53 protein-coding genes and 1 pseudogene (1 of these 54 running past the window's edge) are annotated in these 53,806 nt (G+C 63.9%); 35 read left to right on the forward strand and 19 right to left on the reverse strand.

What is annotated here, in order from left to right; all coding sequences use genetic code 11:
* The 4 genes in view from H7X47_RS15830 to H7X47_RS15845 are tightly spaced (at most 58 nt apart) and all read left to right on the forward strand, a layout consistent with a single transcriptional unit that may run on beyond the window.
* A protein-coding gene (locus tag H7X47_RS15830) for an aromatic ring-hydroxylating dioxygenase subunit alpha (RefSeq protein WP_193369677.1) crosses the window boundary here: on the forward strand, positions 1 to 81 show its 3' portion. 969 nt of this gene lie to the left of the window's left edge; 81 of the gene's 1,050 nt are visible here — the last part of the coding sequence; its start codon lies beyond the left edge, outside the window; the stop codon is at positions 79 to 81.
* Between the two features lie 58 nt (positions 82 to 139).
* On the forward strand, positions 140 to 1,129 hold the full coding sequence (locus H7X47_RS15835) for a PDR/VanB family oxidoreductase (RefSeq protein WP_193369678.1): 990 nt from the start codon (positions 140 to 142) through the stop codon (positions 1,127 to 1,129).
* A gap of 24 nt (positions 1,130 to 1,153) precedes the next feature.
* Positions 1,154 to 2,206, forward strand: a complete 1,053-nt coding sequence (locus H7X47_RS15840) for a cupin domain-containing protein (protein ID WP_193369679.1) — start codon at positions 1,154 to 1,156, stop codon at positions 2,204 to 2,206.
* A gap of 57 nt (positions 2,207 to 2,263) precedes the next feature.
* The gene (locus H7X47_RS15845) at positions 2,264 to 2,407 is read left to right on the forward strand and encodes a hypothetical protein (protein ID WP_193369680.1); all 144 of its coding nucleotides are present in this window, start codon (positions 2,264 to 2,266) and stop codon (positions 2,405 to 2,407) included.
* Between the two features lie 315 nt (positions 2,408 to 2,722).
* Here H7X47_RS15845 and H7X47_RS15850 read toward each other — a convergent pair whose 3' ends face one another.
* Complete coding sequence (locus H7X47_RS15850; RefSeq protein ID WP_193369681.1) at positions 2,723 to 3,622, reverse strand: LysR family transcriptional regulator; 900 nt, start codon at positions 3,620 to 3,622, stop codon at positions 2,723 to 2,725.
* Positions 3,623 to 3,752: 130 nt separating this feature from the next.
* Between H7X47_RS15850 and H7X47_RS15855 the strand changes: the two genes are divergently transcribed.
* Positions 3,753 to 5,252: a CoA-acylating methylmalonate-semialdehyde dehydrogenase gene (locus H7X47_RS15855; RefSeq protein ID WP_193369682.1), complete on the forward strand. Its 1,500-nt coding sequence runs from the start codon at positions 3,753 to 3,755 to the stop codon at positions 5,250 to 5,252.
* Positions 5,253 to 5,323: 71 nt separating this feature from the next.
* On the opposite strand, the gene H7X47_RS15860 is transcribed toward H7X47_RS15855, so the two are convergent.
* Positions 5,324 to 6,088 carry a GntR family transcriptional regulator gene (locus H7X47_RS15860; protein WP_193369683.1) on the reverse strand — a complete coding sequence of 255 codons (765 nt, stop codon included), beginning with the start codon at positions 6,086 to 6,088 and terminating at the stop codon, positions 5,324 to 5,326.
* A gap of 179 nt (positions 6,089 to 6,267) precedes the next feature.
* Here H7X47_RS15860 and H7X47_RS15865 point away from each other — a divergent pair, with 179 nt between their 5' ends.
* From H7X47_RS15865 to H7X47_RS15920, 12 genes are all read left to right on the forward strand, one after another.
* The gene (locus H7X47_RS15865) at positions 6,268 to 7,311 is read left to right on the forward strand and encodes a transporter substrate-binding domain-containing protein (RefSeq protein ID WP_193369684.1); all 1,044 of its coding nucleotides are present in this window, start codon (positions 6,268 to 6,270) and stop codon (positions 7,309 to 7,311) included.
* A 90-nt stretch (positions 7,312 to 7,401) separates the two neighbouring features.
* Positions 7,402 to 8,568 (forward strand): amino acid ABC transporter permease, encoded by a 1,167-nt coding sequence (locus tag H7X47_RS15870; protein WP_193369685.1) that lies wholly within the window; start codon positions 7,402 to 7,404, stop codon positions 8,566 to 8,568.
* Positions 8,569 to 8,572: 4 nt separating this feature from the next.
* On the forward strand, positions 8,573 to 9,661 hold the full coding sequence (locus tag H7X47_RS15875; RefSeq protein ID WP_227010531.1) for an amino acid ABC transporter permease: 1,089 nt from the start codon (positions 8,573 to 8,575) through the stop codon (positions 9,659 to 9,661).
* Positions 9,662 to 9,673: 12 nt separating this feature from the next.
* A complete protein-coding gene (locus H7X47_RS15880) occupies positions 9,674 to 10,411 on the forward strand; it encodes an amino acid ABC transporter ATP-binding protein (protein WP_193369686.1) in 738 nt (245 codons plus the stop codon).
* Between the two features lie 73 nt (positions 10,412 to 10,484).
* Positions 10,485 to 11,363, forward strand: coding sequence for a dihydrodipicolinate synthase family protein (locus H7X47_RS15885; RefSeq protein WP_193369687.1), 879 nt, complete (start codon positions 10,485 to 10,487; stop codon positions 11,361 to 11,363).
* Between the two features lie 58 nt (positions 11,364 to 11,421).
* Positions 11,422 to 12,660: an NAD(P)/FAD-dependent oxidoreductase gene (locus H7X47_RS15890; RefSeq protein ID WP_193369688.1), complete on the forward strand. Its 1,239-nt coding sequence runs from the start codon at positions 11,422 to 11,424 to the stop codon at positions 12,658 to 12,660.
* An 11-nt stretch (positions 12,661 to 12,671) separates the two neighbouring features.
* Entirely contained in the window at positions 12,672 to 13,373 is a 702-nt protein-coding gene (locus H7X47_RS15895; protein WP_193369689.1) for an SDR family oxidoreductase, read from the forward strand.
* Positions 13,374 to 13,381: 8 nt separating this feature from the next.
* Positions 13,382 to 14,860, forward strand: coding sequence for an aldehyde dehydrogenase family protein (locus tag H7X47_RS15900; protein WP_193369690.1), 1,479 nt, complete (start codon positions 13,382 to 13,384; stop codon positions 14,858 to 14,860).
* An 18-nt stretch (positions 14,861 to 14,878) separates the two neighbouring features.
* Positions 14,879 to 15,886 (forward strand): proline racemase family protein, encoded by a 1,008-nt coding sequence (locus tag H7X47_RS15905; protein ID WP_322096498.1) that lies wholly within the window; start codon positions 14,879 to 14,881, stop codon positions 15,884 to 15,886.
* 23 nt (positions 15,887 to 15,909) lie between these two features.
* Entirely contained in the window at positions 15,910 to 17,229 is a 1,320-nt protein-coding gene (aptA, locus tag H7X47_RS15910; RefSeq protein ID WP_193369692.1) for an omega-aminotransferase AptA, read from the forward strand.
* Positions 17,226 to 17,972, forward strand: a complete 747-nt coding sequence (locus tag H7X47_RS15915; RefSeq protein ID WP_193369693.1) for an SDR family NAD(P)-dependent oxidoreductase — start codon at positions 17,226 to 17,228, stop codon at positions 17,970 to 17,972. The genes aptA and H7X47_RS15915 overlap by 4 nt, the downstream gene beginning before the upstream one ends.
* A 12-nt stretch (positions 17,973 to 17,984) precedes the next feature.
* The gene (locus tag H7X47_RS15920; RefSeq protein WP_193369694.1) at positions 17,985 to 18,737 is read left to right on the forward strand and encodes an SDR family NAD(P)-dependent oxidoreductase; all 753 of its coding nucleotides are present in this window, start codon (positions 17,985 to 17,987) and stop codon (positions 18,735 to 18,737) included.
* A 95-nt stretch (positions 18,738 to 18,832) separates the two neighbouring features.
* Here the strand turns inward: H7X47_RS15920 and H7X47_RS15925 are convergent, their stop codons facing one another.
* On the reverse strand, positions 18,833 to 18,985 hold the full coding sequence (locus tag H7X47_RS15925; protein WP_322096501.1) for a winged helix-turn-helix transcriptional regulator: 153 nt from the start codon (positions 18,983 to 18,985) through the stop codon (positions 18,833 to 18,835).
* Here H7X47_RS15925 and H7X47_RS26460 point away from each other — a divergent pair.
* On the forward strand, positions 18,953 to 19,150 hold the full coding sequence (locus tag H7X47_RS26460; protein ID WP_322096502.1) for a hypothetical protein: 198 nt from the start codon (positions 18,953 to 18,955) through the stop codon (positions 19,148 to 19,150). The two genes, H7X47_RS15925 and H7X47_RS26460, sit on opposite strands and share 33 nt — an antisense overlap.
* A 132-nt stretch (positions 19,151 to 19,282) precedes the next feature.
* Here H7X47_RS26460 and H7X47_RS15930 read toward each other — a convergent pair whose 3' ends face one another.
* The 3 genes from H7X47_RS15930 to H7X47_RS15940 form a co-directional block, all read right to left on the reverse strand.
* Entirely contained in the window at positions 19,283 to 20,644 is a 1,362-nt protein-coding gene (locus H7X47_RS15930) for a transposase (RefSeq protein WP_193369695.1), read from the reverse strand.
* A gap of 424 nt (positions 20,645 to 21,068) precedes the next feature.
* Positions 21,069 to 21,392 carry a helix-turn-helix domain-containing protein gene (locus H7X47_RS15935; protein WP_193369696.1) on the reverse strand — a complete coding sequence of 108 codons (324 nt, stop codon included), beginning with the start codon at positions 21,390 to 21,392 and terminating at the stop codon, positions 21,069 to 21,071.
* Positions 21,393 to 21,571: 179 nt separating this feature from the next.
* Positions 21,572 to 23,131: a Fic family protein gene (locus tag H7X47_RS15940; protein WP_227010532.1), complete on the reverse strand. Its 1,560-nt coding sequence runs from the start codon at positions 23,129 to 23,131 to the stop codon at positions 21,572 to 21,574.
* Positions 23,132 to 23,356: 225 nt separating this feature from the next.
* Here H7X47_RS15940 and H7X47_RS15945 point away from each other — a divergent pair, with 225 nt between their 5' ends.
* Positions 23,357 to 23,776, forward strand: coding sequence for a hypothetical protein (locus H7X47_RS15945; protein ID WP_193369697.1), 420 nt, complete (start codon positions 23,357 to 23,359; stop codon positions 23,774 to 23,776).
* A 740-nt stretch (positions 23,777 to 24,516) separates the two neighbouring features.
* On the opposite strand, the gene H7X47_RS15950 is transcribed toward H7X47_RS15945, so the two are convergent.
* Entirely contained in the window at positions 24,517 to 25,329 is an 813-nt protein-coding gene (locus H7X47_RS15950; protein ID WP_193369698.1) for a helix-turn-helix domain-containing protein, read from the reverse strand.
* 132 nt (positions 25,330 to 25,461) lie between these two features.
* On the opposite strand from H7X47_RS15950, the gene H7X47_RS15955 reads away from it, so the two are divergent.
* The 6 genes from H7X47_RS15955 to H7X47_RS15980 all read left to right on the forward strand — a co-directional run bounded on the left by H7X47_RS15955 (position 25,462) and on the right by H7X47_RS15980 (position 33,450).
* Entirely contained in the window at positions 25,462 to 27,483 is a 2,022-nt protein-coding gene (locus H7X47_RS15955; RefSeq protein ID WP_193369699.1) for a CocE/NonD family hydrolase, read from the forward strand.
* A 105-nt stretch (positions 27,484 to 27,588) separates the two neighbouring features.
* Positions 27,589 to 29,139 (forward strand): ABC transporter substrate-binding protein, encoded by a 1,551-nt coding sequence (locus tag H7X47_RS15960; RefSeq protein WP_193369700.1) that lies wholly within the window; start codon positions 27,589 to 27,591, stop codon positions 29,137 to 29,139.
* Between the two features lie 74 nt (positions 29,140 to 29,213).
* Positions 29,214 to 30,158: an ABC transporter permease gene (locus tag H7X47_RS15965; protein ID WP_193369701.1), complete on the forward strand. Its 945-nt coding sequence runs from the start codon at positions 29,214 to 29,216 to the stop codon at positions 30,156 to 30,158.
* Positions 30,139 to 31,083: an ABC transporter permease gene (locus H7X47_RS15970; RefSeq protein WP_319633619.1), complete on the forward strand. Its 945-nt coding sequence runs from the start codon at positions 30,139 to 30,141 to the stop codon at positions 31,081 to 31,083. Before H7X47_RS15965 ends, H7X47_RS15970 begins: the two co-directional genes overlap by 20 nt.
* A gap of 1 nt (position 31,084) precedes the next feature.
* Positions 31,085 to 33,145 carry a dipeptide ABC transporter ATP-binding protein gene (locus tag H7X47_RS15975; protein WP_193369702.1) on the forward strand — a complete coding sequence of 687 codons (2,061 nt, stop codon included), beginning with the start codon at positions 31,085 to 31,087 and terminating at the stop codon, positions 33,143 to 33,145.
* A gap of 164 nt (positions 33,146 to 33,309) precedes the next feature.
* Entirely contained in the window at positions 33,310 to 33,450 is a 141-nt protein-coding gene (locus H7X47_RS15980) for a hypothetical protein (protein ID WP_193369743.1), read from the forward strand.
* Between the two features lie 13 nt (positions 33,451 to 33,463).
* Here H7X47_RS15980 and H7X47_RS15985 read toward each other — a convergent pair.
* A pseudogene (locus tag H7X47_RS15985) lies at positions 33,464 to 33,673 on the reverse strand (transposase); the annotation flags it as partial.
* 16 nt (positions 33,674 to 33,689) lie between these two features.
* Here H7X47_RS15985 and H7X47_RS15990 point away from each other — a divergent pair.
* Both H7X47_RS15990 and dusA read left to right on the forward strand, forming a co-directional pair.
* On the forward strand, positions 33,690 to 33,905 hold the full coding sequence (locus H7X47_RS15990; RefSeq protein ID WP_227010547.1) for an ArsR/SmtB family transcription factor: 216 nt from the start codon (positions 33,690 to 33,692) through the stop codon (positions 33,903 to 33,905).
* A gap of 39 nt (positions 33,906 to 33,944) precedes the next feature.
* Positions 33,945 to 34,940, forward strand: a complete 996-nt coding sequence (dusA, locus tag H7X47_RS15995; RefSeq protein ID WP_193369703.1) for a tRNA dihydrouridine(20/20a) synthase DusA — start codon at positions 33,945 to 33,947, stop codon at positions 34,938 to 34,940.
* Positions 34,941 to 34,949: 9 nt separating this feature from the next.
* Here the strand turns inward: dusA and H7X47_RS16000 are convergent, their stop codons facing one another.
* From H7X47_RS16000 to H7X47_RS16010, 3 genes are read right to left on the reverse strand one after another with little or no spacing between them, the layout of a single operon-like run.
* Positions 34,950 to 36,677 carry a response regulator transcription factor gene (locus H7X47_RS16000; RefSeq protein ID WP_193369704.1) on the reverse strand — a complete coding sequence of 576 codons (1,728 nt, stop codon included), beginning with the start codon at positions 36,675 to 36,677 and terminating at the stop codon, positions 34,950 to 34,952.
* A 1-nt stretch (position 36,678) separates the two neighbouring features.
* On the reverse strand, positions 36,679 to 37,116 hold the full coding sequence (locus tag H7X47_RS16005) for a response regulator (protein ID WP_193369705.1): 438 nt from the start codon (positions 37,114 to 37,116) through the stop codon (positions 36,679 to 36,681).
* Between the two features lie 39 nt (positions 37,117 to 37,155).
* On the reverse strand, positions 37,156 to 38,709 hold the full coding sequence (locus H7X47_RS16010) for a sensor histidine kinase (protein WP_193369706.1): 1,554 nt from the start codon (positions 38,707 to 38,709) through the stop codon (positions 37,156 to 37,158).
* 275 nt (positions 38,710 to 38,984) lie between these two features.
* On the opposite strand from H7X47_RS16010, the gene H7X47_RS16015 reads away from it, so the two are divergent.
* The 4 genes from H7X47_RS16015 (at position 38,985) to H7X47_RS16030 (ending at position 43,768) form a co-directional block, all read left to right on the forward strand.
* Positions 38,985 to 40,697: a dihydroxy-acid dehydratase gene (locus H7X47_RS16015; RefSeq protein ID WP_193369707.1), complete on the forward strand. Its 1,713-nt coding sequence runs from the start codon at positions 38,985 to 38,987 to the stop codon at positions 40,695 to 40,697.
* Between the two features lie 84 nt (positions 40,698 to 40,781).
* Positions 40,782 to 41,213, forward strand: a complete 432-nt coding sequence (locus tag H7X47_RS16020) for a carboxymuconolactone decarboxylase family protein (RefSeq protein WP_193369708.1) — start codon at positions 40,782 to 40,784, stop codon at positions 41,211 to 41,213.
* Between the two features lie 15 nt (positions 41,214 to 41,228).
* Positions 41,229 to 42,113: an RNA polymerase sigma factor SigJ gene (sigJ, locus tag H7X47_RS16025; protein ID WP_193369709.1), complete on the forward strand. Its 885-nt coding sequence runs from the start codon at positions 41,229 to 41,231 to the stop codon at positions 42,111 to 42,113.
* A 230-nt stretch (positions 42,114 to 42,343) separates the two neighbouring features.
* Entirely contained in the window at positions 42,344 to 43,768 is a 1,425-nt protein-coding gene (locus H7X47_RS16030) for an FAD-binding oxidoreductase (protein ID WP_193369710.1), read from the forward strand.
* A gap of 357 nt (positions 43,769 to 44,125) precedes the next feature.
* Here the strand turns inward: H7X47_RS16030 and H7X47_RS16035 are convergent, their stop codons facing one another.
* Both H7X47_RS16035 and H7X47_RS16040 read right to left on the reverse strand, forming a co-directional pair.
* The gene (locus H7X47_RS16035; RefSeq protein WP_193369711.1) at positions 44,126 to 44,371 is read right to left on the reverse strand and encodes a winged helix-turn-helix domain-containing protein; all 246 of its coding nucleotides are present in this window, start codon (positions 44,369 to 44,371) and stop codon (positions 44,126 to 44,128) included.
* Positions 44,372 to 44,582: 211 nt separating this feature from the next.
* On the reverse strand, positions 44,583 to 46,454 hold the full coding sequence (locus H7X47_RS16040; protein WP_193369712.1) for an adenylate/guanylate cyclase domain-containing protein: 1,872 nt from the start codon (positions 46,452 to 46,454) through the stop codon (positions 44,583 to 44,585).
* Positions 46,455 to 46,773: 319 nt separating this feature from the next.
* Here H7X47_RS16040 and H7X47_RS16045 point away from each other — a divergent pair, with 319 nt between their 5' ends.
* Positions 46,774 to 47,271 (forward strand): hypothetical protein, encoded by a 498-nt coding sequence (locus H7X47_RS16045; protein WP_193369713.1) that lies wholly within the window; start codon positions 46,774 to 46,776, stop codon positions 47,269 to 47,271.
* An 18-nt stretch (positions 47,272 to 47,289) separates the two neighbouring features.
* On the opposite strand, the gene H7X47_RS16050 is transcribed toward H7X47_RS16045, so the two are convergent.
* The 5 genes from H7X47_RS16050 to H7X47_RS16070 all read right to left on the reverse strand — a co-directional run bounded on the left by H7X47_RS16050 (position 47,290) and on the right by H7X47_RS16070 (position 51,500).
* Positions 47,290 to 47,976 carry a fumarylacetoacetate hydrolase family protein gene (locus H7X47_RS16050; RefSeq protein ID WP_193369714.1) on the reverse strand — a complete coding sequence of 229 codons (687 nt, stop codon included), beginning with the start codon at positions 47,974 to 47,976 and terminating at the stop codon, positions 47,290 to 47,292.
* A 31-nt stretch (positions 47,977 to 48,007) separates the two neighbouring features.
* The gene (locus tag H7X47_RS16055) at positions 48,008 to 48,763 is read right to left on the reverse strand and encodes an ABC transporter permease (protein WP_193369715.1); all 756 of its coding nucleotides are present in this window, start codon (positions 48,761 to 48,763) and stop codon (positions 48,008 to 48,010) included.
* Positions 48,763 to 49,566, reverse strand: coding sequence for an ABC transporter ATP-binding protein (locus H7X47_RS16060; protein ID WP_193369716.1), 804 nt, complete (start codon positions 49,564 to 49,566; stop codon positions 48,763 to 48,765). The genes H7X47_RS16055 and H7X47_RS16060 overlap by 1 nt, the downstream gene beginning before the upstream one ends.
* Entirely contained in the window at positions 49,563 to 50,327 is a 765-nt protein-coding gene (locus H7X47_RS16065; RefSeq protein WP_193369717.1) for an ABC transporter permease, read from the reverse strand. The genes H7X47_RS16060 and H7X47_RS16065 overlap by 4 nt, the downstream gene beginning before the upstream one ends.
* A 168-nt stretch (positions 50,328 to 50,495) precedes the next feature.
* Positions 50,496 to 51,500 (reverse strand): ABC transporter substrate-binding protein, encoded by a 1,005-nt coding sequence (locus H7X47_RS16070; RefSeq protein WP_227010533.1) that lies wholly within the window; start codon positions 51,498 to 51,500, stop codon positions 50,496 to 50,498.
* A 246-nt stretch (positions 51,501 to 51,746) separates the two neighbouring features.
* Between H7X47_RS16070 and H7X47_RS16075 the strand changes: the two genes are divergently transcribed.
* The 3 genes from H7X47_RS16075 (at position 51,747) to H7X47_RS16085 (ending at position 53,555) form a co-directional block, all read left to right on the forward strand.
* Positions 51,747 to 52,427 carry a FadR/GntR family transcriptional regulator gene (locus H7X47_RS16075; RefSeq protein WP_193369718.1) on the forward strand — a complete coding sequence of 227 codons (681 nt, stop codon included), beginning with the start codon at positions 51,747 to 51,749 and terminating at the stop codon, positions 52,425 to 52,427.
* Positions 52,428 to 52,623: 196 nt separating this feature from the next.
* Complete coding sequence (locus H7X47_RS16080; protein ID WP_193369719.1) at positions 52,624 to 53,010, forward strand: YybH family protein; 387 nt, start codon at positions 52,624 to 52,626, stop codon at positions 53,008 to 53,010.
* Between the two features lie 230 nt (positions 53,011 to 53,240).
* Positions 53,241 to 53,555 carry a hypothetical protein gene (locus H7X47_RS16085; RefSeq protein WP_193369720.1) on the forward strand — a complete coding sequence of 105 codons (315 nt, stop codon included), beginning with the start codon at positions 53,241 to 53,243 and terminating at the stop codon, positions 53,553 to 53,555.
* 12 nt (positions 53,556 to 53,567) lie between these two features.
* Here H7X47_RS16085 and H7X47_RS16090 read toward each other — a convergent pair.
* The coding region (locus tag H7X47_RS16090; RefSeq protein WP_227010534.1) for a hypothetical protein at positions 53,568 to 53,806 on the reverse strand (239 nt) is incomplete at its 5' end.

A 53,806-nucleotide genomic window follows, 5' to 3' on the forward strand; every position in this document is an offset into this window, starting at 1 on the left:
GATGCTGGAGGGGCGTGGGCCCGGCGGAAAGTGGCAGAAATGATTGAGGCGGAGCAGGCTACCATGCGGCGGGCGGTCTGACGTCAAGCGCCGGCACCGCGGAGGCAAGGTTCCGTCGTGCCGCTCAAGGGAGGATACCATGAAAGCCGACAGTTTGGACGTAACCGGGCAAGTGGCAGAGATTCGGGACGTCGCGTCCAGCATCCGTATGATCCGGTTCGACGTCCCGTCGGGCATCCTGAACCTCGAAGCGGGTGCGCACGTGACATTCGACGTGCCCAAGGGTGATCGGATCATGACACGGTCCTATTCGGTGGTCGATGACGGAAGGCATCCGGACAAACTCACAATCGCGGTGAAGTCGGAAGAGCAGAGCAAGGGCGGATCGAGATACATGTGGTCGCTGGAGCCGGGTGACAGCTTGCACATTTCGGCGAACGGCAATGCGATGCCTCCAACCTACCTGGCTTCCGACTTCGTCGTACTTGCCGGTGGGATCGGCGTCACTCCGATGACCGGTATGGCCCGGACGCTAAAGCGGACCGGCAAGCCGGTACGGATGATCTACTGCGCGCGCTCGGCCGAGGAAGCCGCCTTCGTGTCCGAGCTTCGAGAGGTGCTCGGCGACAACCTCGACATGCGCTACGATTCCGACAAACGGTTTCTCGACATCCCTGAGCTGCTCGAAACGGTATCGATGGACACCGTCGTCTTCATGTGCGGGCCGCAGGGGCTGATGGAGGCGATGAAGTCGGCGTGGGCGGAGCGTGAGCTTCCTGTTCAGAACCTGCGCTACGAGACTTTCGCGAATTCCGGCATTCATCCGACCCGTCCGTTTCAGGTCACCGTTGCCGAGACCGGCCGGACGATTGGGGTGAGCGAAGACGAGACCCTGCTCGATGCATTGCTGGCCAGTGGTCACGATGTTCTCAGCGATTGCCGCCGGGGCGAATGCGGACTGTGCAAGGTACATGTCGTCGAGGCGACCGCGGATATCGATCATCGTGACGTTTTCCTGAGCCCGATGGAGCGCGCGCGGAATGACTGCTTGTGCGCTTGCGTTTCCCGCCTGAACGGAGGGCACATGACCGTGAACATCGATGACATCTTGCATGGGCGGACGGGCTAACATCCCAAGTCACGGAGCTAATTCATGTCAAACACGACCAAAACACGCCGGGACTTTTATGCGAGGCTCGATCCAGGCTCGCTTGTCCCGCTTTGGGAGCGAATGAAGGGGCTCGTTCCACCCGAGCCCAAGAACAAGACGCAGGCCTACGTCTGGCGGTTCGATGAGGTACGCCCTCTTCTCCTTGAAGCCGGCGACCTTTTGACTGCGAAGGAGGCCGAGCGGCGGGTCCTGGTCTTCGAAAATCCGGCGCTTCAAGGTACGTCACGTATTAATTCGACGCTCTATGCGGGGATGCAGCTCATTCTGCCGGGCGAGACCGCTCCGGCGCACCGTCATGTTGCTGGTGCACTCCGGTTCATCCTCGAAAGTGATGGTGGCTACACGGCCGTGGCCGGGGAACGGGCGGACATGAAGCGGGGAGACCTCGTCATCACGCCCGGCGGAGCCTGGCACGACCACGGCCATGATGGTGAGGGCCCCTGCATTTGGATTGACGTGCTTGACGTGCCGCTTGTGAATGTCTTCGAATGTGGGTTCTCGGAGGAGTTGGGCGAGGACCAACAGGCGATCACGAAATCCGACGGTCACTCGCTGGCGGAATTCGGATCCGGCATGCTGCCGATGACGCCGTATTCGCCTTTTGCAGAAACCTCTCCAATCTTCTCCTATCCTTACGAACGCGCTCGCGACAGCCTGCTGTCGTTGAAGAAGTCAAACGAGCCCGATCCGTATCTGGGCTACGCGCTGCGCTATGCGAACCCGCTCGACGGCGGCTGGGTCATGCCCATGATCAGTGCGTGGCTCTCCCATTTGCCAAAAGGGATGGCTACCCAACCGTATCGCGCGACGGACAATCAGGGGCTGGTTGTCTCGGAAGGATCTGTGAAGGTTGACCTGGACGGACAGACCTTCGAATTGCACCGGAACGACGTCATGGCTCTGCCTGGATGGAAATGGCGAACGCTGAAGGCATCCGAGGACGCCATCCTGTTCCATTTCTCGGACCGCTCCGCCCAGGAGAAGCTGGGCATTTGGAAGGAACAACGCGGCAATTCGGGCGCTGCCATATGGTAGCGTCGGTTGCCTGTAGGGACTTCTGAACTCCAGGCTGTCATCGGGGAGTTCGACCTGATGGCTCGCCAGCAGGTCCTTCAGGTAATCGCTGGCCTTGTCGTAGCGACCGGTCTCGATGCGCTCGCGGATGGCCAGATTTTTAATGAAATCAAGGGTTTGGCTGGGAGCCTGGATTCCAAGTCGCCAGATTTATCCAGCTGAATCAGATGCTTGCAAAGCACGTGGACAGGAATGTGCCACGCTCGCCTCAGATTTGGCGAGCCTTCGCGCCTCGCCAATCCGAGCCCTGCCTTATCGGATTTCGGGTCGCCACGTTGCCGTGAGTTCCGCTCGCCCATTGGAAGCTGACGTTCTCACGGTGGCCACAAATCTCGGCTCGTGACCCCAAGGGGACAATCTCCATCGACCTTTGATTACTGACAGCGGTGCGCACTGCCGTCGCTTGAGAACCACAGCATGAAGACCTGTGAATTGGAGGTGACCACCGCCCTGGCCGCGAGGAATTTTGACGTCCCCCTACTGCGATGCCATCACGACCTCGAAGCGGTCTCGCTCCTCCTTGAAACGCCGCACCAAGTGCTGACGGCAAAGCGCGATGCGCGCCAGGTTGTGGGTCTCCGGGTGGCTCAGGAGATAGTAGGCACGGCGAAATGAAATGGCCGGCAGGATGCGCACGAGATCCGGCGCGCCGCGAACGGCGAAGTCGTGCAGGATGCCGATACCGACGCCAGCGCGCACCGCCTCGACCTGTCCGACCGCGCTCGCGCAGCGGAACTCCCGGCGCGCCCACTTCGACAGAGCGCCCGCGTAGTCCAAAGCAGAGGCATAGGCATAATCTTCGACACCAGTCACGACGACATGGTCGGCCAGGTCCTCTTCCGTTTCGGGCGTGCCATGGGCGTCGAGGTAGCGGCGTGAGGCGTAGACCCCGAGGGTGTAGTCCGTCAGGCGCGACACCAGCAGCTTTCCCTCCTTGGGCGGATCCAGGCAGATGGCCAGGTCAGCCTCCCGCTTGGACAAAGAAAAAACCCGCGGCAGGGGCACGAGTTCGATCACCAGATCCGGGTGTGCTTCCTGAAGCGCGCCGAGCTCAGCGGCGAGAAAGAAGGTGCCGAGTCCGTCGGGCGCCCCCACCCGGACCACCCCTGACAGGCTGGCGCTCTGGCCCCGGGCGTCCTCGGCGATGGCGAGGATCTCCGTCTCGATGCGCTCTGCCACCTGGAGCAGACGCTCTCCGGCCTCGGTGAGGGTGGAGCCCGAGGGCCGCCGCTCGAACAGCGGCAACCCCAGGGACTCCTCCAAGGCGTTCAGGCGGCGCGCCACGGTGGCGTGATTGAGACCGAGGCCACGGGCCGCTGCCAGGATCTGGCTCCGGCGGGCGACGGCCAGAAAGACGCGCAGGTGGTTCCAGTCCATGACTTTAATTTCCGCACAATGGTTGTTCCAAGTGTGATCTTTTTGTGCGCCCCTTCGCAAGCAATAGTGCCCCGGTTCGTCAATGCGAGGGGCCGCGCGGCGGTCCTGAGCTGCTCAGCGGAGATCGGAAATGGCCAAGGTAATCCAGCACTTCATCAATGGGCAGGTGGTGGCCGGCGCGGGGCGCCGGACGATGCAATCCTTCAATCCTGCCACCGGGGAGCAGAGCGGCGAGGTCTCGCTGGCCGACGCCGCCGACGTGCGGGCGGCCGTCGAATCGGCCAAGGCCGCCGCGGACGCCTGGGCGGAAACCACGCCCTTGCGCCGGGCCCGCATCCTCAACCGCTTCCTGCGCCTGCTGGAGGAGAGGATCGACGCGTTGGCTGCCGTCATCACCGCGGAGCACGGCAAGGTGCTGTCCGATGCCAAGGGCGAGATCCAGCGCGGCATGGAGGTGGTGGAGTTCGCCGCCGGCGCGCCGCAGTTGCTGAAGAGCGAGATGACCGAGAACGTCGGCTCGCGCGTCGACAGTCACGCCTTGCGCCAACCCCTCGGTATCGTGGCAGGCATCACGCCCTTCAACTTTCCGGCCATGGTGCCGATGTGGATGTTCCCGGTGGCGCTCGCCTGCGGCAACTGCTTCATCCTGAAGCCCTCCGAGCGCGCCCCTTCCGCCTCCCTGATGCTGGCCGAATGGCTGACGGAGGCGGGGCTGCCCGACGGCGTCTTCAACGTGGTCCAAGGCGACAAGGAGGCCGTCGACGCCATCCTGCAGGATCCCGACATCGATGCCGTGAGCTTCGTCGGCTCGACGCCGATCGCCCGCTACGTCTACCAGACCGCCACAGCGGCCGGTAAGCGCTGCCAGGCCCTGGGTGGTGCCAAGAACCACATGATCATCATGCCGGACGCCGACATGGACCAGGCCGTCGATGCCCTGATGGGCGCGGCCTACGGGTCCGCCGGCGAACGCTGCATGGCCATCTCGGTGGCCGTGCCGGTGGGCGAGGGGACGGCCGATACCCTCGTTGCCAAGCTCGAGCCGAAAGTCCGCGCCCTCAAGATCGGCCCGGGAACCGACCCTGAGTCCGAGATGGGGCCCCTGGTCACCGGGCAGCACCGCGACAAGGTGCGCGGCTACGTGGACGCCGGCGTCGCCGAGGGCGCCAGGCTCGTCGTCGACGGCCGCGACCTCAGCCTGCAGGGCTACGAGAACGGGTACTTCATCGGCGCCAGCCTGTTCGACCACGTGACCACCGACATGACGATCTACAAGGAAGAGATCTTCGGCCCGGTGCTCTCGGTGGTGCGCGCCAAGACCTATGCCGAGGCGGCGCAGTGGGTGAACGAGCACGAGTTCGGCAACGGCACCGCCATCTTCACCCGCGACGGCGACGCCGCCCGGGAGTTCGCCCATCGGATAAAAGTGGGCATGGTCGGCGTCAACGTGCCGATCCCGGTTCCCATGGCCTTCCATTCCTTCGGCGGCTGGAAAGCTTCCCTGTTCGGCGACCACCACATGCATGGGCCCGAGGGCGTGCGCTTCTACACCCGCCTGAAGACAATCACCACCCGCTGGCCGTCCGGCATCTACGCGGGGGCCGACTTCGCCATGCCGACGATGGGGTAAGAAGCCCGCCGAAGAGCCGGTGCTGCTCGCGGCTGGAGAGAGGTTCCAGCCGCGTGAGCCGCCACCACTGTCTAACTCAGCTTTGACAGCTCCCTGTCATTCTGCACGGCGTCCTTCGTGGCGGAGAACACCTCGAAGCTGAAGTCGTCGTGATACTGCGCCTGCAGAAAGTTCATGAAGCGGTCATGGAACTGGCGCGTGTGATCATGGGCGAGGCGGTCGGCTTCGGAGACGTCCTGGCGTCGGATGGCCTCGATCATGTCGAAATGCTCGGACGTCAGGATGTGGTCCGTGGTCGAAGACCGCAGGTAGTCGAAGTGCATGTGCAGGATCCGGCGCCCCTCATCGAGCAGCTGCCCATAGGCCCGCGTCAGGTAGGGGTTCTTACCCGCTTCCGCCACGGACATGTGGAAGTCCCGGTTGGTCGCTGACATTTGCAGGTAGTCGTTGGCGGCGCAGGCTTTGTCAAAGGCCTCGGCGCGGACCTGCATGCGCTCCAGGTCTTCGGCGCTGCGAAACTTGGCAGCCAGGCGCGTATTGATGCGCTGGAGAAAGTCCAGCGCTTCCACGTAGCGCGGGAAATTCGCCATGTCGACCGGGGCAACCAGCGACGAGCGGTTGGAGAGCATCTCGATCAGGCCGTCCGCGGACAGGCGCACCAGAGCCTCTCGAATGGGCGAGCGGGACATGGCGAACCTTCGCGCAAGTGTGGTCTCGTCCAGCGGGAAGCCCGGAGCCAGCTTGAGCGTCAGAATCTCGTGGCGCAACTGCTCGTAGACGAACTTCGCGCCACGGCCTTTTGCTTGTCTTTGCGCAGGTGTCTGTTTTTCAAACATTTTCATCTCTTTTCCCCGGTTGTGCGCGGTTCCGTTGATCCACGCCTGACCGGTCCCTGGTCCTACACCAGATTATCATCCCACAACAAAGGTATTGACGTGTCGGCAAAATGTCGACAACAATCTTGCATGCTATGTGTCGACAAGACACAGCAAACAAGCAAGAACGGGAGTGTTTCATGGGGAATCTGATCAAGGGCTTGGTTGCCGCTGCCGCCATAACGCTGGCAACGCAAGCCGCTCACGCGCAGGTCGCTAACGACAGCCGCCTGACCACGGTGCTCGAACGGGGATCGCTCCTTTGCAGCGGCCACAACGGGTCGTTCCTGGGTTTTGCAGAGGTGGACGACAAGGGTAACTGGAAGGGAGTCGACATCGACCTCTGCCGCGCTTTGGCTGCCGGCCTGTTCGGCAAGTCCGAAGGCCACCTGGAGATTGTTCCGATCAGCTGGGCTCAGCGTTGGCCGGCGCTGCAGTCGGGGGACATTGATGTGGTGATCAAGGTCTCTGGCTGGACCCAGAGCCGCGACACCGAATTGAACCTGGCTTACAGCCGCCCGTACTTCATCGGCGCCTTCCAGGTGATGGCGCATGCCAAGCTGGGCGCGAAGACAGTGGCCGATCTCGACGGCGGCACTCTCTGCGTGGGGGCCGGCACCTCGACCGAGCGCGCCGCCGCGACCTACCTCGAGTCCCATGACATCGAGGCAGAGCTGCTGACCTTCGAGAACGGTGATGAACTGCGCAATTCTTACTACGAGGGCCGCTGCGACGGCCAGGTGGAATGGGCGCCGAGCCTTGCCGCCGGTCGCGTCGATGCGCCCGATGGTGCCGAAAGCCATGTGATCCTGCCCGACGTCATCGCGCTGGAAGCTGAAGGCATCATCGTGCCCGAGGGCGACCCGGATTGGCTCGATGTTCAGAACTGGATGCTCTCATCGCTGTGGTTCGCCGAAATGGAAGGCATCACGAGCGAGAACGTGGACGATATCCGTGCCAACCCGCCGTCCGAGACTGTGGCCAAGTTCCTCGGTGTTTCGCCGGGCTATGGCGATCGCCTCGGTCTGCCGAACGACTGGGCCTACAACATGATCAAAGAGGTCGGTAACTTCGCCGAGATCTACGACCGCAACATCGGTGCCGGGTCTCCCTACAACCTGCCGCGCGGCATTAATGCGCTCTACAACGCCGGAGGCGTCTTCTACCCGATGATCGTCGACTGACGTTGAGCAAGTAGTTCGGCCCGGGCGCCATCGGGAGCCCGGGCCAGCTCAACCCAGCACTTCCGTAGTGCCGACCAAGAGGATCACGTCATGACTGCCATCCTGAAGGACAGGCGTGTCCGCGACAGTATTCTTCAGATTGCGTTCGTCGGGTCGATCGTCTTAGTGGTCGTGGTCTTCGCACTGACCGCGCGGGTCAATCTCGAAGCGCAGGGACTGACGTCCGGCTTCGGCTTTCTCGAGCGTTCCACCGGCTGGCGGATCAGCTTCTCCCTGATCGAATACTCGACCTCGTCCCCTTACTGGAAAGCGATCGTGGTCGGGATCCTGAATTCGCTCTTCCTCGGCGCGATCGCCTTGCCGCTGGCCACCCTGATCGGCGTGGCCATCGGCGTCATGCGCACGTCCGGCAACGGAATGGCCGAGCTGGTCGGCACTTTCTATGTCGAGACCTTCCGCAACATCCCCCTGATCCTGCAACTTCTCTTTTGGTACACACTGTTGCTTTCCCTGCCGTCGGCCAGGGAAGCGACGCCGATTCTCGGCGGCATCGCCTTCACCGGCCGCGGCATCTACATCCCCGGCCTCAATGTGACCGGCGAATCAGTCTTTGTGGCCGCGGTCATCACAATGACCGCGATGGCGCTGGCGCTCCGGTTCCGCGCGAAGCGCTGGCCGGACCTTGACCTGAAGCAAGCCGGCCGCGAGCGGCGCCTATTGTGGGGTGCTGCAGTCGTATTGGCCATAGTAATCCTGTGGATCGGGCGGATACCGGAGACATCGCTTCTCAGCATTCCTGAGCAGCGCGGCCTCAATTTCCGCGAAGGCATCCGCATTTCGCCGGAGTTGATGGCCTGTATCATCGCAATCGGTGTCTACGGCGGCGCCTATATTGCAGAGATCATTCGCGCGGGGTTCAACGCCGTGCCCAAGGGGCAAGGCGAAGCCGGACATGCGCTCGGTCTCACGAGCTGGCAGATCTTCAGTCGAATCCGTCTGCCACTGGCCATTCGAATCGTGATGCCGACGCTCATCAATCAATATGTGTGGCTATTCAAGGCCACGACGATCGGCATCGCCATCAGCTTCACCGACTTCTTCATGGTGGCCTCGACCGCGATCAACCAGAGCGGTCAGACGCTGGAACTCATCGCGATCTTGATGGGAGGCTTCCTGATCATCAACTATACGATTGCCTGGGTGCTGAACCGCGTGAATGACGCGATCAAGCTCAGAGGCACGCAGTTGAGGATCTGAGATCATGACCGCTTCTGTCATGCCTGCGGCACTTTCACGTCAGCCCGTGCTGGGTGTCTTGAAGAAAAAATACTTCGCCACCCGCCTCGATGCCGCGGTGACTGTCCTTTTCGCGGCGTTCATCGCTTGGATCGTGTGGTCACTGGTCAACTGGGGAGTCCTCGACGCGGTCTTCGGCCCGAACCAGGGAGATGTCTGTCGCGAAGACTTGGAGGGTGGAGCGTGCTGGTCAGTCGTCTCGACGCGCTGGCGGATCGTCCTGTTCGGCCTCTATCCCTTTGAGGAGCAGTGGCGCTCGGGCATCGCCTGCATCGCAATGGTCGTCGTGGCGATCCTGTCCTGCATCCCCTGGTTCTGGTCGGCCAGGCGGCTGCCGGTCCTGTGGGTTGTCGGCTTTGCCACCTTCTACGTGCTGATGCGCGGCGGATTCCTCGGCCTGGCCGAGGTGACCGAACAGAATTGGGGCGGCCTGTCCCTGACGATATTCATCTTTGCCGCGGTCAGCCTGCTCGGCATGCCGCTTGCAATCATCTTCGCGCTTCTGCGCCGCTCGAAGCTGCCGTGGATCGCCAGGACGATGGCGCTCGTCATCGACACGATCCGGTCCCTGCCGCTTTTGACGATCATGTTCACCTTCGCCATCGTCATGCCTTTCGTGCTGCCCGACTGGGCCATCGGCGATAAGCTCTACCGCGTGATCGTCGGCTATGCGCTCTTCTTTGCCTGCTATCAGGCCGAGATCATCCGCGGGGGCATGCAAGCACTGCCGAACGGTCAGGAAGAGGCCGCGAAAGCGCTCGGGCTCGGCTACTGGCACCGCATCGGTTACATCATACTGCCGCAGGCCTTCCGCAATGCGCTGCCGCCGACGATCAACCAGTTTGTCATTACCTTCAAGGAAACGTCGCTGGTCACGATCATCGGCTTCTTCGACGTGATGGCGTCGGGGCGTGCAGCCTCCGGTACCGCTGAATGGAATTTCGCGGTGGTCGAGATGTACGTCTTCGTCGCGCTGATCTTCTATGTCTTCGTATTCTCTCTGTCGCGCTACGGCGCCTATCTGGAACGCCGCCTCGGCGTCGGTCGCCGATAAAGGAGCTTTCCCATGTCTGCACCCGCCATCCGTATCGCGTCCATGAATAAATACTACGGTCACTTTCATGCGCTGAAGGGAATCGACCTTGAGGTCGCGCGAGGCGAGAAGATCGTGATCTGCGGCCCGTCGGGCTCCGGAAAGTCGACCTTGATCCGCTGCATCAACAGGCTGGAGGAACATCAGTCCGGCGTCATCGAGGTCAACGGAATCGAGTTGAACGACAACGTGGACAACATCGAAGAAATCCGCCGAGAGGCCGGAATGGTCTTTCAGAATTTCAATCTGTTCCCGCATATGACGGTTCTGGAGAACTGCACACTCGCGCCGATCCTGGCGCGGAAGATCGGGCGTGCGGAGGCCGAGAAGACCGCGATGGAGTACCTTACGCGAGTCAAGATCCCCGAGCAGGCACATAAGTATCCCGGCGAGCTTTCCGGCGGCCAGCAACAGCGCGTCGCGATTGCCCGTGCGCTCTGCATGGCGCCCGAGATTATGCTCTTCGACGAGCCGACTTCCGCGCTCGACCCGGAGATGATCTCGGAAGTCCTGGACGTGATGGTCGGGCTCGCCAAGGACGGCATGACCATGGTCTGCGTCACCCACGAGATGGGCTTTGCGCGGCAGGTGGCCGACCGGGTGATCTTCATGGCCGACGGCGAGATCGTCGAGCAGGGTCCGCCCGAAGAGTTCTTTGTGAATCCGAAAAGCGATCGAACCAAGACATTCCTCAGCCAGATATTGGCGTAGCGACCATGGGCACAGTGAAGGGCCGAAGGCGCAGATGCCTCACCTACATCCCTAACCAACAAGGATATGCGAAATGAAACTGAGCGGAGTCATGCCGGCGCTCGTTACCCCCTTCGATGCGAACGACAAGATTGACTTCACGGCTTTTGAGGCGCTGCTGGTGCATCTGCGCGAGGCCGGTTGTTCCGGCTGGGTGCCGAACGGTTCGACCGGGGAGTACAACGCCATGACCGCAGACGAGCGTGCCGAGGTGTTGAAGTTCGTCGCTGACTTCGCCAACGACGACGAACTCCTGATTGCAGGCACCAATGCCGGGTCCACCCGCGAGGTGATCGAGCATACGCAGCGCGCCTACGACCTGGGCTATCGCGCGGTCCTGTTGTCGGCGCCCTATTACGCCATGCCGGCGGAAGATGAGCTCATCAAGCACTATCAGGCTGTGCTGGATGCCGTCGACGTGAACCTGGTGATGTACAACTACCCGCCGAAGGTCGGTGTCGAAGTGACCTTTGATGTGATCGACGCCCTTGCGGACAATCCTCGGGTGATCGGCATCAAGGAAAGCTCCGGCGTGCTGCAGCGCGCCGTGGACATCTACAGCCGCTACAACGGCCGTGTGCAGCTGGTTTCGGGGTCGGACGACATCGCGCTCGACTTCATGTTGTGGGGCGCCGACAGCTGGATCTGTGGTCCGGGCAATTGCATGGCCAAGGCCTGTGTCGACCTCGACAACACCTTCAAGGCCGGTGACCTTGAGGCGGCGCGCGACAAGATGGCCAAGCTCTACAAGGCGATGAACAGCCTTGAGACCGGCAAGTTCGTGCAGAAGGTCAAGTATGGCTGCGAATTGCAGGGCGTACCGGTGGGCAATTGCCGTGGGCCGCTGCAACCCCTGTCGGATGCGGAAAAGGCCGAATTCCGCGCGGCAATGGAGCCAATCCTGAATTGGTAACCCGCTTTGCGGAGCCACCTTTGGTGGCCCCTGGCAGAGCCTTTTTGGACACTGCGAAATGAGCCATGTCGTCGTTGTCGGCGGCGGAATCGTGGGGATCTGCTGCGCGCTGGAACTGCAGCATGACGGTCACCAGGTAACGGTGCTGGAGCCGGGGGGCGTGGGCGAGGGGGCCAGCTGGGCCTCCTGCGGCTCGATCGCCGTGAGCGAGGTCATCCCGCTTTCGAAGCCCGGCACCCTGAAACGTGTGCCGAAATGGCTGCTGGATCCTCTGGGCCCGCTGACCTTGCGGGCCTCGTCGATTCCCGGTGTGCTGCCCTGGTTTCTGAGGTTTCTGAGCAACTCCCGCATGTCGCGCATCAAGGCCATCAGCGAGGATATCTCGGCCCTGAGCCTGCGGGCGCTGTCGGACCTGCAGAATTTGCTGGCGCGCTATGACCTGTCGGACCTGCTGCGCCAAACCCCGGTGATTGAACTCTATGACGATCGCGAAGAGCTGGCGCGGGAGGGTCTGTATCATGACATGCGCCGGGACCTCGGCTTCCAGATCGATGAGATTTCGGGGGCAGAGGCGAAGGAGATAGAACCTGCGATCGCCGGGAATTTCGCCTGCGCCGCGGTGTTCCGGGACTGGCGCTCGGTGACGGAGCCAAAGCGCCTCGTGGTCGAGTTGCATAAGGCCTTCACGGCGCGAGGCGGCGTGGTAGAACCGGTGGGGGCGGTGGGCTTTCTGCGCGATGGCTATCAGGTCAAGGCGGTCCGTACCGCTTCGGGCGGAACCGTGACGGGCGACGAGTTCGTGATCGCAGCGGGCGCCTGGTCCAAGAAGCTGGCGAAAGCACTGGGGGTGAAGATCCAGATGGAAGGCGTCATCGGCTACCAGACCCTCCTCAGGGAGCCGGGCGTCGATGTGACCCACGCATTGATTTATGCCAAGGGCGGCTTCGGCATCACGCCCTATGAAAACGGTCTTGCGGTCGCGGGCGGCATCGAATTCGCCAATCTCCATGCCAGGCCCAATTGGAATCGGGCCGACATCCTGGTGGCAAAGGCCAGGCGCGTATTGCCGGACCTGCAGTCTCATTCGGCTGAGCGGCGCATGGGCCGTCGCCCTCTGACGCCCGATACCAAGCCGATCATCGGCCGGGCGCCGGGCACTCCCAACGTGATTTTCGCAACCGGTCATGGACAGCTCGGCGTGACGCTCGGGGCCACGACGGCAAGGTATGTGAAGGACATCGCCGGGGGTCGGGCGCCCAACATAAACCTGGCCACTTACCGGCCCGACCGTTTCTGAAGGAGAGCGCTATGACCGACAAAGTCTGTCTGATCACCGGCGGCGGCCGCGGTATGGGCGCTGCTATCGCCCGCGAGATGCACGCGCGCGGCTACATACTCGCATTAATGTCGCCCTCGCAGAGCTGCGAGAAGCTGGCCGCGGAGCTGGGCGGCGTGGCCCGCCGTGGCGTGGCCGAAAGCGCCGAGGACCTGCAGGCGATTTTCAACCTGACAATGGAAACCTATGGCCGCATCGATGCGGTGCTGATCCATGTCGGCGGTCCGCCCAAGGGGGACCTTCTGGAGATCTCGGAGGAAGACTGGGACAAGGCCAACGCGATGGTCCTCAAGCCAGTCATTCGGATGGCGAAGCTGGTCACCCCGATCATGGAGAAGCAGGGTGGCGGGTCGATCGTCAACATCACGACCTTTTCGGCCTTTGAGCCCAGCCTGGTCTTCCCGACCTCCAGCGTTTACCGCGTCGGTGTGTCGTCTTTCACCAAGCTCTACTCGGACCGCTACGGGCCTGCGAATATCCGCATGAACTGCCTGCTGCCGGGCTTTACCGACAGCCTGGACCTGCCACAGAAGTTCTCCGACATGTCCGCGCTCGGGCGCCTGGCCCGGGCCGAAGAGCAGGCCAAGGCGGCCGCCTTCCTGCTGACCGACGATTCCAGCTACATCACGGGTCAGAGCCTGCGCGTCGACGGCGGCGTGACCCGCCACATGTGAGGTTTTCCATGCAGAATCAGCTTTTCATCAACGGCAAGTGGAGCCCCGCGAAATCCGGTGCGATATTCGACGTCGTGGACCCCTCGAACCGCGAAGTCTTCCACCAGGTGGCCCGGGGCGGGGCCGCGGACATCGAGGCCGCCGTCGCCGCGGCGCGCGAAGCCTTCGACAACGGCCCCTGGCCGCGTATGAGCGGGGCCCGACGCGCCGGCATCCTTCGCAAGATGGGCGACGAGATCGCCGCGCGCAGCAACGAACTCGCCCACCTGGAGGTGCGCGACAACGGCAAGCCCCTGCCGGAAGCGGTCTGGGACATCGAGGACACGGCGGGCTGCTTCCACTTCTACGCCGACCTGGCCGAGCGTCTGGACAACGACGCCGAAGAGGACATCCCGCTGCCGATGGAGACCTTCACCGTGAAGGCGGTGAGGGAGCCCGTCGGGGTCGCCGGCGCGATCATCCCCTGGAACTTCCCGATGCTGATGGCCGCCTGGAAGGTGGCGCCGGCCCTGGCGGCGGGCTGTACCATGGTGCTGAAGCCCTCGGAGCTCACGCCCCTGACCGCCCTGGAGTATGGATCGATCGCGGAGAAGGCGGGCTTGCCCGCCGGTGTGCTGAACATTGTCACGGGGTATGGTCCCGAGGCCGGGCAGCCGCTCACCGAGCACCCGGGCGTCGACAAGCTGGCCTTCACCGGATCGGTCCCCACGGGTTCGAAAATCATGCAGGCGGCCGCGCGGGACATCAAGACCATCAGCCTGGAACTGGGCGGGAAGTCACCCCTGGTGGTCTTCGGCGACGTCGAGGTCGACGAAGCGGTGGAATGGATCCTCTTCGGCATCTTCTGGAATCAGGGCGAGGTCTGCTCGGCCACCTCCCGGGTGCTGATCGAAGAGTCGATCTATCCCCGGCTCATGGAGCGGCTGGTGGAAGAGACCCGCAAGATCAAGATCGGGCACGGCCTGGAGGAGGGCGTGCTGCTTGGCCCGCTCGTGAGCCAGGGTCAGCACGAAAAGGTCCTGGCCGCCATCGAGCGTGGCAAGGCCGAAGGAGCGACGCTGGTGACCGGCGGCGGCGTGCCCGCAGGTCTGGAGCAGGGCTGCTACGTCGAGCCCACGATCTTTGCCGAGGTTCCCACCGAGAGCTGGATTTGGAAGGAGGAGATCTTCGGACCCGTGGTCTGCATCCGGACCTTCCAGAGCGAGGAAGAGGCCGTGCGCCTTGCCAACGATACGCGCTTCGGACTGGGCGCGGCGGTCATGTCCAACGACCTGGAGCGCGCCAACCGCGTGGCCCGCGCCTTCCGCGCCGGTATCGTCTGGATCAACTGCTCACAGCCCACCTTCACCGAGGCGCCCTGGGGCGGCTACAAGCAGTCGGGCATCGGCCGCGAGCTCGGGGAGTGGGGCCTGAACAACTACCTGGAGACCAAGCAGATCACCACCTATGACCGTTCGGCCCCCTGGGGCTGGTATCTGAGGGAATAGGCGATGCGCTGGACACGGATGCTCCAGACAGTCGACGTGCATTGCGCTGGGGAGATCGGCCGCGTCGTGACCGGCGGTGTGCTGGACCTCCCCGGGGCGACCATGGCCGACAAGCTCGCCCATATCAACGAGGTGGACGACAGCCTGCGCCGGCTGCTGTGCTCGGAGCCGAGAAGCGGCCCGGCGGGGTCTTTCGTGCTGCTCACGCCGGCGACAACGCCCGAGGCCGATACCGGTTTCATCGTGCTGCAGCCGGACCAGGCTCATGCCATGTCGGGCTCCAACGCCATGTGCGCGGTCACGGCGCTGCTGGAGACCGGCATGAAGCAGATGATCGAGCCGGAGACCGTGGTGGTGCTCGACACGGCCGCGGGGCTCGTGCGCGCTGTGGCTCAATGCGAGGACGCGAAGGTCCTGCGGGTCACCCTCGATATGCCGCCCTCCTTCGTGGCGCAAAAAGCCGCCAGGATCGACACAGACCTGTGGGGATCGGTCGCCTACGATCTTTGCTTCGGCGGAGTTTTCTACGCCCTGGTCGACGTGGACCAGCTGGGCCTTACCATCGCGCCGGAGAACGCCCGCGCCCTGGCGACCAGTGGCGTGGCATTGCGCGACAGGATCGCCGCGACGACAGCGATCCTGCACCCCACCACGCCGGCCCTCAACGGACTTGCCTATGTCATGTTCCGCAGCGATGAGCCTGACGGGGCCATCCGCACTTGTACCACCCTGCGCCCCGGGCGTGTCGACCGCTCGCCCTGCGGCACGGGGTCGAACGCCAATGTCGCCGTGCGGTACGCCGAAGGAAGGATGAAGCCGGGCGATGTGGTGGTTTCCCGCTCGATCATCGGCGGCGAGTTCATCACCGAATTCATCGGCGAGGCCCGGGTTGGTCCCTATGCCGCCACCCGCAACCGGGTGTCGGGGCAGTGCTGGATCTACACGATGAGCCAGATCGGTCTGGACCCGAGCGACCCCTTCCAGACCGGCTTCATGCTCTCCGACACCTGGGGCGGGACCGCCTGACAATACTCATTGAGGACCCAACCATGTCCGTCATGTCACCCAACGATCTGAACGCCTTCTGGATGCCGTTCACGGCAAACCGGCAGTTCAAGAAGAACCCGCGCATGTTCGTCGCCGCCGACGGCATGTACTACACCACCTCTGACGGCCGGCAGGTGCTGGACGGGACCGCCGGCCTTTGGTGCTGCAATGCGGGGCACAAGCGCCCGAAGATCGTCGAGGCCGTGCAGGCCCAGGTGGCCGAGCTGGACTACGCCCCGGCCTTCCAGATGGGGCATCCCAAGGCCTTCGAGCTGTCGAACCGGCTCATCGGCATCGCGCCGGAGAATATGGCGCATGTGTTCTATACGAACTCGGGCTCGGAGTCGGTAGAGACGGCGCTGAAGATCGCGCTCGCCTATCACCGCGCGAAGGGCGACTCTTCCCGCACGCGGCTGATCGGGCGCGAGCGCGGTTATCACGGCGTGAACTTCGGCGGCATCTCGGTGGGCGGCATCGTCAACAACCGCCGATTCTTCGGCAGCCTGCTCACCGGCGTCGACCACCTGCCGCACACACACCTCCCCGAGCAGAACGCCTTCACCCGCGGCCAGCCCGAGCACGGCGCCCATCTCGCCGACGATCTGGAGCGGCTGGTTGCCCTGCATGGGGCGGAGACCATCGCCGCAGTCATCGTCGAGCCCATGGCGGGCTCGACCGGTGTCCTTCTGCCGCCCAGGGGCTACCTGGAGCGCCTGCGCGAGATCACGCGCAGGCACGGCATCCTCCTGATCTTCGACGAGGTCATCACCGGATTCGGGCGCCTCGGCGCGGCCTTCGGAGCCGACTTCTTCGGCGTGCAGCCTGACCTGATCACCACCGCCAAGGGTCTCACCAACGGGGTCATCCCCATGGGCGCTGTGCTGACCACGGCGGAGATCTACGAGGCCTTCATGCAGGGGCCGGAAAACGCCATCGAGCTGTTCCACGGCTACACCTATTCCGGCAACCCGATCGCGGCCGCGGCCGGGCTCGCCACGCTCGACACCTATCGTGAGGACGCGCTCTTCGAAAGGGCGGCCGAGTTGGCCCCTTACTGGCAGGAGATGCTTCACGGCTTGAAGAGCCTGCCGCATGTCATCGACATTCGAAACCTGGGCCTGATCGGCGCCATCGAGCTGGAGCCGGTTCCGGGCGCGCCGACGAAACGGGCCTTCGAGGCCTTCCTTGCCGCCTATAAGGAAGGGGTGCTCATCCGCACGACCGGCGACATCATCGCGCTCTCGCCGCCGCTGATCATCGAGAAGCACGAAATCGACCGGATCGGCGAGACGCTTGCCGCGGTCCTGAAGGCGGCAGCGTGACGGGTAGGTTCTCTGGCAAAACCGCTCTCGTGACCGGCGGCGCCGGCGGCATTGGCGCGGCGATCTGCCGGCGGTTGGCCGCCGAAGGGGCGCAGGTGGTGATCTGCGACTTGAATGCCAAAGCCGCGGCGGCCTTGGCTGGGGAGATCTGCAGCGCCAGCGTGGAGAGAGTGGACATCGCAGACGGCGCGGCGGCGCGGGCGATGATCGAGCGCGTGGTGGCCGCGCATGGGCGGCTGGATGTCCTCTGCAACAACGCCGGGGTAAACCGACGGGGTGACCTGCTGAGCCTCACCGAGGTGGACTGGATGGCGTCCTTCGCCATCAATCTCCATGGCATGTTCCATCTCTGCCGGGCGGTGCTGCCGCACATGATCGAGGCCGGCGGTGGCGCGATCGTGAACACCGCCTCGCAGTGGGGGCTTTACCCGGCACCGGGCCATATCGCCTACAACACCTCCAAGGCGGCGGTGGCGGCCTTCACCCGGAACCTGGCGCGGGACTACGCACCGCAGAAGATCCGCGTCAATGCGGTATGTCCCGGTGAAGTGCGCACACCGATGCTCGAATCGAACCTCGCGCGCACCGGTCGCAGCCTTGACGACTTGAACGCTCTCGTCCCCTACGGCCGCATCGGCGAACCGGAGGAGATCGCCGCCCTGGTCGCCTTCCTCGCCTCCGATGAGGCGCCCTACCTGTGCGGCGCGCTGGTGGAGATCACGGGCGCACAGGCGGTAGCGTAGAGGAAAGCCCACATGTTCGATCTGAAAGGCAAGACCATTCTCGTGACCGGCGCCACGCGCGGCATCGGCGCGGCCGTCGTGGCTGAGATCCATGTGGGGGGCGCCAATGTCATCGGGCATTTCGGCCGCAATGCCGGGTATGCCGAGGCGATGCAGAAGCAATATCCCGAGCGCCTACATCTTGTGCGGGCCGATCTGAAAGATCCGGCCGGTGCCGACAGGCTCTGGCACGAGGCACTAGCGGTCCACGGCAGGATAGACGTGCTGGTCAACAACGCGGGCATTTACCTGGCCTCGCCGCTGGATGATGCGACGGCATGGGTGCGGAGCTGGGCCGAGAATATCCAGGTGAACCTTCAGGCGCCAGCCGACCTCTGCCGCCATGCGATCCGGCACTTCCAGGCCATCGGTGGCGGGATCATCGTCAACATGGCGAGCCGGTCGTCCCATCGCGGCGACGGGCCGGAACACCTTGCCTACGGCGCGGCCAAGGGCGGCCTTCTGGCACTGACCAAGGGGATCGCCCGGGGCTATGCCCACGAGAACATCCTCGCCTATGCCATTGCGCCGGGGTGGGTGCGGACTGCCATGGCCGAGGAGCATATCGCCACGGTCGGCGAAGAGGCAGTGACTGCCGCTCTGCCTCTGCGGGAAGTGACACCGCCCGAGGATGTGGCTGCGATGGTCGCTTTCCTGGCCTCGGGCCGCTGCCGCCACGCAACCGGTTGCACAGTGGACATCACCGGTGCTGAATACGTGAGGTAGCCCGATGGCCTCCTTGGCGGCGAGGGCCTAATCTTTCTGATCGAGAGTTCCACAAAGCGCCCAATCCCGATTGTCTGCTATCCCCTGATGGAGACTTACTTCCCCTCAGTCGAATCGCCTCCACCCTCGGCTCGCAGAGAGAGTCCGAGAGATGTCGGCTCATAATCGACCCTTGGCGGAACGACGGGGTAGACGGTGCGCTTTTCAAGGCAATCTTGCTCAAGACCTCGCAGGCGCAATGTGAGCATTCTCCCGGAGATGCCGTCGACATCCCGCTTCAGGTCAGAGAATCGACGCGGACCGGCATCGCCGCCGCTAATGCCGCCTTTGCTGCGGGCGTCGAACACTTCATCTATGCGTCCGTGGGCGGCGCAGAACCGGCGTGCAAGTCTCCTACTGGCAGTTTTTGTTGATTTAGTCCCTCGGTGACGCGGTTTTGGTGTCCGCTTCTGACAGTAGCGGACATCCGGTGCCGGCCTTCTGGCCGGTTTTCTTGGGACGGGGGTGTTCCGGTACTTTGCTGGTGAATCAGATCCTCATGTCATTCATGCTGGCTTAGCACATGGCGGCGGCTCTGGTCTGAGCTTGGCGAGCTTTCTCAGGTTCTGGGCCGTTGCGGCGAGCAGGAACTCGTCGTGCGCGCCACAAGGTCCTCGCAGCCGCAACCGGCCCAGCTTTAAGATGCGCTTGAGATGGGCGAACAGCATCTCGACGCGCTTGCGCTCACGGCGCGACTGGTCAAAGGCGGGCGTGTCGTAGAGGGCTCTGGCGACGTCGCGGGCGTCCTCATGGATATCGCGTGGGATCTTGCGATGTGGGGCCTTGGGACAGCATCTCTGTTTGAGAGAACAGGATTCGCAGTCGTACTTGCTGGACCTGTAGAGCAGGGTGCGGCCGTCGTGCACCTTACCCGTGGTCTTGAGCGTCTTGCCGGTGGGGCAGACATAGAGGTTGCGCACGTCATCCCAAGTGAAGTCGGCTCTGGAGAGGGTGCCGTCCTCGCGCTTTGATTTGTCAAAGACGGGGATGTGCGGAGCGATGCCCCGTTCCTTGACCAGCCAGGCCAGCATCGGCGCGGCGCCATAGGCGCTGTCACCGGCAAGCCGCTTGGGATGCAGACCGAAGCGCTCGCGCGTCCGGTCGATCATGGTGCGCGCGGCTCCCACCTCGGCCTGGCGGATCGCCCGCGTCGCCTCGACGTCGACGATCACTGCGTCCTGCGTGTCGATCAGGTAATTCGTCGCATAGGCAAAGAAGGCCGGGCCGCGCTGGGCGCCAGTCCACTGGGCGGCCGGATCGGAGGGTGAGACGAACTTCGGTGTCACCGTGGTGGCCGCCCCGAAGGCGGCGTCATCAAGGTGGGCCAGGTAGTCCCTGACTGCCTGGCCGGCATCGGCCGGGATCTCCTCGAGGCGCCACTTATCCCCGCGCACCGAGCGCTGCTTGTTGGCGTCGGCCTGGATGAGGCTGGCATCGACCGCGAAACCCTCACCGCCAACCAGACCCTCCATCATGCAGCGCTGCACGACGCTCTCGAAGAGGTGGCGCAGGATGTTGCTCTGCCGGAAGCGGCCGTGGCGGTTGCGCGAGAAAGTCGAGTGATCAGGCACCTTGCCATCCAGACCCAGGCCGCAGAACCACCTGTAGGCCAGGTTCAGGTGAACTTCCTCGCACAGCCGACGCTCCGAGCGAATGGCAAAGCAGTAGCCCACGATCAGCATGCGGATCATCAACTCGGGATCGACCGAGGGCCTGCCGATGGTGCTGTAGTGCCCGGCCAGTTCCCGCCGCACGCTGCCAAGATCGAGGAAATGATCGATCTGGCGCAACAGGTGGTCAGCCGGAACGTGATCATCCAAGCAGAAGTCGTAGAACAGCCGATCCGGCGCCGCATGTGTTCCCATCATCGCTCAGTCCTCCTCGCCAACACCCTAGGAAGACGGAATCACGGCTCCGGACCGCATTCAAGGCCGACTAAATCAACAGAATCGGCACGAAGGTGAAGTGCGCGAACAACAACTCTTGGTCCGCTTTGCGTCACGCAGCGGACGCGACCTGCGGGAGCTTAGGACGTCAGCGGCTGCCGAAGGATGACGCCGGTAGGCTGCTGGGCGCTGGGGGTAGGACGAGGAGCGCGCGTTCGAAGTGACCGCGACTCTCGTGCCGTGCCACGCCGGGAGACGTCTACTTCCCGGCAGCAGCGACTGGGGCTTGCGGGCAACGGCTTAAGCCACGCCGTGCACGACCCTGTGCACAAAGGGTGGCGGAGCAGATCTGCTCCGCCGCCGTTGAACCCTGAGCCCGCTGTTCGTCGGGGCTCAATGCCGTGATCTAGCTCGCATAGACAACGTTGATTTTTCCAGGCGTCTTGCGCCGCCGGATCGGCTTCACCCGGATCTCGACGTCATTGCCGAGCGCCGTCAGGCAGTCGAGCATCTTGGCTTCGCTGATGCCCCGGAACCGGCCGCGCAGCATGTCGGCAACCTTGCCTTGGCTCAGGCCCATCATCGCCGCGGCTTCCTTCTGAGTCAGCTTCCGCCGCTTAATGATCCGGCCGATGTTCACGGCAAGCTGGGCCTTGACCAGCATTGCTTCGGCATCGAGAAACCCAAGGTCGACGTAGACGTTACCGGAGCTTTCTCCGATCTTGGTCATCTTTCTTGCCCTCCTTGGCGTGTGCTTCTGCTTCCTTCAACCGGCTGCCGGTCCGGTAAGGTCGCTCTCTGCCAGTCGAAGGATTGACAGATTGTGCACCTGCGGATCCTGCGGGGATCGAGTCCAGCATTCTTTCGGCACCTGGTCTAGACTGGGTGATTACTTTGGTCCCGCTCGCGTCAGCCGCCGCCATCACTGAAGACCTCTTCACAGATCGCCTCAATGTGTGCCGCTTCCTCATCGGTCAAGGCAGCGAACTCCTTCTCGCGGCGTCTCTTCGGCAGCTTGCCGTTGTTCTGCCGGATAAACATGATCAGGTCCTGGGCCAGGCGGTCCGGCATCTCGACCGCCTCCATGATGCGCCGCTGCGCTTCGTCGTGACGGCGCAGATAGTCGATCTCTTCCGGCAGGTCGTGTTCGACCGTGCGCGCGACGCAGGAGTAGAGGAATTCGGCTTCGTCCGTGCAATCAAAGTATCGGTAAAGATCGGTCGTCTCGTTCAGGACCTCGACATTGCGGTCTGCGGTCGGACGCCAGTCGATGAAAGGCATCAGCGGACCAGAGTGCCCCTGCAACGTATGCCGGTAGTCGTCGATCCGGTCGAGCATGACCGACGAGACCGGAAACACCATGCCTTGCGGCGTGAAGTCCCGCTCGGCCAGCACGTGATGGATCAGGCAGCGGTGCAGGCGTCCGTTCCCGTCCTGATACGGGTGGACGTAGACGAAGCCGAACGCCGTGGCGGTCGCCTGGAGCACTGGATCGATGCCGCTCGCGCTCATCCGATCATTGGCGGCGAGCAAGCCGTCCAGCAGGTCCGGCAGGTCGTCCGGCCGCGCACCAATGAATTCCGGCAGGGGATCGCCGTTTTCATCGCGTTCGCCGAGGAAGGCTCCGTCGGGGCGCAGACCGGCCCGGATGAAACGTGTGTCCTCGATCAGAACACCGTGCAGTCGGTTCAGCTCGTCGAGTGTCAGAGGATTTTTGCCGGCCTGGAGGACTGCACGACCCCATCGTTCCAGCCGGTTGTGTGGCGGGCGCTCGCCTTCGATCGCGAAGCTGGCGCGGCTGTCCGCCAGCAGCAGGAAGCTCGCGGCGCGAGCGACGAGTTGTCCGCTGGTGCGCCCCAATGTTTCGGCGGCCTTCGTGGAGAGCGCACGTGCGCCATATTCCTCGAGCGCCGAGGTACGCCGGATGACTGGGCAGTAGCTGCCCGCCCCGAGCAGGTTATCCCGTACCCGGTGCCGCTTCGAGACCACCGGCTTCGCTGTCACATAAGTCTTCGGGTCGAGCGCTTCGGTGGCCGTCACCGTTGGCGCGTCGTCGATCGGCAGCCGCTTGCCGGTCATGCTCTCGTAGAAGAACCAGAGCCGGCGCGCGACCGTCCCGGTCGGTGCTTTTCTGACGAACTCCGCGATGACGTCCGGATCCACGGCATCGAACACCCGTTTGAGAACGAGAGGGTCGAACTGCTCATGGCGAAGGGCGAAGCTGATATGGTCGGCGACGCTGTCGCCCGGCCAGTAGCGCTTGTCGAAGATGGTCCAGTCGCCTTCTGCGCGGTGACTGCCCTTGATATGGCCACCGGCAACGGTGCTCACCGCCCGGACCGGCGCGGCAATGCCGAGGCCGTAAACCAGTGCCGCCCAGCCGGCCAGCCTCTTGCCCTTCGGGACAAGCCGGTCCTGGAACGTCGTTGGCGTGGCGAAATTGAGCTCCATCGGTCGAAATTCTTTCATCAAGGTCGAAGAGACCTCCAAGGAGGCCCGCCTAGTCGATATTTACCATACCACGGAATGGTCGAATTTCTTTCATTGAAATCGAAATATGCCACAAAATACATACATGGGTCGAAAATAACTACATATCTTGTGGCTACGCCACATTGGCAATAGGTCGATCCGTCGCCTGCGGTTTGCTATTTTGCCCGTCCCGCCCCACAGGAGTTACGCGTCGAGGTCGCCATGAGCCCCGCACTCGAGCGAGACTTGATCGAGAGGTATCCGAAGCTGTTTGCCGATTACGGCGCGGCGCCCGACAAGTCCGCGATGGCATTCGGTTTCGAGTGTGGCAACGGCTGGTTCGATCTGCTGGATGCGCTCTGCGCGCAGCTCTCCAAACTGAAGCCGGCCGGCGAGTCCGACGATCCGCTGCCGCTCACCGCACTCCAGGTGAAAGAGAAGTACGGAACCCTGCGGTTCTATCTTGGTGCCTGCAGCGACGAGGTGCTTGCTCTCGTAGAACTCGCCGAGGCGATGAGCGCGGGGATCTGCGAGACTTGTGGGAACAGGGGGCGGACCCGCGGGATGACCTGGCTCAAGACGCTCTGCAGTTCCTGCGCTCGCGAGCAGGGCTACGCGGAGACGGAAACTGAAGCCCCATAAGAGTTTACGCCTCCACCAACACTCTGCCATCACCGTGCTCAAGCAGCTCTGCGAACTCTACGGATGTTCTGAGACGGTAATCACCTGACAGTCGGCCGGCGCCGGACCGCGGCCCCGTTCGCGATGGGGCCGAGATCACCTCAACACCAGCGGTTTGGGTCCCGCCATGCACGACCTCTTCGTGTGCACAAGGACGTGTGCCGCCACCTGGCCGCGTCGCGTTCTAGACCGTCTGGACCGATAATCCAGCAAGGCCAAGAGTTTGAGCTACCCCACATACGTCTCGTGTGCACTATGTGTGCATCCGCACCACGAGCTTTGCGAAGTTGCCGTCGAAGCGCCGCGCAGACAAGGTCTTGATATCAGAGGGAAAAGCGGGATAACGTGGCGCTGCTAGCGTCGAACTAAAATTATCAAATGAAATGAATAACTTAAGTCGGAAGCTCTCCGTCGCGCCGATGATGGACTGGACGGGCGTTTCGAAAAACGCCGTAAAATTAAATACTAAGGGTTCTCGTGTTTTCGATGTTGTACCCTCGTTGTACTTGTCGCTGCATCCGATTTTCCCAAGGCACCGATATTCCTAACTGCAAGCCGTGGCTCTAATTCGGGGCCGGAACAAGAAAACCTTCCTGGTCACCAATTCAACGGGGTGAACCGCTTAACTGAGGCTGGTGATTGTCTGTTGGCCACCTCGCAACTCTCCGCGATCTTCCCCAACTCAAAACCTCTGCCTAGCCTCAGGGTTCTGCCACATCCAGGACGAAGGACGAGGGGTCTATGGTGTTTTCGATCAATGACAGAATTTCTGGTCGTAGCGATCCATCGCCGGGTTCGAACAACCCGGTGCGCTTCATAGCCTGGCGAACATCGATGTCGCGGCCCAGATATTCTAGCGCAACCTTCGAGGCACCGGGTTTGCGCCCCCGCCGAGTAGGGCCTCCGGTTTGGATGCCAAACAAGAGCCCAATCCGACTACGGTGGCTGGGATAAAACGTTGCTTGCGTAACCGAATTCACTTCGATCGCTTCGTATTCGAGAATATAAAGGCGGTCGGCAAGGTAGAACAATACTCCCTCATATTTGTTCAAGCCATTCGAAAGCCCGGTTTCAGGGTCGCGCAAAATCTCGATGTTTTTCCAGTAGAATCTGCCGCCCTCTCTGTAGATGAGCGCGAGCGAACGAATTATCTTTCCCGGATTTCCAAAGGAAAAGAAATAGCGGAAATAATAGCCTGTGTATTTCTCCAGGTCCTGGCTGCGTTGATAAAGCCTGTCGAGGTGGCGCAGCGGCTTGCTGAGCGCTTCCCTCTGGAGCGGCTTGCGCTTAAGGGCGACGATATCCTCGAACTGCTGTGGCTCCATCAATAACTCGGACTCCGACACTCCGAAGAAATCGCAGATGCGTCGCATATTGCCGCGCGAGGGGTGTGAGTTGCCCGCGAGGTACTTGTTAAATTGCTGGCGGTTCATGCCGAGCTTGCGGCACACCTCGGCAATCGAGGAGTGGTAGCTGCATAGCAGGGAGAGGTTGTGACGGAGCTCATCAGACATGCTTTATTGTTAAAGTGAAGCAATATCCGCGTCAATTCGCGAATGATTGCGAAATTGTTCGCTCCAAATCCAGCCGTAAGGATTCAAGCCACGGGGACACCCCGAGTTGTGCGGTAATCCAAAGGCAGGCAAGTGGAGCTCATTAAAAATTTTCCTCATAAAATTAAGGAAATCCTTCATACCAAGATCCCGATGCCCGATGGCTGTAAGCTAGCGGCGCGAATCTGGATGCCGGATGGGGCGGAAGATGCCCCGGTGCCTGCGATCTTGGAATATCTCCCCTATCGCAAGAATGACGTCACTGCTGCACGCGATGCCTCCATGCAGCCTTACCTGGCTGGGCATGGCTATGCAGTGATTCGGCTGGATCTGCGCGGAGCAGGGGATTCCGAAGGTTTAATGGTGGATGAATACCTGCCGCAGGAATTGCAGGACGGGTGCGATGCCATAGCCTGGATTGCGGATCAGCCGTGGTGCGACGGCAACGTTGGCATGATCGGTATTTCCTGGGGTGGTTTCAACGGATTGCAGATAGCGGCCCTCCAGCCGCCCGCATTGAAGGCGGTCGTAACGCTGTGCTCCACCGATGACCGCTACGCCGACGACGTCCATTACATGGGCGGCTGCCTTCTGGGCGAGCAGCTCAGCTGGGCCTCCATCATGTTTGGGCGGAACACCCTGCCGCCGGACCCGGCGAATGTTGGCGACAAATGGCGCGACATGTGGCTGGAGCGGCTGGAGGGCAGCGGGCTGTGGCTGAAGAACTGGCTGGAGCACCAGCGCCGCGACGCGTTCTGGCAGCACGGCTCGATCTGCGAGGATTGGTCTAAGGTGCAGGTCCCGGTCTATGCGGTTTCGGGCTGGGCCGATGGTTATCCGCGCAGCGTCTTTCGGTTGATGGAGCATTTACAGGGGCCCAAGAAAGGACTGGTGGGACCGTGGGCGCATCGCTACCCGCATATCGGCGAGCCGGGGCCGGCCATTGGCTTTCTCCAAGAGGAGCTGCGATGGTGGGATCAATGGCTCAAAGGCCACGAGACCGGCATCATGGATGAGCCGATGCTCCGGCTTTATATCCAGGACAGTGTGCCGCCGCAGGGCCACTACAAGGCCCGCCCTGGCCGCTGGATCGCCGAGCCGAGCTGGCCTTCGCCTCACGTGGTGCGGACTCTACTTCACTTGACGCCGCAGGGTGGGTTGTCCAAGGCTCGCCCCGAGGGCTCCGGGATCCTGAACTACCACAGCCCGGCGGATGTGGGCATGGCCTCCGGCAAATGGTGCGGTTACGCGAAGCCGGGGGATGCGCCGGTCGATCAACGGCGCGAAGATGCGGGCAGCCTGTGTTTCGAGCTTGAGATCCCGGAGGAAGGGCTGGCCTTCGCGGGCGACGCCAATGTGCATCTGCGCCTCAGCGTGGATCGGCCCGTGGCGCAGGTCGCCGCGCGGTTGGTGGATGTGCATCCCGATGGCCGCGGGACGCGCCTGTCCTTTGGCGTGTTCAACCTCAATCACCTTCGGGGGCATGACCGGCCCACGTTGCTGGTGCCTGGCAAGGTGTATGACGTGACCATTCCCATGAAGCACGTCGCGCAGGCCCTGCCTGCCGGGCATCGGCTTCGGCTCGCGCTATCCAGCAGCTATTTCCCGATGATCTGGCCCGCACCCGAGCCCGTGACGCTGAGCGTACATACCGAGGGCAGCGCGTTGGAATTGCCCCTGCGCCCGTCCGCTGCGCTCGATGACACTTTGGCCGAGTTCGAAGTGCCCGCGGCCGGATCGCCGCTGCCGACAGAGCAGATCGCCGAACCCGAATCCTGGTTCCGCATCGTCGAAGATGCGGCGAATGGTGAAATCCAGATGCAGATCGCCGATGGATGCGGCTTCACGCGTCTGCTTCCAAACGACATCACCTTGCATAAGCAGGGATACGAGACCTACGGCGTCAGGTTGGACGATGTGACTACGGCATGGGGGCGCACCGAGTGGCACTTCGGGCTCAGCCGTTACGACTGGTCGGTGCGAACCGAGACACGGACGCTTCTGCGCACAGACGCCATTGATTTCATCATCACCGCCGAACTGCGTGCTTGGGAGGGCGATACGCTTGTTGCGGAAAAACAATGGGAAGAGCGAATTCCGCGCGACCATATGTAAGTTAGTAGACGTGTATTTTGCGTCAGGTCGCGAAATGATGCGAAATTGACTGTTTGCATCGCTATGCAATGCTCCGGTCAAGGAATGTCTAGGGAGGACACGTCAATGAAACAGACAGAAACAACCCGCCGGGGATTTCTCGGCACAACGGCCGCGCTGGGGGCCGTTGGCCTGATCCCAAGCTGGACCACGGCCGTTTTTGCCCAGACCGGCGGCACGCTACGCCTGAGGATCGGCCGCGACAATAACGTGCTGGATCCCGGCTTCATGACTGGCAACTCCGAGATCGAGGCGCAGAAACAATGCTTGCCCTTCCTCGCGCAATATACGCGGGACGGTGAGACCTTCACCTGGGAGCCCACCTATTTCGTCACCAAGCTGGAACAACGCGACGCAACACATATCGACTTCGAACTGGCCGAGGGCTTGCAATGGTCAAACGGCTACGGGCCGGTCACCGCTTCGGACGTCAAGTACTCCTATGAGCGCATGAAAGAGACCGACTGGTCGGGTTATTTCGACGCGCTGGACCATGTTGAAGCGACGAGCGAACGCACCGGCACCATTGTGCTCAACAAACCCTTTGCGCCCTTCATCATGATCACGCTTTGCCACGGCCCCGGCGCGGTGCTGAGCGAAAAGGCCATGGCCGATGCGGGTGGCAAATTCACTACGAAATTCCCCGCAGTCTGCGGTCCCTACACTTATGAAGCAACACCGGGCCAGCGTGCGGTGTTTTCCGCCAACCCCGACTGGAACGGGCCGAAACCGGCCTTTGAACGCGTGGAATGCAATGTGATCACCGAGATCAAGGCGGCGGAACTGGCCTTTGAGGCCGGGGAGCTGGGTTGCACCAGGGTCGGCGCCGACACGTTGGCGCGCTATACCAAGGACATGCCCGACGGCGCCGGCATCGCGGTGGCCGGTGAGTTGCAATATATGTGGATGGGCATGAATACTCAGCACCCCAAGCTGCAGGATATTCGCGTGCGACAGGCAATTCAGCATGCGGTCGATGTGGACACGATCCTGCAGGGCGCCTACTCCGGCACGACGGCGAAATCATATGGCATTATCTGCCCCGGACTAATCGGCCAGCGCGACAGCGCCGGCTACAGCTATGACCCCGAGAAAGCACGCGCATTGCTGGCAGAGGCCGGCGTGTCCGGTCTTGAACTGACCCTGCGCACGCTGAACAACCAGGAGCGGATGCTCACCGCCCAGATCATCCAGGCCAACCTCGCGGCGGTCGGGATCACCCTCAATGTCCTGCCGCTCGACAGCGGCCCGTTCTGGGAGATGGGCCAGGAAAGCAAGGGCGAGACCTGGAAGGAGCTGGAGCTGTGGCTGATGCGGTTCGGCACCACGCCCGACCCCTATGAGGCGTCGCAGTGGTTCACCTCGAACCAGGTTGGCGTCTGGAACTGGGAGCGCTGGACCGACGAGGAGTTCGACCGTCTCTACGAGGAAGGCATCAATGAGACCGACCCGCAGGCGCGCCACGACATCTATGTGCGGATGCAGGAAATCATGGACAATACCGGCGCCTATGTCTGGATCAACCATGAGCCCGAGGCCTTCGTGCACAGCAGCGGCGTGACGGTGAATGCCGCCCCGTCGGGCGAGTTGAACTACCGCAGGTTCGCCAAGGGCTGATCGCCCGCCTTGGGACCGGCCCGCGCCCTGCCGCGCGGGCCGCAAGGTGAAACCCGGTCGAGGGGAGGTCGTCCGTGCTTTACTATCTTACCAAACGCCTTGGTTTGTCGGCACTGGTGATCGGGCTCGTCGTCCTGGTGCTGTTCTCGCTGCTCTATTTCATTCCCGGCGATCCGGCGACGATCGCGCTGGGGCCGCGTGCGACCGAGGAGGCCATTGCGCGCTATGCCGAGAAGATGCATCTCGACGAGCCGGTCTGGCGGCAATTCCTGATCTATATCGGCAATGCGCTGACCGGCGATCTGGGACTGGATGTGTTTTCAGACCGGCCGGTGACCGCCATTATCCTGGAACGGATCGGCTTTACCTTGTCGCTGGTCGGCGTCGGGATGGGCTGGGCCGTGCTGCTCGGCATCCCGCTGGGCTGCCTGGCGGCGGTCAGGCCCAATAGCTGGCTCGACCGGGTGACCGGAATACTGTCGGTGGGCACCATCGCCGTGCCCTCCTTCCTGGTCTCGATCTGGGCGCTGCTGATCTTCGCGGTGCATCTGCGCTGGCTGCCGGCCATCGGGGCGGGCGAGCCAGGGCAAGTCGGCGACCAGCTGATCCACCTGATCCTGCCGGCCTTTGCCATCGGTTTGAGCTGGGTGGGCTATCTCGCGCGGATGGTTCGCGCCTCGATGCTCGAGGTGATGGGCGAAAACTATATCCGCTCGGCCCGCGCCTTCGGCCTGCGGCCCCGGCGGGTGATCTTCGGTTACGCGCTGCGCGTTGCCATCCTGCCCACGATCACCCTGATCGGCATGGGCTTTGGCGGCATGATCTCCTCGACCGTCTTCGCCGAGATCATCTTTGCTCGCCCGGGTCTCGGCAAGCTGATCTTCGACGCCGTCATGGCGCGCAACTTCCCCATCGTGCAGGGTGCGGTTCTGGTGGCCACCGGCCTCTATGTCCTCGTCGTCCTGTTTTCCGACACCCTCATAGCCTGGTTTGATCCCCGTGTCCGAGAATCGCTCTGAATCCGAAACCGGGATCCTGGCCGTCGATGTATCGGGCCTTTCCGATCATGTGACCGATGCCGAGACCCGCGAATCCGCCGCCCGCGAGCGCCGCGAAAAGCTGCGCATGTTCCTGACCAACTGGCAGGGCCTGACCGGGCTGATCCTCGTCGCCGTGTTCTTCGCAAGCGCCATCTTCGCGCCCTGGCTGGCACCATATGATCCCAATGCGCTGGACGTGCCGGCGCGCTTGTCTGGTCCGACGCTGGACCATTTAGCGGGCACCGACCAGTTGGGGCGCGATACGCTGTCGCGCATCCTGTTTGGCGGGCGCGTGGCGCTGAAGATCGCGGCGATCGGCGTCTCTGTCGCCCTGACCGTCGGACTTATCCTCGGCATGATCGCCGGGTTCGGGCCGCGCTGGCTGGACAGTTTGCTGCTGCTGGTCTTCGACACGGTGCGCTCCTTTCCGACCATCGTGCTGGCGCTGGCCACCGTGGCGCTGACCGGGCCGAGCCTGGCCGTGGTGCTGGCGATCGTGATCATCACCTCGATCCCGCAATATGCGCGGGTGGCGCGCACCGCCACGCTGACGCTGAGGAATACCGATTTCATCCTTGCCGAACGCTCGTTGGGCGCCAGCATGACGCGCACCCTGCTGCATCACGTCATGCCAAACGTGGTCGGGCCCCTGCTGATCCTGGCCGCGATGGATGTGCCGGTTGTGGTCACCGTCGAGGCCGGGCTCAGTTTTCTGGGCCTTGGCGTGACGCCGCCCACTGCCAGCTGGGGCACGATCCTGAACGAAGGCTACCTGGTGATCCGTGACGCGCCCTGGATGGTGATCGCCGGGGGCATCCCGCTGATCCTGACCACGCTGGGCTTCACATTCCTCGGCGAGGCGCTACGCGACATTTTCGATCCACGTATGGGGAAAGGACGCTGATATGCCACAGGATGCAGCACACGCCCCCGAGACCCTGCTGGATGTGCGCAATTTGTCGGTCGATTTCCGCACCCCGCGCGGTCGGGTCAAGGCCTTGCGCGACGTCTCCTTTCCGATCCGCAGGAACCGGATTGTGGGCATTGTCGGCGAAAGCGGATCGGGCAAGTCCACGGTGCTCTGGGCACTCCTGGGGCTTCTGGCCAAGAACGCCGATGTCATGGGCGGCGAGGTCCGCTTCGGCGACCGCGACCTGCTGCATGCCAGCGAGGCGCAACTGCGCGCCACCCGCGGCGAGGAGATCTCGGTGGTCTTCCAGGACCCGATGACCAGCCAGATCCCGGTGCTGACCTATGGCCGGCAAATGCTCGACATCCTCTACCGGCGCCCCAACGTTTCCGCCACCGAGAAACGCCATATGGCCGTTGAAATGTTGCGCAAGGTGGGCATTCCCGATCCCGACAGGCGGATCGACCAGTATCCGCATCACTTCTCGGGCGGGATGCGCCAGCGCGCAGGCATTGCGATGGCACTGCTCACGGGACCGCAACTCCTGCTGGCGGACGAGCCGACCACGGCGCTGGACGTCACCATGGAGGCGCAGATCATCCACCTGTTGCAGGACTTGCAGAAAGAGCTGGACGCGACGATCGTCGTGGTTTCGCACAATCTGGGCCTGATTGCCGAACTCTGCGACGACGTGGTCGTCATGTATGCAGGCGAGGTGATCGAGGCGGGAGACGTGCGCGAAATCTTCCACAACGCGCAGCACCCCTATACCCGCGCCCTGCTGGAATGCGATCCGGCGCGGATCAACGACGTGTCGCGCAAGCTGCCGGTGATCCCCGGCGACATTCCCGATCTGTCCAAGGCGCTTTCGGGCTGCATCTACGCGCCGCGCTGCCAGCGGGTGCTGCCGGTATGCCGAGAGACGCTGCCGCCGGACGTGGCGCGCGGCGAGATGAGCCTCGCGCGCTGTCACCTTCTGGACGGGCCGCACCGCGATTCGAGCTGGCCGCCGCCGCTGGACGTGATGACCGTGGGCCAGGGCGAGGGCACAGCCGCAAAGCCCGCCCGCGCGCAGCGCGACGCCCCGCTCCTCGATATCTCGGACCTGAGCGTGCAGTTCGAGGTCGTCGGGCCCATCCAAGCGCGGCTCAAGGGGTTGACCCAGCGCCATGTGGACGCGGTGCTGGATGTCAGCCTGTCGGTCGCCCCTGGCGAAACTGTCGGGCTGGTGGGCGAAAGCGGCTCGGGCAAGACGACGCTGGGGCGCTGCGTGCTCAACCTCCTGCCGTCGCAGGCGGGCCATGTGCGCTTTGAGGGAGAGGACATCCGCAACATGCCGGAGGGGCGCTTCAAGCCTTTGCGCCGGGACATGGCGATGATGTTCCAGGACCCGGTCGGCTCGCTTTCCCCGCGCAAATCCGTGCGCGCCCTGATCACCGAGCCCTTCCAGATCCACGGCATCGCCGGCGTCGACCTCGATGCTGAGGCCGAGCGGCTTGCCGAGATGGTGCGGCTGCCCAAGCACTTCCTGTCGCGCTATCCGCATGAATTGTCAGGCGGGCAGGCAAGGCGCGTCGGCGTGGCCCGCGCCCTGGCCCTGAACCCCAAGCTGATCATCGCCGACGAGCCCACCGCCGGGCTGGACGTGTCGGTTCAGGGCGAGATTCTCAACCTGATGGCCGATCTGCAGGCCGAGCACGGGCTGGGCTATCTGATCATTACCCACAACCTGCCCGTGGTGCGCCATATCGCCGACCGGCTGGCGATCATGTATCTGGGCCGCATCGTCGAGGAGGGGCCCACGGACGAGGTCTTCGCGCGGCCGGTTCATCCCTATACGCGGGCGCTGGTCGAAGGCGTGCCGCAACCCGATCCCGACCGCCGCCGCGTGCATGTGTCGATCTCGGGCGAGGTGCCGAGCCTGCTCAACCGGCCGAAGGGCTGCGATTTCGCGGGGCGCTGCCCGGTTGCCCAGGACCGTTGCAGGACCGAGAAGCCGCCTCATTTGACCATGACGGATGGGCGTCGCCACGCCTGCCATTTCCCGCTCGGTTAGTCACTGAACCCCCCAGTTAACACAGAAAACAATGCGCTGCGGTGTCCAAATCGGGTGCAAGCGCACGGCTGACGGGTTGCCTGCCTGGCCGGCGACAGCGATGAACCTGGAAGTCACTGGCAGGAGACCTGTCTGCGCGTAGGGCACCCAGAGGGAGGGCAGCCGTGACGGTCGGCGTGACCCCGCAGGCCGACTTGCCCGGTTATCTCCGCGAGATCCCACAGACCCTCGAGACCCCGCGCAACATGCTGGTGAGTTGCAGCTACTTCCTCGGTGTTCCCGCGCTGCTGTCACATGTGGAGTGAAAGGTGCGGGGTCGGAGCGCGAGACGGTTGAGTAATCCGGCGCCTTGCCGTCCAGAGCCAGCTGACAGAACCGGCGGTAGGCCAGATTTAGGTGGACTTCCTCGCACAGATGCCACGCCGAGCGGATGGCAAAGCAGTAGCCGATAATCAGCATGCGGATCATCAGCCCGGGATCGACTGAGGGGTTGCCGATGTTGCCGTGATGGCCGGCCAGCTCCTGCCGCGCCATCATCGCGCGGCTGGCGGAGGGTGAGGCGACGGTGCAGGATCTGGCCCGGCCGATTTCGATCAACCAGCCCGCCATCTGCCGCCGCCTGAAGGTGCTGGAGGAAGCCGGGCTGATTTGGGCTCGCACCCAAGGCACCGCCCGCCCCCACCACCTGAAACCGGCCGCCGTCAAAGCCCTGCAGGACCGCGCAGACAATGTCTTGATATCAAGGGGGAAAGCGGGATAACGTGGCGCTGCCGGTCTCGAACTTAAATTATTTAGTAAAATGAATAGCTTAAGCCGAAAGCTCTCCGTCGCGCCCATGATGGACTGGACCGACCGCCACGAGCGGGCCTTCCTGCGCGCCATCTCCAAGCGCACGCTGCTCTATACGGAGATGGTGACGACGGGCGCCATCCTGCACGGCGACCACGACCGCTTTCTCGCCTTCGAGGCGGCCGAGCACCCGGTGGCCCTGCAGCTCGGCGGCTCGGAGCCGGAGGACCTGGCGGCCTCGGCGCGCGCAGGCGCGGCGCGCGGCTACGACGAGATCAACCTGAACCTCGGCTGTCCCAGCGACCGGGTGCAGCGCGGCCGCTTCGGCGCCTGCCTGATGACCGAGCCGGCGCTGGTGGCCGACTGCGTGGCCGCCATGATCGACGCGGTGGATGTGCCGGTCACCGTGAAGACGAGGATCGGCGTCGACGAGCAGGACTCCTACCGGGACCTGACGGCCTTCGTGGAGAAGGTCGCGGCCACCGGCTGCAGCTCCTTCACCATCCACGCCCGCAAGGCCTGGCTGAGCGGCCTCTCGCCCAAGGAGAACCGCGAGGTGCCGCCGCTGCGCTACGACGTGGTCTACGACCTGAAGCGCGACTTCCCGGAGCTGGAGATCGTGCTGAACGGCGGCGTCCAGAGCCTGGACGAGGCCGAGGCTCACCTGGAGAAGGTCGACGGCGTCATGATCGGCCGCGCCGCCTACCAGTCGCCCTACATCCTGGCGGAGGCGGACAGCCGCTTCTTCGGGGCGGCGGCGGCCCCGCGCAGCCGCGAGGAGATTGTCACCGACTTCCTGCCCTACGTTGAACGGCAGTTAAGCGACGGCGTGCCCTTGAAGTCGATCACGCGCCACATGCTGGGCCTCTTCAACGGCCTGCCCGGCGCGCGCGCCTGGCGGCGCTGCCTGGCCGAGGAGGCACACAAGCCGGGCGCGGGGCCGGAGGTCATCGAGGAAGCCCTGGCGCGCTGGCGCGAGACCCGGGAACGGCAGCGGGCGGCCTGACGGCCAACCCTATTCCTGCGACAGGAAGCTGACGCCGAGGCGCCTTAGCCGTGCCGCCTCCCGCGGGCCGGGAACGCTGTAGGCGAGAAGCTTCAGCTTCTGCCGGCGCAGTTGCTTGATAAAGGCCGAAACGGTTTCTGGCTCACGAGCAAGGAACTTGATGAGTTCCCAGGTTTTGAAGGTAAGAATCGGCGTGCGGAGCATCTGCGGGTCGATGTTGCCAAGCTTGGGTGCCGCGCACTGCGCCATCATGGCGCGGCAGTAGTGACGCACGCTGAGGAAATGTTCGGCGACCTTCGCCGGCAACAGCTCACCTGGAATCTCCACGATATTGAAAATCAAGGCAGCGCGCGCCGGCTCTGTGAGCGTGTCGCAGACGGTCTTGAGGTGTTCGAGGCGCCGCTTGTTCTCGATTGTCGAAAAGTGAATGTTCGTGACAAGGACGATGTTTTTGCCGGGTGGCCGGCTGAATATCTCCTCAGCGACTTTTGCAAGCATCAGCACGTCGAGGTCGCGGACCAGGTCCTCGGAGGCCGGGCGGTGGCTGCGGATCTTCTCGATCTTTTCCAGGGTGTCCTGGTCAAACGCGGCGAATCGGAATGGCGTGGGCGCGCCGCCTTGAGTCACGATCTCATGCAGCTGGAGCGTGGAATGGTCGGCGATTTCCATCAAGATTGCGCGTTCGGCCTGCTTCGCGCGCTCGGCCGCTGCCTCCAGCCGCGCCGTCAGTAGCCCGATAAGGTCATCGCTGTCCTTGACGTCGTCAATGCCGAGTTCGATCTCATGAGCCTCGCCATGGACCGTCAAGGCCGGCTGATCGCTGCCAGTCCCAACGATTTCGTCGAGAAATGCGTCGGCTTCCGCCGTCAGTTGCGCGGCGCCCGACCCCACGTCCTTGCCGAGGATCTTCGATCGAATTTCGTCGGCGATGGCGCGCGCCTTGAAGGCCGCGTCGGCTTCGCTCAGCTCTGCAAAACAGATGGTGAAGTTGTCCCTGCTATCGCGCTGATAGACGTCAGTTGGGGCGAGGCGCTTCTCGAGCGTCTGCTCGATGAGGCTGAGGACCATTTCGCCATGGCGCTTCCAGCGCTCGCCCATGGTGGCCTTCAACTCGTCGAGGCCGAGGAGCTGCACACGGCCGGCCACCACTTTCATTGGTGTGGCCTTGACCTGATCCTTAAGCCGTTGCTCGACGTCTTTCCCGCTAGCGGTCTCATTCCGCCTGACCTCGTCAGTGTCTGAGTTGGCTCGATCGTGGGGGGTGGCGCCCGTGCAAGGTGGAGGGTCCGCTTTGCGGCTTGTCGAATCGGATGCCGCTTTGTAGACCCGGACCAGCTGCTCTTCCTGGCGCGCAGCTACCTGGTACACACGCTCAAGGCGCGACTCCACGGCGGCGAGAAGCAGCTCGTAGTCGACCGGCTTAGTGAGGTAGTCGTCGGCACCCAGCTTCTTTCCCTTGACCATGTGCTCGCGGTCCGCCAGCGCGGTTAGAAAGAGGAAAGGAAGGTCGCACTTGTCTGGATGCTTGCTGCGCAGTTCCGCCAGAAGGGCATGGCCGTCCATAACCGGCATGGTGATGTCGCTGATGACCAGGTCCGGCTTCTGCTGCAGGATGGTTTCGAGCGCGGTGCTGCCGTCTTCGGCCTCGAGTGTGTTATAGCCGGCATCGCGAAGTTCCTCCACGATGTCCTTGCGCAGATCTTCTTCGTCTTCGACGCAGAGAATCGTTGCCGACATGTCACTTCCTTTCGTTTGGCGGCCGCACGGCGGGTGAGTCTTCATCCGGCGTGCCTCGCGCTTCACGGCTGCGGGCTTCGAGCAAGCTTCGAAGTACCTTTACCAGCTCGCTGTAGTCGACAGGTTTGGTGAGGTAGTGCTGTGCGCCAAGACCGACGCCCTTTTCGACCTGCTCCTTCTGGGCATGAGCCGAGAGGAATACGACCGGGGTTGTGGCGAAACGAGGTTGGCCGCTGCGGATGGCTTGCAGCATATCGATGCCGTTCATGACGGGCATGAGGCAGTCGCTGAGGATCAGATCGGGGTTGAAGTCCGTGAGCAGGCGTAGCCCCTCGCTGCCATTCGACGCCACGGCCACTTCGTAGCCTTCTTCTTCGAGAACCTCTACTAGGTCCTCGCGCAGAGCGGCTTCGTCCTCCACACAGAGAATTTTGACCATGGCTAGGGGGTGTCCTTCGCTGTCCCAGATTGATCCATATCAGGCGGAAAGAGCGGCGGAGGCCGCCGCATCCGCTTCACCGTATCTAGTGGGAATTGTGACCGAGAATGTGGAACCTTTTCCTTCGGTGCTGTCCACGGTGATGTTGCCGTCATGCAGTTCGACCAGGTGTTTGACGAGATGCAGGCCGATACCGGTGCCCGGGATGCCAGCCGAGGTGCTGGCACGAAAGAACTTCTCAAAGAGCTTCGGCATTTCGGCTTCGGGAATGCCGAGGCCGCGGTCGCGTACCGAAACGACAACATTTCGGCCCACGGTGCCGGCCTTGACGGCAATGTCGGGCGCATCGGGTGCGTACTTAACTGCATTGGATAGGAGATTCGTGAGGACTTGGTCCATGCGCTTGGCGTCGATCAAAATGCGCGACGGCAGGTCGGCGATGGTCAGGTCGATCTTGTGATGCTTGGCAATCTCCTGCTGGCGCTGGCAGACTTCGCGAAGCAGCGCCGCGAAGTCGCATTCGGCAGCTTCCAGCTCGATGGTGCCGGCCTCCATGCGCGATACGCTAAGGGTGCTGTCGATCAACTCGATCATGCGCACAACGGCGCTGCGGATCTTTCCTGTGCGCTCGCGGAGCTGGTCCTCCGTGTCCTTGCCGACCCGCCGTTCGATACGCTGGGCAGCGCCGTCGATGATTGCGACGGGTGTGCGGAACTCGTGCGAGACCATGGAGACGAATTCGCGGTGCAAGGCGTTGTATTCGCGCTCTTTCTCCAGGGCATTGGAAAGCCGCAGAGTCTGCTGCTGCTGCTCGGCGGTAAGCCGGTCGATCAGGGCGACGTTCTCCCGGAAAGTGACCAGGGCGCGGGCCATATCGCCGACTTCGTCCCTGCGGTCTGTGCAGGGGATTTCGAAAGTCTTGTCTCCGTTGGCTATTCGTGTGGTGGCCTGAGTCAGCTGGGTCAGGGGGTCGCTCAGTTGGCGGTGGACGATTGCCAGCGACAGGGTCGTGAAGGCCGCGAAGAGGACTATAGTAATGAAGGCCGCCCGCAGGAACATTGCCCGCATCGCCCGGTCGATCTCCGCAAGGCTCCAGGCGACGACAAAAGTTCCGGCAGGCTTGCGGCCGTCATGCGAGGTGACCGGTGTTGCGACAACGAGCTTGCCGTCCAGCTCTGCCGTCCAGGTGCTGTCGAGCCGGAGATCGGCCCCCGCGTTCAGCCGAAGCTCTTGGAAGTTGAAAGGCTGCGAAGAGTTCTGCTGGTAGGTGGTCACGACGTTTCCTTGACGGTCCAGGGTGACGGCCGCCACGACGTGCAAGTCCCTGTGGGTGATCATTGAGTCGTAGGTGTCCTGAGCGATCGACGGCTTGCGCCATCGCAGCGGCCCGTAGAGTTGCGCCGCGATGACCTCCGTCATGCGGATGCTATCTTGCAGCTCGGTCTCGTAGAGCAACGAGCGGGTATGATTGTTCTGGACCCAGATGACGATGACGAAGCCGATGCTTACCCCGATCGCTCCTAAGGCTGCCAACTTGTTGCTGACTGTCAGGAAGCGGCGAAGAGGACCATTTTCGCATGTCTCAGCAGTCATTGATTAGCTCCAACGGCCTCCCTTCCAGCGCCCGAGGCCCGCGGAAGCGGGCCGCGCGGTTGCATTGCTGCCGGTGAGGTTGCTGATAAGATAGGTTGCACTCGTTAAGGAGGTGATAATCAAACCGTCGTGATTCTCGCGATGACAAAATCAACCCGGCGTTTCAACTAAAGGGCCGCTTCAGCAGTGCGTGCATGGTCGCTGGCCGCTAAACTGCCGCGCCGCAGTGCATGGGCGTCGTGCGCCTGCTTGCCGGCGAGGCAGCGAGAGGACGGATGGACAAGAACAAGAAGCGCGGGCTGCTGAACGGCCTGACCCACTACGGCGACCCCGACTTCGCGGCCTATCTCCGGCGTTCCTTCGCGCGCTCCATGGGCTATTCCGAGGAGATGCTGAACCGCCCCATCGTCGGCATCACCTGGACCGCCAGCGGCTTCAACAACTGCCACCGCGGCGTGCCGCAGCTGGTCGAGGCGGCCAAGCGCGGCGTGCTGGCCGCTGGGGCCCTGCCGCTGGAATTCCCCGTCACCTCCCTGGGCGAGGTCTTCCTCAATCCCACCAGCCTGCTGTACCGCAACCTCATGGCCATGGACGTGGAGGAGATGGTCCGCGCCCAGCCGATGGATTCCGTGCTGCTGGTGGGTGGCTGCGACAAGACCCTGCCGGCCCTGGTCATGGGTGGGATTTCCGCCGGCAAGCCCGCCGTGGTGCTGGCCACCGGCCCCATGTCCACCGGGCGCTATCATGGCGAACGCCTGGGTGCCTGCACCGACTGCCGGCGCTTCTGGGCGCAGTACCGCGCCGGCGGGCTGGACGACAAGCAGATTCGCGAGATCGAGGGCAACCTCGCCACCACGCAAGGGACCTGCGCGGTCATGGGCACGGCCAGCACCATGGCGATCCTCTGCGAGGCCCTGGGCCTCATGCTGCCCGGCGGCGCCGCCGTGCCCGCCGTCCACGCCGACCGCCTGCGCCAGGCCGAGGCCAGCGGCCTGCGCGCCGCGCAGCTGGCCATGGATGAGAAAGGCGGCGACCTCACCTTCGACAAGATCATCGACGCGAAAGTCGCCGAGAACGCGCTGCGCGTGCTGCTGGCGATCAGCGGCTCGACCAACGCCGTGGTGCACCTGGCCTCGATCTTCGGGCGGCTCGGCCTGACGCTGGACATGGACCTGCTGAACCACCTCAGCGAGGAGACGCCGGTGCTGGTCGACCTGAAACCGACCGGTGCCCACTACATGGAGGACCTTCACGCCGCCGGCGGCGCGCCGGCGGTGCTGCGCGCGCTGAAGCACCAGCTGCACCTCGACGTGATGACCGTCACCGGCAAGACGCTGGGCGAGCTTTTGGACGAGAGCGACCCCTGGGTCGACCCCAGGGTGGTGCGACCGCCGGAGGATCCCATCTCGCCCCAGGGCGGGCTGGTGGCGCTGAGCGGCAGCCTCGCCCCCAAGGGCGCGATCCTGAAGCGCGCCGCGGCGACGCCCGAACTCTTCGAGCGGGAGGGCCGCGCCGTGGTCTTCTCCTCCCTGGAGGACCTCTCCGCGCGCATCGACGATCCCGACCTGGACGTCACCCCCGACGACTTCCTGGTGCTGCAGAACGCCGGGCCGCTGGCCAGCGGCATGCCTGAGGCCGGCTACCTGCCGATCCCGGCCAAGCTCGCCAGGGCGGGCGTGAAGGACATGGTGCGCATCTCCGACGCTCGCATGAGCGGTACCGCCTTCGGCACCATCGTGCTGCACGTCTCGCCTGAGGCGGCGCTTGGCAGCCCGCTCGGCCTGGTCAGGAACGGCGACCGCATCCGCCTTTCGGTGAAGGAGCGGCGCCTCGACCTGCTGGTCGAGGAAGCCGAGCTGGCCGAACGCCGCGCGGCCTTCACGCCGCCGCCCGGGGTCGGCGCCGAGCGCGGCTGGCGCCGCCTGTGGCGCGACCACGTCCTGCAGGCCGAGGACGGCGTCGACCTGGACCTGCTGCGCGGCGCCTGAAAAATTTTTGCCGGCGCGTCACAAGCCGGGCCGCCCGCTCGTCGTCTCCGTAACAGCGTTTCATCGCAAGGAGAAAGGGACACCATGCTGCAGACCAAGGCTTTCGACTTCCGCCGACAGATCCCCACCGTCTACCAGGCCATGGGCGGCGTCGAGCAGGCCATCACCGCCCAGGGGATCGACCCGATGCTGCGCCATTTGGTGAAGCTGCGCGCCTCGCAGATCAACGGCTGCGCCTTCTGCGTGAAGATGCACACGGAGGAAGCGCGCAAGGACGGCGAGACCAACGAGCGGCTCGACCGGCTGGTCGTCTGGGATCAGGTCGACGACTTCAGCGAGAAGGAGAAGGCGGCCCTGGCCTGGACCGAGGCGCTGACCACTCTGGACCGCGGCGCCGACCACAGCGCCGTCAAGGCGCGGCTGCTGGAGCATTTTTCCGACCCGGAGGCCTCCACCCTGACGGCGGTCATCGCCATGATCAATCTGTGGAACCGCATGGGAATTGCGGCGCATTAGGCAAGTGGCCAAACCATGATCGACGACAGAGGCCTCGCGACCTTCGAAGAAGCCCGGCCCGCCCTGCGCGGGCTGGCCTACCGCATTCTCGGCTCCCTGGCAGAAGCCGAGGACGCGGTGCAGGACACTTTCCTGAAGTGGCAGGCCGCCAACCAGGCCGAGATCGAGAACCCTCCGGCCTGGCTGACCACGGTCTGCACGCGCCGCTGCCTGGATCTGCTGAAGGCCGCCGACCGCGCCCGCGTGGACTACGTGGGCACCTGGCTGCCGGAGCCGTTGCAGACGGCCAGCGCAGAGAGCCCGGTCGAGCTGGCGGCCTCTGTCACCACCGCCTTTCTGCTGCTGCTCGACCGCCTGACGCCCAAGGAGCGCGCGGCCTACCTGCTGCGCGAGATCTTCGACCAGGACTACGCCGAGGTGGCGCAGACCCTCAGGATCCAGGAGGCCGCCTGCCGCAAGCTGGTGTCGCGGGCCCAAGCCGCTTTGCGCCGGGAAGAGGCGCGCCGCGTGGCGCCGCCGGCCCGCCAGGCGGAACTGCTGGACGCCTTCCAGCTGGCCGTCAACAGCGGCGCGACGGAGCGCCTCAGCGCCCTGCTGGCCGACGACATCGCGCTGAGCGCCGACGGCGGCGGCAAGGCTACCGCGGCCAGCCGGGTGCTGCGCGGCCGCAAGGAGGTGCTGGGCTTCATCACCAAGATTTTGGGGCGGTCCTGGCCGCAGTGGCGGCAGGTCAGGACGGAGATCAACGGCGTCCTGGGCCTGGTCATCATGGAGGGCGACACGATCCACGCCTCCATCACCTTCGGCTTCGACGAGGAAGGCGCGCTCAGCAACATCTACATCATGCGCAATCCGGAGAAGTTCGGCGGCCTTGGCGCGGATCCGCGCGACATGCACTGAGCCTCGACCGCGGCTTCGCCCCTGAATCCCCACTCACCGTAAATCGGAAATGGCCGGGCCCTGCCTTTCGCCAGCGCGTTGAGCGAACCGCCCGGGGTGTCACAACCCTGGGCCCGTTGCCGCTGTTCGACGTTGATGCGCTAATTGACCGGCTCCGTTGTTCGGAAGCCACAGGTAATCTCCCCGGGGGTCCCGAGTTCGGTCAGAACAAATACAGGGGAGAGATGAGAATGCCAGACGCATCAGTATTGACGCAGAGCGGGAAGCCCCATCAGGTCACCGATGAGGCGCTGGAGGAACTGAAGGGAGCACTGCGCGGAAGCGTGCTGTTGCAGCAGGACGAGGGTTACGACGGGGCACGCGCGATCTGGAACGCGATGGTCGACCGGCGTCCGGCCCTCATCGTGCGCTGCGCCGGCGCCGCCGACGTGCGGCGCGCGGTGGCGCTGGCGCATGACCACAATCTTGTCGTCGCCGTGCGCGGAGGCGGCCACAACATCGCCGGCAACGCGGTCTGCGAGGGCGGCCTTATGATCGACCTCTCGACGATGACCTCGGTGCGCGTCGATCCGCAGAAGAAGACCGCCTGGGTCGAGCCGGGCGCCACCCTGGGCGACCTGGACAAGGAGGCGCAGGCATTCAATCTCGCGCTTCCCGTCGGTATCAATTCGACGACGGGAGTCGCAGGGCTCACCCTCGGCGGCGGCTTCGGTTGGATCACGCGCAAGTACGGCATGACCATCGACAACCTGATCGCAGCAGACGTGGTGCTGGCCAACGGCGATCTCGTGCGGGCCAGCGAGACGGAGAACCCCGATCTCTTTTGGGCACTGCGTGGTGGCGGCGGCAACTTCGGTATCGTGACGGCCTTCGAGTTCCGGCTTCACGACGTCGGCCCGGAAGTCCTGTCGGGCCTTGTCGTGCATCCGCTGGACGGCGCGGCGGAACTGCTGCAGGCCTACCGCGACATCGCCGCCTCGGCGCCGGACGAGCTCACCGCCTGGGTGGTGCTGCGCAAGGCCCCGCCGCTACCTTTCCTGCCGGAGGAATGGCACGGGCGCGAAGTGCTGGTCTTCGCCGTCTGCTATTGCGGCGACATGGCCGAGGGCGAAAAGGCGCTGGCGGAGCTGCGCGGGCTCGGCAAGCCCATCGCCGACGTGGTGGCGCCGCATCCCTTCACCGGCTGGCAGGCGGCCTTCGATCCCCTGCTGGAGCCCGGGGCGCGGAACTATTGGAAGAGCCATGACTTCGCCGAGCTCTCCGACGCGGCCATCGACGACCTGCTGGCGGCGATCAAGACCCTGCCGACGGAGGAATGCGAGGTCTTCATCGCCCACGTCGGCGGCGCCATGAGCCGCGTGCCGGAGGACGCGACCGCCTACCCGCAGCGCAAATCGCATTTCATCATGAATGTGCACACGCGCTGGCGCGAGGCGGAGCAGGACGCGGACTGCGTCGGCTGGGCCCGCAGCCTCTTCGACACCATGGGCCGCTATGCGGTCGGCACCGTCTATATCAACTTCATGCCCGACGACGAGGCGGACCGCGTCGAGGCGGCCTACGGCCCGAACTACAAGCGCCTGGCCGAGGTCAAGGCGAAGTACGACCCGGCCAATCTCTTCCGCATGAACCAGAACATCCAGCCGAAAGGCTGACGCCGATATGAAAAGCCCCCGGGACCCTGGAGCGGGTCCCGGGGGCGGTCGCGGGGAATCGGGCGGGCTTAGGCGGCCCTGCTGGGGCGCTCCCCGGCGCCGTCGATGTGGCCGTGCAGGACGTCGCCGCAGTCGCGATGACCATTAAATCGGGGTAGCGCCCGATCTCCGTGACCAGGTCGTCGACCAGCCCGCGGCTGAACCTTGTCCAGCGATCTTCGCCGGTAATATTCGCGCACGGCAGAATGGTCACGGAGGCAGGCCGAACCCTGGTTTCCGGATTCGCCGCCTCGCGGACGATGAATTCGCCTTCTCCATTGCCGCCCAGAAACCGGTAACCCCGGCAGTGGACCGTTTCTATGAACCGCGGGTTTCGGGGGTCGTCACCCAGGGCCTGGCGCAGATCATGACGTACTCCTTGATCAACCCCTCCGACACGCAGAGGCCTTGCCAGGCGTCTTCGAGTATACGATTTTTCGTGAGCAGACGGTTGGGATTGGATACGAACAGGCGCAGCAGTTGAAACGCCTTGTTGCTGATCGGCAGTGGCTGATCGCCCCGCCACAGGCGCTCTTCACTGATATCGAGCTTGAAGCTGGCCATGATATGCACCCCGCTCGTATTCGGCGGGTCTCAATGCGCGTCGCCGATACGAAAACGGAACCATTCATGCGCCTGGAGGGTATGGCCCAAGGTCAGCGGGATTCCATGCCGGGTGCCTCTGCCGCTTGTCACCGGAATTGCCTCCAGTCGCAATTGCGGTAGAATTACAACAAGAGGCTTCCCCGAATGGCCCCTCGGCCATACTCCTGTCTTACTCCGGCACGCCTGCCACGCGGAGCAACTCGACGCGGCGTTCTCTGTCGCGATCATCGGTGTAGGGGACATAGGCGGCATAGGCCTGCAAGGTGAAGCGGGGATTTATCCGCCGAATCTCGGTGGCGGCGGCCTCCGCCTTATCCATCGTGCCGAGCGCGCCATAGCACACCGCCAAGACCACGTGCAGGGAGACATAATCGGGGTCGAGAGCGACGCCGCGCTCGGCGACCTCGACGCAGAGATCGGGATGGTCCTGGAGCCAGTAGGCATTACCGAGCCATTCCAGATAGTTCGGGGGATGGAAGGGGTCGAGCCGGATGGCCTGGGTGAGAGCGCTGACGGCGTCCTCGCCGCGTCCCGCATAGACCAGCACGGAGCCGAGGTTGCTCAGCGTTATGGCTTCCCGCGGCTCCAGGGCGAGCGCCTTGTTGATTTCCGCCTCGGCTGCGCCGAACTCGCGGCGCCACTGGTAGATCATCGCTAACAGCACGTGGGGGGCAGGATCCTCGGGACTGAGCTCGGCAGCCTTTGCCGCCAGCTTCTGGGCTTGCGCGAGATTTTCGTCGCGTCCCCTTCCCCAGACACGCCATTCGTCGAAGAAATTGAAGCCCAGAAGGCTGTGGGCTTCGGTATAGGCCGGGTCGAGCTCGATGGCCCGCTGGAGCAGGTCCCGTGCTTCGGCCGCCGCTTCGCTGTCGAAGCGGGTGAGGAGCTTCCGCGCCCGCAGCACAAGGTCGTAGGCTTCGAGACTGGTAGTCTTCGCGCTCTCGGATTGCTCCCTCTCAGTCAGATGCAGTTCCAGCGCGTCGACGATCTTCTCCAGGATCGCGTCCTGGACGGCGAAGATGTTTTCCACCTTGCGGTCGTAGCGCTCGGCCCAGATGTGCCCGCCGGTCGTGGCGTCGACGAGCTGGGTGTTGATGCGGACCTCGTCGCCGACGCGGCGCACGCTACCTTCCAGCACATAACGCACGCCCAGAGCCTCGGCCACTTGGCGCACCTTGACCTGCTGCCCCTTGTAGACGAAGGAGGAATTGCGGGCGATCACGAAAAGACCGCTTATCTTTGAGAGGTCGGTGATGAGGTCCTCGGTCATGCCGTCGGCGAAATACTCCTGGTCCGGGTCGTCGGAGAGGTTGTCGAAAGGAAGGACGGCGATGGAGGGCTTGTCCGGCAGGGCAAAAGCCATCTGCTCAACAGAAGCGGGCTCCTTCTCAGGCAGCCAGGACTGCCACCATGCAATCGCCAGGAGTGCGGCGAGGCCCAATATCGCAGTGGCGGCGATGGCCGGCCGAAACCCGCGCCGCGGCGATGTGGTGCCGGCGGCGATTGGCGTGAGGAGCGCCACCGCCTTGTCGTCGAGGGCGACACGATAGACGGTGACAGGTTCGGCGATATTCTTGACCTGCCGCTCGCCCAGGTCCTCGAAGGTGAGGTCCAGCTTGCCCTTGACCTGGTTGAAGACGTTGCGCGAGATCCAGACGCCGCCGGGTTCGCAAAGCTCTTGCAGGCGCGCCGCCACATTCACGCCGTCACCATAGATGTCGTCGCCTTCGACGATGATATCGCCGATGTTGATCCCGATGCGAAAGACGATCCGGTTCTCGGAAAGCGCGGCTTCCGGATGGTGCAGGGCCGCCTGGACCTCGGTGGCGAAGGAGACCGCGTCGACGACGCTGGCGAATTCCATCAGCGCCCCGTCGCCCATCAGTTTCACGGTGCGCCCACGATACTGCTGCGCTTTCGGGTCAATGAGATCCCGGCGGAGTGTCTTGAGAGCCTTGAGGGTGCCGGCCTCGTCTTCCCCCATCAGCCGGCTGTAGCCAACGACGTCGGCGGAAAGGATGGTGGTGAGACGACGTTCCAAGGTCTGTCCCCCTCGCGGGAAAGACTATCGGCGAACGGCAGGGAAATCCATGCGGGAAGAAGAAGTACCGGGTTTGTCGTCCCTCGATGCGGATCCGGGGGGCGCCGATGTGCCCATTCATAGATCAGTGGGACGCAGTTAAAACCTTGGATAGTGCTGCGGCCCAGCTGTAGTTCGCCGGTTTGACGCGCATCATCGACGGTGACTAGGCTTTCCTCCCGGTGACGCCTTGGTGCAGAGAGAAATTGAGCGAGGCGGCATCGGAACAAGTGCGGGGGTTGCGTTCATTTTTCTTTGAATGGATGAAGGGACCAGCACTATGCAACTTCTGCGATCGATCATGCTGGGTTCGGCTCTCTGTTTCGCTGCGGCTGAGGCCGGTGCCGAGCCGATGACCCTGGATGCCGTGCTGACTACGACAGAGGACATCTCCCTCAATTTCGAGAACGACAAGCGGCATTTCCTCACGCTTCTGCTGCGCGAAGGCACCGCCGGGGGTGAGGGCGTCTTCGAAGGCGCCGCGGTGGCTGAGTACGGGATGCACGACGTAACCGGCGAGGTCGGCGGCGAGGCGAGCGGCTATGTGGTCGCGACCACGACCGGGGGCGACATTGCCTACTTCCGCTGGCGGCTGCAGGCGGTCTTTGTCGAGGGCGCCGACGGCAAGGCCGAGGTCGTCAACAGTGGCCTCTGGGAACTGGCCGGCGGGACCGGGCAGTTCGCTGCCCAGCGAGGTGTAGGCTCCCTGAAGATTGAGTTTCCGAGCAAGACGGAGCGGCGCTATATCCTGACAGGCGATATTGCGCCCGCCCCCTAGCCGCCCCGAAGGGCGGGCTCACACCACCTTGCTGTGCAGCTCGCCGACGCCGTCGATGTGGCCGTGCAGGACGTCGCCGCGGCTGACCGCGGCCACGCCGGAGGGCGTGCCCGACAGGATGACGTCGCCCGGCGCCAGCTCGAAGAGCCCGGAGAGGTAGGAGATCATCTCCGGCACCTTCCAGATCATCTGGCCCAGGTCGCCCTCCTGGCGGGTCTCGCCGTTGACCTTCAGCCAGACGGCGCCCTTGTCCGGGTGGCCGATCTCGCTGGCCGGCACCAGGTCGCTGCAGGGGGCCGAGTGCTCGAAGGCCTTGCCCACTTCCCAGGGCCGGCCCGCCTTCTTGGCCACGCCCTGCAGGTCGCGCCGCGTCATGTCCAGGGCGACGCCGTAGCCCCAGACGTGCTCCATGGCCTTGTCGAGCGGGATGTCCTTGCCGCCCTTCGACAGGGCCACGGCCATCTCGATCTCGTGGTGCACGTCGCTCGACTGCGGCGGGTAGGGGAAATCGCCTCCGCCGGTCACCAGGTTGTCCGGGTTCTTCTGGAAGAAGAAGGGCTCCTCACGGTCGGGATCGCCGCCCATCTCGATGGTGTGGGCGGCGTAGTTGCGCCCCACGCAGTAGATGCGGTGGACCGGGAAGACAGCGTCGCTTCCGCGCACCGGGATCACGGCGGGCTTGGGCGGCGTAATCACGAAACTCATGGTCTTGTCGTCTCCAGAAGAATGCAGGGTGCTAGTGTCGGGCGGCGGCATAGTAGTCGACCTTTCTTTCAAGCCAGGCAAGTACTTCGTTCAGAGTGAAAGCGAAAGCAAAAAGCACGAAGAGCAGCGCCCAGAAATGTTCCATCAGGAAGCGCGAAGAGTAGAGCTCGAAGAGCCGGCCGAAACCGATGATGGAGACCAGGAGCTGCCCGATGACCACACCCTTGACCGCGCGGATCATGCCCAGGCGGATGCCGGAGAGAATCTCCGGCAGGGCCGCGTAGATGTAGATCTTGCCGAAGGCCTGCCAGGGGTTGGCGCCGAAGACCTGGGCCATCTCCACCAGAGAGGGCGAGATGCCGCGCACCCCGGCGCGGGCGTCCAGCACGATAATCCACACGGCGAAGAGCACCACGGTCATGACGATGGTGGTCTCGCCCAGGCCGAAGATCACCATGATGACCGGCACCAGCGCCGTCAGGGGCGCCGAGAGGAAAAGGTTCACCCAGGGCAGGAAGACGCGGTCGGCGATGATCGATCGGCCCATGATCACGCCCAGCGGCACGCCGACCGCGATGGCGATGGCGTTGCCCAGCAGGAAGGCCTTGCCGGTGATCCACAGGGCCTCGGCGAAGGTGGCGGTAGGCACGATTTCCACGATGCGCGCGAAGACGGCCGAGAGCGGCGGGATGATGAAGCTTGCCCCGCTGCGGCCGACCACCTCCCACAGCGCCGCCCAGATGATGAGCGAGCAGAAGAGGGGAACGCGGATCTTGCCGATGACCATCACACGCCCTCGTCCAGGTACTTCTTCAGGCCCTGCCAGATCTCCTCGACGGTGTCGATGTAGGCCGGGTCGCGGCGGATGGCCTCCGGATCGTCGCCACGCGGGATGTCGGGCTCGACGATCTGCGAGACGCGCGACGGGCGGCGCGACAGCAGCACGATGCGGTCGGAGACGTAGACCGCCTCCTCGATCGAGTGGGTGACGAAGAGGAAGGTCTTGCGCTCACGGGCCACCAGCTCCAGCAGGTCTTCCTGGAACTTGCGCCGGGTCTGCTCGTCGACCGCCGAGAAGGGCTCGTCCATCAGCAGCACCTTGGCGTTGACGGTCAGCGCCCGGGCCAGGCCGACGCGCTGGCGCATGCCGCCGGAAAGCTCATGCGGATAGGCCTTCTCGAAGCCCTTGAGGCCGACCTGGCCGATGTAGCTCTCGGCCACCGCCTCGCGCTCGGAGCGGGCGACGCCGCGCAGCTCCAGCCCGAAGGCGACGTTGCGCAGAACGTTGGCCCAGGGCATGAGGGCGAAGTCCTGGAACACGAAGGCGCGCTCCGGCCCCGGCCCGGTGACGACCTTGCCGTCGACCCGCACTTCGCCGCCGGTGGCGGGGATCAGGCCGGCGATGATCTTCAGCAGCGTGGTCTTGCCGCAGCCGGAGGGGCCCAGCAGCGTCGTCAGCTGGCCTTCCGGGAAGTCCAGGGAGACGTGGTTCAGCGCCTCGGTGCCGCCAGGATAGACCTTGGAGACGTCCTCCACCTCGACGATGGCGCGGGGCTCTGCGGGGATGGCTTCTGCGGTTGCGGCGTTCATCGGGTGGCTCGCTTTTCGGGACGGAAGAGGGTCACCTCCAGGCGCTCGATCAGCTCGATGAACAGCACGGAGAAGACGATGATGGAGAAGATCGCGGCGTACATCTTGGCGTATTCGGCGATCGACTGGTTGTAGGTGATGATGTCGCCGATGCCGGTCGGGGTGATCAGCAGCTCGGCCAGGATGACGCCGATGAAGCCGGCGGCGCAGCCCAGGCGCAGCCCGGCGAAGATCACCGGCGCGGCGGCGGGCAGCACGATCTTCCAGATCACCTGCCAGCGCGAGCCGAGGAAGGAGCGCCCCATCTCCAGCAGGGAGAGCGGCGTGTGGCGCACGGCGTTCAACGAGTTCAGCACGATCACCGGCATCGCCATGATGCAGACGGTCATGACCTTGGCGGTCAGGCCGATGCCGTAGGCGAAGGTCAGGATCGGGATCAGCGCGGCCAGCGGCGCCGACTGAGCGATGATGAAGAGCGGCGCGCCGAACCATTCGGCCAGGCGGTTGAGGCCCATGGTGACCCCGAAGGCCACGCCGACGACCACCGAGGCGAGAAGGCCGATGGCGAGCGGCTGCAAGGTGATCCAGAAAGCCTGGAACAGGGTGCCGTCGGCGACGAGGCCGGAGAGCGCGTCCATGGTCTCCAGGAAGGTCGGAAAGGCGGGGCTGATGGGCACCCGCCCGGCGTATTCCCAGGCGCTGAAGACGATGACGACGGAGACCAGGCGCAGGAACAGCGGGTGGCTGACCAGCTGCGCCATAACGTTGGGGGCCGGCAGGGCGACGGGCGCGACGGGCGGGGCGCTGTCGCTGCCGGAAGAAAGCCCCGTCCCTGCAGGGCGGGCGGGGGCAGGGCTGGCCTGCCCCTCCGCCCTCAGGGCCGGGGATGAGGTGGGTGTTTGCAAGGAAGTTCTCCGCCTGCGTACTGGTTACAGGCCGAGCTTTTTCCTGGCCGCGTTCAACGGCTCAAGGTTCCAGTATTCCTCCACTTTGAGGGACTCCGCCGGGCCCTGCAGCTGGCCAGCCTCGGTATAGAACGCGAAGTCCGCCTTGGCCGCCGCCATGCCGCCACCGGCCGGATCGAAGAGGCCTTCCTTGGCGCCCTCGGTATAGAAGGGCACGACCTCGGCGAGGATTTCCTTCGGCTGGTCGGCGAGCAGATTGCGCTTGGCGCGCTCCTCCTCGATGATCGCCGGGTTGTCCTTCATCTCGTGCCACAGCTTCAGCAGCTCTTCGACGACGATGTTCACCTGCTCGGTGTTGCTGTTGATCCAGTTCTCGCTGGCGAAGATCAGCTCGTCGCTGGGCACCTCGCTGACGCCGGGCAGCACATGGAACTTGTCGCCGGCCATCTCCAACAGCTTGTTCTTGTTGGCGAGGTCGACGATGGTCGCATTAATCTGGCCCTTCATCATCGCGATGATGCGGTTCTCGGAGCCGGGCACGTAGCTGCGCGGGCCGAACTCGATGCCCTCACGCTTGGCGATGATGTTGCCGATGGCCTCGGTGCCGGTGCCGCGGGCATGGAAGGTGAAAGGCTGCCCGTCCAGGTCCTTCCAGGACTGGATGTCGTTCGAGGCGACCGGAAAGAACACCAGGCGCGACATCTGGAAGATCGCCTTCAGCGGCACCTTGCTCTTCTGGATCACCGAGTAGGGCGTGCCGACGCCCAGGTCGGCCTGGCCGTTGACGATCGACTGAATGGCCAGCTCTTCCTTGGCGAAGGAAGTCATCTCATAGTCGACGCCCCGGTCCTTGGCCCGTTCCAGGGCGATGAGGAAGGCCAGGGTTTCCACGGAAACCACGTCGCCCAGGGCGACGCGGACTTTCTCCGCCGCCTCGGCCGGTGGGGCCAAGAGCGCCGAACCCGCCAAGAGCCCGACCATCGCGGCCGCGGCGACGCTACGCCGAAAGACGTTTCTTACTTGCTGCATGATTTTTCCTCCCCGGCCTGCGCGTTTCTTGGCGCCGTCGTTTTGCGGGCGGCGGGCGGCAGGCCTTATTGCTGAGGACCAAAGCCTAACCAATTCTTGATTGGTTCCGCAATTGATTTATATTGGTCAGCCGCAATTGACTGCGTTATAGGCTACGCCTAGTGTGCGCCTGGGCTGGGGAGCACCAATTTGGCCAATGGACGAGAGCCGGCGGACGGAGGTCCGCGGCAGTAGAACGGAGTCGGCATGGATCAGGGACAGGGAGCTTTGACGCAGCTGCGCGCCTATCTGGCGCAGCGCGATCTTCCCGCCAACACCCGCCTTCCCCCGGAACGGGAGCTCTGCGACATCCTGGGCGTCTCGCGCGGCGAGCTGCGCAAGGCCCTGGCGGTGATGGAGAGCAACGGCGAGCTGTGGCGCCATGTCGGCAAGGGCACCTTCATCGGCACCCGCCCGGCCAAGGAATACTCCGACGTCGCCGGCATTGCCGCCCTGACCAGTCCGCGCGAGGTGATGCAGGCACGCCTGCTGATCGAGCCGCAGATCGCCCGCGAGGCGGCGCTGAACGCCACCGCCGGGGATATCGCCGAGCTGAGGCAGTGCATGCAGGCCTCGCGCCAGGCCCAGACCTGGCGCCAGTACGAGAACTGCGATAACCGCCTGCACCGCACCGTGGCCGAGGCGGCGCACAACACCGTGCTGCTGGCTCTCTTCGACACGCTGAACGCGGTGCGCCGCGCCGTGGTCTGGGGCCGCCTGCGCGACAAGGTGGACCGCCCGCCCAAGGACCACCACAGCTTCAAGGAGCACGAGCTGCTGGTGAAGGCCATCGAGGAACGCGACATGGACGGCGCCAGCCAGGCCATGCTGCGCCACCTCTCCCAGGTCCAGGCCAACCTGCTCGCCGCCCGCCAGGCCGCCGAGTAGGCACCGCTTCCCGCTACAAGAACCGCAGGGCCTTCGAGGCCGCGCCTTCAGCGTGCGGCCCGAAAAGGCTGCTCAACTTGCCGGGCTTTTTTCCCGGCGCTAGGCTCGAAGCTCAGTATTGCCGGCAGCGAGCCTGCCGGGTCCGGCGAAATCTCCCGGGGGTCGTAGACGAAACGTTTTCACAACGGAGGGAGTCATGGCCGATCCCATGGAAGTCGTGAAATCGATGTGCGCGCGCTACCAGGCGGCGGTCAGCGCGAACGACTCCGCCGCCTACGGCAAGCTGTTCGCCGAGGATGCGATACGGGTGCCGCCCGGCTCGGAGCCCGAGCACGGCCCGGAAGCCATCGCGCAAAGCGAGCAGAAGGACTACGACGTCGCCAAGTGGACAATCCAGTCCAGGCCCTTGGACGCCTTGCCGGTGGGCGATGACTGGGTCTACGGAATCGCCGAGGCGGAGGTCAATACCGTGCCCCACTACGGCGGCACCGGAAAATCCTTCAAGGCGACGAAGACCTGGCTGCTGCAGAAGCAGCCTTCGGGCCAGTGGTTGATCAAGCGGCAGATGTGGAACCTGAAGTAGGTCTTGTCCGCGTTTCGAGCAGGGCCTCTCGTCGCCCCGGCGGCGGATGGACTTTACTTGCCCTGGAAATGCCCCGGCCGTGTGCTCATGTGAATCGCTGGACGGCCGGCGACAGGATGCTGCCGGGCGCCGCGGGCTGTTGCCGCGGCGCTACGCCTGTTTTTCAGGTGCTTCCTCTCTATCCAGGAATCGCGGACCTGCGTCGTGCCAGGAGACGAAAGGAGGCCGCCATGACTCTCTGGCTCATCACGCCTTCGGCGCGCTACGGGGACTCGCGTTGGCTGGATCATCCGATCTGGCTCGAAGTCATCGTCCGCGCGCCCTCGGCCGCCCGCGCGCGTCTGCTCGCGGCCAAGATGGAGGCCGGACAGATCGCCGACGCTACGCCTGTGGGCAATGAAACCCACACGTTCCACAGCGCCTTTCAGGACGAGAAGCTGTACCAGGTCCGTCAGCTCAATCCTGGCGATGCGCAGGGACATGACCCGGAGGGCGAGGAGCGCGTGCTCTCCGCCACCCTGGGCGCGGTACCACACGACACCTGATCTGCTCAAGGACTAGAAGTACCAGGACAGCCGGATCTCGATGAAGGAGTCGCGGGCGAAGCCGTTCAGCAGGTCGTTCTCGTCGATGTTGTCGAAGACCTGACCTTCGATCTCCAGGCTCAGGCTGTCGTTGAGGCGGCGCTCGAACTCGACCGAGAAAACCCGCTCCTCCTGGTCGAGGTCCAGGATGACGCCGGCCAGCAGCGTGGTGTCCTCCACGTCGTTCAGCGTCAGCCGGGTGCCGAGGAAGA

Origin of the sequence: Pelagibius marinus, from assembly GCF_014925385.1 — a bacterium.
GTDB lineage: Bacteria > Pseudomonadota > Alphaproteobacteria > Kiloniellales > Kiloniellaceae > Pelagibius > Pelagibius marinus.

What these genes read in the sequence shown, in the direction of transcription:
- H7X47_RS16000 (WP_193369704.1), bottom strand. Translation starts at nt 36,677, where the DNA reads ATGTCGGCAACGATTCTCTGCGTCGAAGACGAAGAAGATCTGCGCAAG.
- H7X47_RS15875 (WP_227010531.1), top strand. Translation starts at nt 8,573, where the DNA reads ATGACCGCTTCTGTCATGCCTGCGGCACTTTCACGTCAGCCCGTGCTG.
- H7X47_RS15945 (WP_193369697.1), top strand. Translation starts at nt 23,357, where the DNA reads ATGAGCCCCGCACTCGAGCGAGACTTGATCGAGAGGTATCCGAAGCTG.
- H7X47_RS16050 (WP_193369714.1), bottom strand. Translation starts at nt 47,976, where the DNA reads ATGAGTTTCGTGATTACGCCGCCCAAGCCCGCCGTGATCCCGGTGCGC.
- H7X47_RS15885 (WP_193369687.1), top strand. Translation starts at nt 10,485, where the DNA reads ATGAAACTGAGCGGAGTCATGCCGGCGCTCGTTACCCCCTTCGATGCG.
- H7X47_RS15845 (WP_193369680.1), top strand. Translation starts at nt 2,264, where the DNA reads ATGGCTCGCCAGCAGGTCCTTCAGGTAATCGCTGGCCTTGTCGTAGCG.
- dusA (WP_193369703.1), top strand. Translation starts at nt 33,945, where the DNA reads ATGAATAGCTTAAGCCGAAAGCTCTCCGTCGCGCCCATGATGGACTGG.
- H7X47_RS15880 (WP_193369686.1), top strand. Translation starts at nt 9,674, where the DNA reads ATGTCTGCACCCGCCATCCGTATCGCGTCCATGAATAAATACTACGGT.
- H7X47_RS16020 (WP_193369708.1), top strand. Translation starts at nt 40,782, where the DNA reads ATGCTGCAGACCAAGGCTTTCGACTTCCGCCGACAGATCCCCACCGTC.
- H7X47_RS15895 (WP_193369689.1), top strand. Translation starts at nt 12,672, where the DNA reads ATGACCGACAAAGTCTGTCTGATCACCGGCGGCGGCCGCGGTATGGGC.
- H7X47_RS16070 (WP_227010533.1), bottom strand. Translation starts at nt 51,500, where the DNA reads ATGCAGCAAGTAAGAAACGTCTTTCGGCGTAGCGTCGCCGCGGCCGCG.
- H7X47_RS16080 (WP_193369719.1), top strand. Translation starts at nt 52,624, where the DNA reads ATGGCCGATCCCATGGAAGTCGTGAAATCGATGTGCGCGCGCTACCAG.
- H7X47_RS16060 (WP_193369716.1), bottom strand. Translation starts at nt 49,566, where the DNA reads ATGAACGCCGCAACCGCAGAAGCCATCCCCGCAGAGCCCCGCGCCATC.
- H7X47_RS15920 (WP_193369694.1), top strand. Translation starts at nt 17,985, where the DNA reads ATGTTCGATCTGAAAGGCAAGACCATTCTCGTGACCGGCGCCACGCGC.
- H7X47_RS15860 (WP_193369683.1), bottom strand. Translation starts at nt 6,088, where the DNA reads ATGTTTGAAAAACAGACACCTGCGCAAAGACAAGCAAAAGGCCGTGGC.
- H7X47_RS15850 (WP_193369681.1), bottom strand. Translation starts at nt 3,622, where the DNA reads ATGGACTGGAACCACCTGCGCGTCTTTCTGGCCGTCGCCCGCCGGAGC.
- H7X47_RS16010 (WP_193369706.1), bottom strand. Translation starts at nt 38,709, where the DNA reads ATGACTGCTGAGACATGCGAAAATGGTCCTCTTCGCCGCTTCCTGACA.
- sigJ (WP_193369709.1), top strand. Translation starts at nt 41,229, where the DNA reads ATGATCGACGACAGAGGCCTCGCGACCTTCGAAGAAGCCCGGCCCGCC.
- H7X47_RS15905 (WP_322096498.1), top strand. Translation starts at nt 14,879, where the DNA reads ATGCTCCAGACAGTCGACGTGCATTGCGCTGGGGAGATCGGCCGCGTC.
- aptA (WP_193369692.1), top strand. Translation starts at nt 15,910, where the DNA reads ATGTCCGTCATGTCACCCAACGATCTGAACGCCTTCTGGATGCCGTTC.
- H7X47_RS15890 (WP_193369688.1), top strand. Translation starts at nt 11,422, where the DNA reads ATGAGCCATGTCGTCGTTGTCGGCGGCGGAATCGTGGGGATCTGCTGC.
- H7X47_RS16030 (WP_193369710.1), top strand. Translation starts at nt 42,344, where the DNA reads ATGCCAGACGCATCAGTATTGACGCAGAGCGGGAAGCCCCATCAGGTC.
- H7X47_RS15950 (WP_193369698.1), bottom strand. Translation starts at nt 25,329, where the DNA reads ATGTCTGATGAGCTCCGTCACAACCTCTCCCTGCTATGCAGCTACCAC.
- H7X47_RS16075 (WP_193369718.1), top strand. Translation starts at nt 51,747, where the DNA reads ATGGATCAGGGACAGGGAGCTTTGACGCAGCTGCGCGCCTATCTGGCG.
- H7X47_RS16065 (WP_193369717.1), bottom strand. Translation starts at nt 50,327, where the DNA reads ATGGCGCAGCTGGTCAGCCACCCGCTGTTCCTGCGCCTGGTCTCCGTC.
- H7X47_RS16045 (WP_193369713.1), top strand. Translation starts at nt 46,774, where the DNA reads ATGCAACTTCTGCGATCGATCATGCTGGGTTCGGCTCTCTGTTTCGCT.
- H7X47_RS16055 (WP_193369715.1), bottom strand. Translation starts at nt 48,763, where the DNA reads ATGGTCATCGGCAAGATCCGCGTTCCCCTCTTCTGCTCGCTCATCATC.
- H7X47_RS15855 (WP_193369682.1), top strand. Translation starts at nt 3,753, where the DNA reads ATGGCCAAGGTAATCCAGCACTTCATCAATGGGCAGGTGGTGGCCGGC.
- H7X47_RS15900 (WP_193369690.1), top strand. Translation starts at nt 13,382, where the DNA reads ATGCAGAATCAGCTTTTCATCAACGGCAAGTGGAGCCCCGCGAAATCC.
- H7X47_RS15960 (WP_193369700.1), top strand. Translation starts at nt 27,589, where the DNA reads ATGAAACAGACAGAAACAACCCGCCGGGGATTTCTCGGCACAACGGCC.
- H7X47_RS15870 (WP_193369685.1), top strand. Translation starts at nt 7,402, where the DNA reads ATGACTGCCATCCTGAAGGACAGGCGTGTCCGCGACAGTATTCTTCAG.
- H7X47_RS16005 (WP_193369705.1), bottom strand. Translation starts at nt 37,116, where the DNA reads ATGGTCAAAATTCTCTGTGTGGAGGACGAAGCCGCTCTGCGCGAGGAC.
- H7X47_RS16085 (WP_193369720.1), top strand. Translation starts at nt 53,241, where the DNA reads ATGACTCTCTGGCTCATCACGCCTTCGGCGCGCTACGGGGACTCGCGT.
- H7X47_RS15925 (WP_322096501.1), bottom strand. Translation starts at nt 18,985, where the DNA reads ATGCTCACATTGCGCCTGCGAGGTCTTGAGCAAGATTGCCTTGAAAAG.
- H7X47_RS15975 (WP_193369702.1), top strand. Translation starts at nt 31,085, where the DNA reads ATGCCACAGGATGCAGCACACGCCCCCGAGACCCTGCTGGATGTGCGC.
- H7X47_RS15865 (WP_193369684.1), top strand. Translation starts at nt 6,268, where the DNA reads ATGGGGAATCTGATCAAGGGCTTGGTTGCCGCTGCCGCCATAACGCTG.
- H7X47_RS15940 (WP_227010532.1), bottom strand. Translation starts at nt 23,131, where the DNA reads ATGAAAGAATTTCGACCGATGGAGCTCAATTTCGCCACGCCAACGACG.
- H7X47_RS15930 (WP_193369695.1), bottom strand. Translation starts at nt 20,644, where the DNA reads ATGATGGGAACACATGCGGCGCCGGATCGGCTGTTCTACGACTTCTGC.
- H7X47_RS15835 (WP_193369678.1), top strand. Translation starts at nt 140, where the DNA reads ATGAAAGCCGACAGTTTGGACGTAACCGGGCAAGTGGCAGAGATTCGG.
- H7X47_RS15935 (WP_193369696.1), bottom strand. Translation starts at nt 21,392, where the DNA reads ATGACCAAGATCGGAGAAAGCTCCGGTAACGTCTACGTCGACCTTGGG.
- H7X47_RS16015 (WP_193369707.1), top strand. Translation starts at nt 38,985, where the DNA reads ATGGACAAGAACAAGAAGCGCGGGCTGCTGAACGGCCTGACCCACTAC.
- H7X47_RS15840 (WP_193369679.1), top strand. Translation starts at nt 1,154, where the DNA reads ATGTCAAACACGACCAAAACACGCCGGGACTTTTATGCGAGGCTCGAT.
- H7X47_RS16035 (WP_193369711.1), bottom strand. Translation starts at nt 44,371, where the DNA reads ATGGCCAGCTTCAAGCTCGATATCAGTGAAGAGCGCCTGTGGCGGGGC.